Here is a 43,678-nt window from a genome sequence, read left to right as displayed (position 1 = left end):
GGGTTGCAGCCATTCATCGGTTTTATCGCCGGCGATGGTACGCCCCTGACGGTCACGAAAACCAACGAGGTATGGCGGGTCAGTCAGTATGAAATCGACGGCCTTCTCAGGAAAGCCAGCCATTACCTGCACACAGTCACCCAAAATCAGACGGGACATAATCATTCTCCTTTCTCAAATGCGGCGCCAGTTACGCCGTGCCGATACGACAGCCGGGCGAAAAACGGAGCAGACAAGGGCACCACCGCAAGCCGCAGCGCAGATAAAAGCAGACGCTGACTGGACGATTTGACGGCGAAAATTGAGCCGGAGAACGACGGGAAGACAGCGGAAAATGCATTTTGAAATCACTGCGACCGGGTGAGGGTGGTGGCGAAGCCTCCCTTTTCTGCACAGCGGCCCGGCTACAGTAGCGGCACGGCGTTCATAGCAGAGCGGTATGAATGAGGAGCGCAGCGACATCGTATTTTCATCGTTGCTGTCCACAATTTCGGTGGGCAATTCTGTGTATAAAGTGAGGGTATTCTGCGCAGGTCGCTACCAGCACGGATGACAGCACGCCTGACAAGAATGGTTATCTTTTAACCATCCACGAAGACTTCACTTTTCCTGATGTGGTATGTTGATACTGACTGTAAAAAACCGGAGCGGAAATGGATGGACAGAGAAATGCTGGCTGAGTGGCTGCGGGATATTGCCCAACATATAGAAGAGGAAAGCCCACTGATTCGTGATGTCAGTGTGGATGATGCCCTTTCCGATGAGGGGCTGGCCAGAAAGATCATCACCATCACGTTCAATGCGCCTGGTCGCGCCCCACAGCCTGAAGAGGACGCCAGCAGTATCCCTCGACACTGACAGTCCGATGTACATTACTGCTTAATGGCGGTTATTCATTTTCTTTAAGCCAACCATCTACAAGTTGGTTGATGACATCCGTTATTGAAGTTCCATTTCGCACGCAGGCGGCTTTAAATCTGGTGTGTTTATCCTCATCAAAATTGACGTTAACACGCTTAACTTTTCCTGATAGGGCTGGCGCAGAAACCACCCTATCGAGGTCTCTGTTCTCACCGAATGTCATTTTTTTGCTACCACTATGGGCTTTTTCAAGTGCCATATATTTACTCCTATCATCAATTACTCATTTGAGTGTATAAGTAAAAACACAATTACTCAAATATGCTAACTATCTCTTTTGTAAGGATTTCGATTTCACCTTTAGCCGCTCCATCACTAGACTCGAACACGCTGTCACCATCAAGAATCGATTTGACGTAAATCTGACGCTGGGTAATAGCCGTGCGGAACGATTTAACTCCAGTGTCCCTGATACTTTCTTTTAGAACACTAAGCATGGTTGCCTGTTCGATTTTTCGGGTAATGAGAAAACGAGCTTCAACTTTCCGGCTATATGCCTGCGCTTCAAGGACAGTGACAACGCTTCCTGCTGCAGAAAAATCAAGCGGGCTGGGAGTAACCGGAATGATAACAAGATCGCTGACCATTACCGCAGCAGATGTAATAACGGAAAGCGAACCGGCACCATCAACGATGACAAAATCATATTCAGTAAGGTCTTTCCTAATGCCATATACATCTTTTTCAGAAGCGGCTGTAAACACATCAAATGCAGCCTTCCCAGATTTACTCCAGGTTGTCAGACTCATCTGAGGATCTGTATCCACAACTGCGATGTTGTATCCCGCTCGAGCCATTGCAGTACTCACATTGATTACTGCCGTGGTTTTACCTGAACCGCCTTTAGGGTTAAGAAAAGAAATCACCTTCACACTCAAAAACTCCTTTGTGTATTTACTCAATTACTCCTCTGAGTTTTGAGTTTATCACCTGAGTTAAATGAGTAAAAACAAAAACACACATTTGCACAAAAACTCATTTACTCACTTTAGCGATTAATGAGTAAAAACTCAAATGAGTAAAAAACTAAATCTTACGATATATCAAAATTTGAAGGGATGTCTTGGCAATGAAAGTACGCTACAGCTTTTGTGGTTGTCTGGCAGTATTAACGGCATGTACCAAAATGACCGGTTTCGTACACCGTTCATAGAGCCTGTTCAAAACTTAGTGTAATTAGTTTCGTACATCCATTTCGTACAGAAAATTATGCCATGTCACGAGTTTATGCTTACTGTCGGGTCTCCACGCTTGAACAGACAACGGAAAATCAGTGCAGGGGAGATCGGGCTGCATACGCCTTGCCAAATCCAAACGTAGATATTGTAAATCGTTTTAAAAATACAAGGGGAGGAGAGGGCCCCCTCGGCACAGTCCACTGAAGGAATGGCAATTCCGTTCACCGCCAATGTTAGCTTTTTCCGAGCTGTGATAACATCTTAGGGGCATTTTTCAGAGCCAGGGCTGATGAAGAAGAAAAGCAGCACACCCACACCCCACGATACCACGTTCAGGCAGTTCCTGACGCAACCGGATATTGCCCGTGATTTTATGGAACTCCACCTGCCCGCAGAGCTGCGCGCCATCTGCGATCTCAGCACGCTGAAACTGGTGTCAACGACGGATAAAAAGTGATCCACTTATATCTCCACCGACGGTCTAATATTGATCCACCGTTTTACTCAGGATTAGCTTCCGCTATAACCCCGGCCTTTCGTTTCTGTTTCAGTCGATAGCTCTCTCCTTTTATTTGAACAACGTGTGAGTGGTGTAAGATCCGGTCCAGCATCGCGGATGTTAGCGCCGCATCACCGGCGAACGTCTGATCCCACTGCCCGAACGGCAGGTTGGAGGTCAGGATCATCGCGCTCTTTTCATAACGTTTGGCGATGACCAGGAAGAACAGCTTTGCCTCTTCCTGACTGAACGGTAGATAGCCTATTTCATCGATGATGAGCAGCTTCGGCGCCATTACGCCACGGTGAAGTGTTGTTTTATAGCGACCCTGGCGTTGCACGGTGGACAGCTGAAGTAACAGATCCGCTGCCGTTGTGAAGCGAACCTTGATACCCGCACGTACCGCTTCATAGCCCATTGCTATTGCCAGATGCGTTTTTCCCACGCCGGATGGCCCCAGCAGCACGATGTTTTCGTTGCGCTCTATGAAGCTCAGTGAACGCAGCGACTGGATTTGCTTCTGCGGGGCTCCTGTGGCGAAGGTGAAGTCATACTCCTCGAACGTTTTCACCGCCGGGAAGGCCGCCATCCTGGTATACATCGCCTGTTTACGCTGATGGCGCGCCAGTTTCTCCTCATGAAGCAGATGCTCCAGGAAGTCCATATAGCTCCATTCCTGATCCACAGCCTGTTGCGACAGCGCCGGCGCTGCGCTGATAAGACTGTCCAGTTGCAGTTGTTCGGCGAGAACCATTAACCGTTGATGTTGAAGTTCAACCATTATGCGGCTCCTCTGCAGAACGTGTCATAGATGGACAGCGGATGATGCAGTGGCTGCCTGTCGAAGGTCACCAGGCTTTCGTCTACCTGTACGTGATATTGTTTTTTCTCTGGCGGCAGAGCCAGCATGGACTGCTGTTCTTCGATCCAACGATCGCAGGGACGGGTCTGGATAGTTTCATGCTTTCGCTGGTTAGCGACATCGTGCAGCCAGCGCAGGCCGTAGCGGTTGGCTGTTTCAACATCGACGGTTATCCCCAACGGACGCAGGCGAGTCATTAGTGGGATGTAGAAGCTGTTGCGGGTGTACTGCACCATCCGCTCCACTTTGCCTTTAGTCTGTGCCCTGAAGGGGCGACACAGCCGTGGAGAGAAGCCCATCTCTTTGCCGAACTGCCAGAGGGATGGATGGAACCGGTGCTGGCCGGTCTGGTAAGCATCACGCTGCAGCACGACTATTTTCATATTGTCGTACAGGACTTCACGCGGTACGCCACCGAAGAAGCTGAACGCATTACGGTGACAGGCTTCCAGCGTGTCATAGCGCATGTTATCAGTGAACTCGATGTACAGCATTCGACTGTATCCCAGAACGGCAACGAACACATGAAGCGGTGATTTACCGTTACGCATAGTGCCCCAGTCAACCTGCATCTGCCGTCCAGGCTCAGTTTCAAAGCGAACAACAGGCTCCTGCTCCTGAGGGGTGGCGAGTGAACGTATGAATTCTCTCAGTATGGTCATGCCACCACGATAACCCTGCTCAGTGATCTCGCGGGCGATAACCGTCGCAGGAATTTTATAAGGGTGGGCATCAGCGATGCACTGACGAATATAGTCCCGGTATTCATCCAGAAGTGAAGTAACTGCAGGACGCGGCGTATATTTTGGCGGCTCAGACTGCGCACGCAGATAACGCTTTACGGTATTACGGGAGATACCCAGTTCTCTGGCAATCGCCCGGCTGCTCAGACCCTGCTTGTGCAGGATTTTAATTTCCATAACTGTCTCAAAAGTGACCATAAGCTCTCCCGAATCAGGAGAGCAGATTAACCCCTGGATCTGATTTCAGGCGTCGGATATGGATCACTTTCGCACCGTTGGTAACAACTGGAGTCTGGTTCGTTTGTCGAAGTTGATCTCCGCCAGTATTTCAGCGACGTTATCTACAGCCTGAAAACCACTACCGGTGACGGGTATATTCATGTTCTGGTTGAGCATCAGTCAACGCCGGAAAACATATGGCTTTCCGCCTGATACGCTACGCAGTGGCTACCATGCAGCGGCACCTGGAAGCAGGCCATAAGAAATTGCCACTGGTGATACCGGTGCTGTTCTATACGGGTACCGGCGCGGCGATATTTGTGCTCATGTTACTGGCATGTGCACGAATGGCCGCCGTATACCGCAGGGTAAGTATTATCTTCTTACTTATCATCGGCGGACTACTGGGACAGGCATCGCTTCATTATCGTCCGGCACAGCTTCTGCCGGCAGGGCAGACGCCGCAGGCCGGCGATACCCGCCCCGCCGGGACGGATACGCGTCTGGCATGGAACCGCCAGCACTCCAACCAGGAGCGCCGTGCCATGTTACTGGGGTCGATGGCCATGATTGCCGCCCATCCCGTTACCGGTAGCGGGCTGTCCACCTTCGAGACACAGTTCCCTTATGCGCTGGTCAGCGCCGGGCTTGTAAATCCCTTTACCGTGACCGTCACGCATCCACATAACGAAATCGCTTACGTGTGGGCTGAGGGTGGGATTGCCGCCCTGACCGGTCTGCTGCTCTGGGGAGGCGTACTGGCCCTGCCGTTTGCTTCCCTCGTTACCCGGACCCGGCGATGGAAAACCGCCTGTCGCGGGGTGCTGTTCCTGCCACTGGTGCTGCATATCCTGGTTGAATTGCCTGTGTATGTCAGCGCCATACACGGTTTTTTGCTGGTTGTGCTGCTCTGGCTGGCCCTGCCCGTACGCGTCACCCGTCCGTTCGGGCGCTACCGGACGGGAAGACACCGTCGCACCGGTCTGATTCTGACCGGTGGTCTGTTGTGCGTGGCCGGTGGGATCTTTATGGCCACCGGACTGCAGTCAGCCAGCAAGCTCCGGGAGGCTGAACGATTCCGCCTGATGGATCCAACCCCGCTCGGGCAGCTTCTTAATCCGTACGCCCAGTCCGATCGGCTGCTGTTCGATCAGGCCGTCAGCGATTTAATGGCGTTTAATCTGACACAGGACCCGGTCTTTATCCGGCAGTTCCGCACCCGGGCCGGTATCTGGCTGGCGCGCCATAACGATGCCAACCTGACGGCAACGCTCATGCAAATCCCCCGGAACCAGCGCCAGCTCACGGCAACCCGCTACTGGCAGTACCGGGGGTGCCTGAGCTTTCCTCAGGATCTCCGTTTTCATTGCAACACTGCGTCATCCCTTACTTTTCAGGAAAAACGTTATGACTCCTTTTCCACACACTGATGCCCCGGTCGGGAACATCACCCAGTCCCGACTGGACGATATGATCGGCGGCTGGTTTGTCGGCGCCTTTCAGCCCGCATCCTATAACACTTCTGATGTGGAGGTCGCGGTCCAGGCATTTCCGGCTGGATACAAAGGTGAATACCACTATCACCGCCAGGCAACGGAAATTACTCTTCTGCTGTCCGGGCGGGCCTGGATGGCCGGAAGACTTCTGTTTCCGGGCGATATTCTGACGCTGGCCCCCAACACCCCCTCTTCTTTTGTGGCCCTGGAAGACTGCCGAACCGTGGTGGTGAAACACCCGGGCGTGCTGAATGATAAGTTCCTGGCCGGAGAAACAACATGCTGAACATCGTTATCCCGATGACCGGGCTGGGGTCCCGGTTTTCGCAGGCAGGTTACGTCGATCCCAAACCGTTCATTTCGGTGGCCGGCGTCCCGATGATCGAGCTGGTTATCTCAAGCCTGCGCCCGGCCTGTCCGCACCGTTTTATTTTTATCTGCCAGCAGGCGCATCTGGATCGTTATCATTTCCGCTCCCGCCTGGAGGAACTGGCTCCAGGTTGTAAGATTATCGGGCTATCCGGCCTGACAGAGGGCGCGGCCTGCTCTGTGCTGCAGGCGGCCCCTTTTATTGATAATGCCTCTCCCCTGATGATAGCCAACGCCGATCAGTGGTTTTCTGCCGATATAAATGACTACCTTGCCACTATGGCGCGTCAGAACTTGTCGGGCCTGTTGATGACCATGCATGCGTCTTCACCAAAATGGTCCTATGCCTGCCTGAATGAGCAGGGTCTGGTCACCCGGGTGGTGGAAAAAGAAGTGGTCTCTGAAATGGCGACGGCCGGTATTTATAATTTCCGGCATGGCCGCGATTTCTGCCGTTATGCCAGAGCAATGATGGACGATAACGAGCGCAGCCAGGGCGAATTTTATGTCGCCCCCGTATATACCCGCATGTACCAGGAAACAGGCGCCCGGATAGGTATTTACAGCACAGGTCGCGACGGTGACGGGATGCACGGACTGGGTACCCCGGAGGATTTGACCGCCTTCCTGGCCCACCCAGTTTTGTCACGGGCCCTGGCGCCGCTGAGGGTGAAGGCATGTATCTGATCGCCCTGTCTCACCGGCGAGCGCTGCGCTATCCCGCTTGCCGGGAAGCACTTGATATGCACGTGCTGGCGGCCGAATGCCCGCCTGACACCATCGTCATCACGTTTGCCCGGGCTCCGGCGCCGGCCCGAAAACTGGATGCCTGCTGCCGTCTTCAGGAGGTCCCTGACGGCGACGTGGTACTGACCCATTTCGACACGACGCCGCTGTATGCGCTGTTGTTCTGGGACATTGCCCTGCATATGGCTGTGGGACGTTGTCTGTACCTGCAGCAGTCTGACTGTATCGTCCGGCTCCTGGAACGGAGCTGGTACCGAAAGGCATTCCGGGCAGAAAAAAGATCCCCCGGAGGAGTGATACGCTTTACAAAGGTAGCCTCTCTTCCGGCCGAGGCCGATCGCGGTCTAGGGGAATGGAGTTTTTGTATCCCGACAGGTAACGGAGACCCCACAGCGCTGAATCTCTGTGTCGCACGTATTCTCGAGCTGGCGCTGCCGGTTTACGAGATTATTCTCTGCGGCCTGCCTGCCGCCGGTTTTCGCTACTGGTCTCAGGTGCGTATTGTGGGTGAGGACATCGCAGCGTCGCCACTGCACATTACCCGGAAAAAAAATCTCCTGGCCCGCACGGCCCGCTATCCGAACCTGTGCATTCTGCACGACAGGGTGCTGCTCCCGCGTAATTTTTATACCGCGGTGCAACGCTTCGGGGATGATTTCCCACTGACCGGGTTTCAGTCGTTCTGGTTCGCCGGTACCGGACAGACGCTGCCATTACGGTATTCTGATTTTGGCGTCGCAACACAACTTCCGGCACCGGAGTGGCCAGCCACACGCCCCTCAAGGGAAGAGATAACCTGTCTTGCAGATCTTCCTTTATATGCCCAACACCCTGCCCGCAGTGATTTCAGCCGGGATTATCTGACCGGTAGTCTGTATTTATGCAAGCGCAGCGTATGGGCCCATATCCCGCAGAACGAGGCACTGTTCTGGCAGGACTATGAAGATCTGGAGCAGGCCTTCAGTGCCGCACAGGCGGGGATCCCTTCCCGGATCAATCCATACACCCTGACGCAGAGCCTGTCTTACCGAAGTGTAATGCACTACATGGGGCGGCTGAGCGGGATCACCCGTTCCGGCCGGCCGGTTTCGGAACGCCCCTGGGGAACATTCCTGCTACCCCGTCGACCACATCTTCCGGTCCGGGAGGCCGAAGGACATCACCGGTTACGTCAGTTTGCGGCCCGCTATACTACCGATGCACTGAAGGACAGCATTCCTCCGTCACTGCCCGGTATACAGCGTTATCGCCTCATTATCCGTTTATTGTGGGCAGCAAGAGGGAATACCGATTCGCTGCTGAATGACTGGTACCAGTTAATCCTCTGTGAATCCCCCGTTCCGGATGAAGCAAAGATGCTGGAAGACACGCTCAACAGCGCCATAACGCCTGCGGAAAAGAAAACGACGTTCCTGCGTCATCCTACGCTGATCCGGCAGGTGTTCAATAACATCTTCAGTTCCCCCTTTCAGCCGGATGCCCCTCGCCCGACGCCCCGCGCGGCCCGTATAGCGGGAAGCCTGCTCAGTGCATTCTGGCTACGCTACGGCAGCAGGCACACCTGGCTCCGGCTTTCGGTTTTTGCGTTGTGGCGCGAGCTGGCTTCCCGTCCCCCCCGGATCACGGAGAGTACTCATGACACTAAGTGATATTCGGGTTTTCCGGGCTGAACTGTCCCGGATCTCTGCCTGGTTAAACATCACAGAAGCCAGCGGGACACTTCCGGGGTACCGGAATGCCGCCTGTTTGTGGCTGACGCTTTGCGGTAACCGTATCGTGATGTCGAAGGCCCTGCAACAGGGAACACAGGTACGTATTATCGTGCTGTACCAGACAGGTAAAGCAACGCCGCCTCAGACTGTCTGGCCCGTACTGGCTCATTTCTATGCCACCACACCGGCAGATGCCCCGGAAATAAACCTGATCCTGACGGGAAATGACAGCCAGATCCAACATCAGGCGTGGACGCAATACCTGGCCTTATCCACCCCGGACTCTCCTCCCGCAGGCAGACTTCTGCTGCGCTTTGTTCTTTGCTGTCTGGCTCCGGTGGCGGCCGGCAGAGCGGCACATATTGTCCGCCGATTATTGAGACGAGGGAGGGCCAGTGCATAACCTCAGTATTGTCTTTCAGGGACCGGCCGACGTGAGATGCTCCACGCTGTATCTTTACCTGCAGCGAACGCGCAACACGTTCCCTGACGCTGAAATCATTGTATCCACCTGGCACAGCACGCCGACGACAGATGCCCTGCTGAACGCCCGCCTGGCGCGGATGGGGGTACGTCTGATCCTGAGTAATGATCCGGGGCCGCTGACTGGCCACGATATTTCCGGGCGCTGGACAACGAACCTGAATCGTCTGTTGTGTTCAGCCCGTGCAGGCCTGCAGGCAGCCAGCCGTCCGCTGGTTATAAAACTGCGAACGGACACATGGCTGTCCTCCCGCGCACTCCTTGACCGGATTGAGCAGGATGTCCTGAGGGATGCCGGTCCTCCAAGACAGGAGGCCTTTAAGGTTTTCAGTCACCGGGTCATTAATGCTTCCTGGTTCGCCCGGGATCCAAAAGGAAGCCTGCCCTTTCTGTTTCATCCCGGCGATATCCTGCTGGCCGGCAAAACTGAAGATGTCCGCCTTTTCTTTAGCGCACCGCAGGCCGATACGTCTCTCTTTTGCCCGGCAAGGATGCCCGGTCTCTGGAGCGCCTGGCGCTACGTCCCGGAACAATGGTTCTGGATACACGCCATCCGTCAGATTACAGGCAGGCTGGTCTATGAAGGTAATTTTGCCCATACGCCAGCCCTGGTTACGGCGTCAGAGCAGTTTTATCTTGCCAACTTCGTCCCTCATGATCATAGAATTAGATACGCCATGTAGCACCTAGCCTTTCCTGTGTAGTAATGTATGTTCTATTCTTCGACTACCTGAAGGCTCTGATATGCCGATAAATTTCTCCCCTAAAGTAGGGCAAATTCTCACCTGCAATTACGGAAACTACTTGAAAGATGAGAACGGGGGTGTAGTTTCGACAGCTGTCGATGCTCATATCCCCCCTGAAATGATTAAATGTAGACTCGTCGTGGTATTAAATGGGCGTCTGAATGGCAATGCTTGTATTGTGGTCCCGATTTCGACCACAAAAGATCCTGCTAAACTTAATAACGGCCTTCACGTTGAATTACCTGAAGGGATAATTAAAGCAGCAAAATATTTCCCTCAAACAACTAGTTGGGTTAAATGCGACATGGTACAAACCGTAAGTAATCAGCGACTTAACAGACCTATGGAAGTAGATAGGGGATGGATAACGCAGACGCTTTCACGTGAAATTGTCACAAACCTACAAAAGGCTGTAATCAAAGCTATCAATGCAACTGCGCTTGTTCCAGCACAGCAGGAGCCTGAAAAATAGTTTACTATTGACACAAACTACTGATTTGCTAAACTAGCCATGTAGCCCATAGAGGCCATTCAGATTTTCTCCCCTTGAGGGACCGCGAAGCCCAGTTGAAAAACTGGGCTTTTGCATTTCTATTACCTCCCGATTAGCCACCGTCCTAACAACTACAGTACCTCATGGCAATATCGCAGGCATATGCGTCGGTGCTCTCATAGAGCTGCTGGTAAATCCCTCTGTTACATCATTCCCGTACCACATTGGACATTCAGGTAATTTTGTCCAGTTCTGCTCATGTTGATAATGCTTAAAATGAATACAACTCATTATGTTTACTGTGTGGTTGTCCATCTGTGGAAGTAGCTGTATTTCTGTTCAAGTGATAAAATCATCAGACTAAAGACCTGCATAGGGAAGTTTTAATGGAAAAAATAGACTGGTTGCTAAAATTACGGCGTTGCGCCTGTATGGAAACGTTAGAAAAAGTGATAGAAAAAAATCGCTATGACCTGTCAGACGATGATTTGGAGAAATTTAATTCTGCTGCCGATCATCGACTTGCAGAATTGACGATGAATAAACTATATGACAAAATTCCCGCGTCAGTCTGGCAGCATGTAAAGTAATCCCATAAATAAGCAATAACAAAAACTTTCACTTTATTACAAGTGAGCATTTTTTATACCCTGTATATCCCGCATAATGACCTTTTTAAAAGGGGGCTTTATATGGAATATGAATCACCTATAAGTTACCCTCCTGTAAGTCAGGGGGGACTAAGGCGCTTAACGTTAGGTGAAGTTCATCTTGCATCATCGGTCTATGGCTTTAGTATTCAATATAATAAAGATTACTGACTCCATCAAAAATACTCACCAATATTTTTTGCACCGAAAACAACCTAACCCACTGTAAAACAACAAATCACCTTCGCGCCGGTTGCGCCTCGATGTCGATGGCCAGCTTCCGGAACGACTGCGACCGCTCCAGATATTTTGAATAAGATTAACGGCGCTCCGGGCAGATCCCCGCGCACTGGTCGCCAGCGGCGCTGGCCTGTTCCCGGCTCCGGGGTAATTCGCCAGGCACTTAGACAAACAGCCTATATACTGTCCAGAACTGCTGGTTTTAGCACATTTTGACGCGCTTATTGCCTTGAAACCCACTGATTTATGCCAATATTTTTAACTCCACTCATCAATACATCTGGAAATTAACATGACTAATAAAAAACTAACCGACGCTGACCATGCTGGTATGGATAACCTTCTCAATGCCGCTCTTGATGGTTAGAACAGTAGCCCACCTGCGGTGGGAGCTAAGACTCTGTCAGGAAGACGTTTTTCTCAGCTGCCGTAGCCCGTTATAATCCTGTGCATGTATATTCCCAGACCCGCAAAACTCCTCTTCCAGATTGATGATGGCTGGGGCAAGCTACTCGCTAAACACGGTGACGCCATTCCTGAATGGACACAATTGGTCGTCGAACGCATGCTTGTCTGTGGCACTCCCGCCATGGGATCGCGCCGATACTGCTGTGCTTCACCCCATTGCACACACACCAAATACATTTGCTACAGCTGTAAAGGTAAAGGCTGTAGCGCCTGCGGTATGAAAGCCACTGAGCAATGGATTGCCGAACAGCAACACATCCTCCCCAACTGCGAATGGCAACACATCACCTTTACCATGCCCGACAAACTCTGGCCTCTCTTCGCCAACAACTGGCCCCTGCTCAATCAGTTATTTTCTTGTGCAGCCAATACCCTACTGAAATGGGCCAAAAAACTTGGCGTAGAAATCGGTCTGTTTGTGGCTCTACACACCTATGGACGACAGCTTAACCGGCACCCGCATATTCACCTGTCAGTGACCCGCGGGGGGCTTTGCCTTAAACACGGCATCTGGCGTCCTATTTACTTCAAAAAGAAGGTTGTTGAGGCTTACTGGCGCCAGGCCGCCATCGGACTATTACGGGAGAGCTACGCAGCCCTGGATTTGTTTGCTGCCGGCTACGAGCATAATCGAGACTGTCGGGAATGGTGTCAGTTCCTTGAGGTTCAGTTCCAGCGCCGCTGGAAAATCCACTTTGCGAAAAAGACCAAACATGCCCGCCAAAACGTTAACTATATTGGCCGTTATCTGAAACGGCCGCCAATGGCGGCCTCCGCGCTGCGCCATTACACCGGCGGCGCTGTTGTTCATCTCTATTATGACCACCGTACGCAGCAACATCGAAGGCAGATGCTAAGTCAGGAAGAGATGTTACTGCGCTACATCAGTCACATCCCGTGCCGGCATTTTAAAATGGTTCGGTATTACGGTTTTCTGTCTAACCGTAAACGGGGTGGGTTACTGCCTAAAGTTTATGCGACTCTGGAGATGGCGGTGAGGACAAAGCCAGCTAAACCTGGCTATGCCGCATTGATGAAACAATTTACCAATGTTGATCCCTATCAGTGCATATTGTGCGGTGATCGGATGGTATTTTCGAGTGCGGAAGTCAGCTCGCGGGCTGAGGTATTGCTGGCTCAGCGCTATCAGCAGTTAGAAAGACAGCGATGGCTATTGGCAGTGTAGGGAAAATCTGCCTGAAATCCAGATAATTGTGCAAAAAATAGACTGTGCGGTGAAGATGTAGACACCGACCTGTCGGTGAAACGGATTATCAATCATCAATATCAAAAGTTATGGTCAGAAAACAGAGGCAAAAGAGCGATCCAATTTCCTAACCATCAAGGGTCTGCACTGGCATCGCGCCAGGGGCATTGCCCATCGCCATTCAACCGTCGAGTTATGGGCAGTATCAGCAGGGCTGGGGCTGCGTCATGCCGACGATCCCGCGGTATCCTATGAATGTACCTTCCACGCTCTGCCGTATGCACCTGCCCAACACTGGCTGAGTTGATGCACAGGCGTCCTCTGGACCAGTTTGTCTTTGCCATATCCCCTGTTTATCTCAGTGCCGTCGAGGACGATATCCTTGCAGGAATACCGGCGCTGAGAAACGCAGATCAGCAACTGAAAATCGCTACCTCCCAGGCTTACAATGGTGCGCTACGCCGCTGGGTGACCTGTAGTCATGCAGGCATGCTCGAAATGCTTAACACAAATTTTACTGCGCTAAACATCAGCCTGGCCGGCATGCTGATTGACAAAATTGTGGCTACTGATAGCGGCCCCGGCAACTTTCAAGGAGAACAGATGCATGTTTAAAGCCATGCGCTGCCGTATCAAGAGCAGTCTGTATGCCGTCTCGTTACTGATACTTCTGACCGGAAATACCGATGCAGCTCTTAAGGGAAGGGTAATCAGAGTACTTGATGGCGACACCATTGAAGTACTGCAGGTTAACAATGAGCGTACCCGGATAAGACTGAATGGCATCGATGCGCCTGAGAAAAAACAAGACTTTGGTCAGCGTTCGCGCCAATTTCTGAACGACCAGATCGCGTTACAGGTGGTGACTATCCACGGAGATGAAACTGACCGTTACGGACGTGTACTCGGTACTGTATGGTTGAACGGCAGGGATATCAACGCGGAGCAAATCCGGCATGGCATGGCCTGGGCTTACCGTTACCACGGAATAGCAAGTAATGCTGAATATGAAGCGTTAGAGAAAGAAGCTCGATTACATAAACTAGGGCTTTGGTCCGGACCTAACCCGGTGGAGCCATGGAGGTGGAGAAAAATTAATAATTAGGAATACCTCAACAGGATTTAGCTGCATTAAAAATGCAGCTGTCTTGCCAAGCCACATTCAATTACCCGGTCGGGAGCTTTTACAAAATTCTGCTAAATTCCACAACTGGTTATGTATGGTTAAGGCGCTCGCCGCAGTCTCACGTCCGAGCATAGCGAGTAAGTGAGCGAGGAAGCGCAATAGCATAAAACTATCAGGTATCACTGAACGCTCCAATGCTACTGATAACCTGTTTAGAGAGTTATTACCGTTATCCACAGGCCAGATCTAATTATTAAGATCTATAAAGGATCTTTAAGAGGATCTATATATGGAACTACACGGATCTATAACGGATCTAGATGAGGGTTTATTAATTTAAATCAACGAGTTACATCATAAAAAGTTCCTTCTAACATGTCGAAAGTTACTTCTATCATGCAAAAAGTTCTCGCCAATATGTAAAAAGTTCCCTCTCGCATGTGAAAGGTGCTTGCTATCATGCTGTAAGGTTCCTACTATTATGCAGTAAAAGTTCCTGCTTACATGCATAACACTCTGGAAGAGTGTAAAACTTACTTGGTGTGGATAAATTAAAAATGTCTAAATATGACAGTGACTTAAATCTCCATATTGAAAAAATTAATCAGTCTTCTGGTGATGTTGAACACATCATATCCTCCTCCACGAAGAGTATTCAGCCTTTATCTCTTCTTCGATTGAGTGTCTTTACCCCTGTACAGGCGGTAGAAAAGGGCAAAGTGCAGGGAAATGATTCAAGGACACCCATCGACGCCATCAACGACTTTAGACAGTTAGAGATTGTCGAAAGAGAAGGATATACCTCTGCAGTTATCACTGGCCCTAAGCTAGACCTTGATACTGATTTCAAAGTTTGGGTTGGTGTCGTTTCTGCGTTTACACACTATCCCTCGGTTAATGGTGTGATCACTATGAGTTTTGCAGAGCTGGCAAGGTTCTGCGATATCGACTCGAGACAGGTGAATAAGCGATTAAAGGAACGTCTTTCTCGCTCCGTCTCTAAGTTAAGCTCAACTTCAATCCGGTTTACCAAACAAACCCCTGAAGGTGATGCGATCGCAACAACCCATCTTATCGGTTCATCCATCGCAGACCCAGAAACTAATACAGTAAAATTAGCTTTTGATAACCTTCTCTCAGACTTCTATAAACTTGATATTAAAAGAATTCTGAAGCTAAAAGTTCTCAATAGCTTGAAGCGTAATGAAGTGGCCAAAGCAATTTACACCTTCCTTGAAGGCTTACCTAATAAGCCTGGAGAGATACAGATCGTTTCCGCTGCAAGGTTAATGGTCCGTCTCGATCTCAAGTCCGAGCAGAAAAAGCAGATTTTTATAATACGTAAGGCGCTCAAGACACTGACTGAAATAGGGTATTTAACATACGAGGAAAAGTTTAAGCGGGTTAATGGCAAAAGAGAGTTCTACTTTCACATCCTTAAGCGCGATCCCGACCTCGGCGAACCTACTAGAAAGCCTCTGCCGGCAGAATAAAAAGTTCCTGCTAACATGTCTCAATGCATGTTAGCAGGAACCTTTTCGTAATATCCCACGTCTCACTATGTGCTCTGATGTCATCACCCCTCCAGTGTTTTATGTCTAAAGACCCGAATTAGCATGATAGCGGGAACTTTCGTTTCCAGATTTCTTAAGTCTGCATGTAAGGGGTCAGTTTGGAGATCGGAAATTATTGTACGTTTAGCGCATTATTTAATCACACCAACCCGTAAGGGATTGATTTAGTGCCAATGGCTATCGCTTTTAAATTATCGCGTATTCCGTATCGCATTTAGGTTATCCGATTAGACAAAGTCCACGGGAAACGGCGTATAGCGTGGGAGTACACTCCATTGCTATAGGTGAGCCTGTTCAAAAAACAGGCTTACCGTACAATAATTCTCTATATCCAAACTGACCCCTGTAACCGGGAACTGGTTATGGCCCCTATTTTCCAAGATCTGCATCACAGCAGGAACTTTTAGCCTTCGTGTTCCCATACATAACAGCAGGAACTTAATTACGGCGTGCTGACTAGATCTTAATGCGCGTAGCGCATGGGAGCGAAGCGATACGGCCGCGCAGTATTGCGCGGGGTTCTTCTGTTCCAGCTTAGAAGCGAATTGAGCACGGTATTCGAATACTTGGCTGTAGGTAAGTACGGTAGTTCACCCCCCCCCTTCCTGATAAGCCGAAAGGACTTCTCGCGGCACAGGAGCTTCTGTACGCGGTCGGAGTGGTCACAACAAGGCATAGCCGTAGTTGGGGCGTATCTCCGCGTTAGCGGCCCGTAGGGGCGCTTACGAGCGTGTTAGTAGTTTCCACAGCCAGTTGAATAGCATATGGCACTGTCTTAGTTACATCATTCATCATTAAAAGCGGCACTGTTCCGGGCCTTCGGCCCGGGGCGGCCTCGCTTTTCAGTGGTGGGAGGGGCTGTTAGGGTTGAGGCAGGCACGGTTCCTGCTTTTGAGTGAGTATTTTGAATGTTGTAACTATATGTATTGTGTCGGGGCCCGTCGCGCAGCGATGGGAGCTACTTAAGGTAGTTGCCGAACCGGCGCGGACATAGTCCGCTGCAAGGGCGGGCATTCTCAGGAGCCTGTCCACAGGCAGGCGACGAACAGGTTATATATTTATATGAATGAAATAAAAGATATTTAAAAGAAGTACAGGGCAGGTTTTTAAAGGAAACCATGCACTTTGAAATCAGGTCGGCTGGCGCTCTGTAAGCATAACGGTTGTAACCTTATGGAAAGATCCCTTGCAGTTATTTGTGGGTAACTGAATCTGGCGACGAGATGTGGCCACTCTGATGCAATTTCTGGCCATTCTGATGGCGGAATGGTGTGAATGTCAGGAAGGACGGCCGTCATTTCGTGCAGAAAACCGTCAGCCGGGAGCTGCAGACGAGCGAACCCCTCCGGCGCCAGCCGGATTTTTCACACAGGAAGGGTTATGTGGGGACGGTGGCCAGCCGCGTGTAGTTGTTACCACGCGACATCAGCATGCGCTCTTTCACGCGCCGCTCTAGCTCCCGCTTCATGGCATCAAGACCGCCGGTGAATCGCCCGCTGGCGTATTCCCGCGTCAGCTGTTGCTTCACCAGGGTCACAATGTCCTTACGGGTTCTGTCCGAGTCACGACGTGCACGGGCGCGTTTCAGGCCATGTAGCTTACGCTCGGACTGGTAACTGCGGAACCGTTCGCGCACAAAACGCCAGGCCTTCGCTATCAGCTCGTCCATCTCCAGTGGCTTCAGGTTCTGCTTCTTACGCTGCTGATTTTCCCATTCGACGCGGCTGCGGCGTGCGGCCACAACAGCAACGTCAGAGACGTCGAGCGCGGAGAACAGTGCCGGCGTGAAGGTGATATCGGTCGGGATGTTGCAGCCAATCTGCGGGTCATACTCGGTCTGGTAGGTAATCAGCCCCAGCTCCGCCATGAACTTCAGCGCCCGTGTGGCACGGGTAATGGACAGATTGCCACTTTTTGACTCGGTGGCCAGACCGCACTCGATGGCCAGATTGGTAATAGAGCGCTGTGCACGATTGGCCAGCGGGTCATAGTGGAAGCACAACCCCTGGAGCAGCGCATCGATGGCTCGACGACGCAACAACGGCGGCATGCGATGACGTTTACCCAGCGAGCGAACGAACGCCACATGGACGGAAAAGTCAAAACGGGACGTGAAGCCCTCAGCTTTCGCCATCAGCTTACGACAGAACGGCAGGGTCTTTTTCCCCTCGCGCGGCGTGAATACCGGATTCGGGTTTTTGACCTGACGATAATGGGAGAACAGGGTCTGAGCGTCAGTCACACCTTCCCGCACTTATGTTGCACGGAAGGAGCAAATGGCACAGAAACAGGTATTGAACTTTTCTGAGCATAAAACTATACTCCCTGCATAGAGCAACAGCTTCTATACAGTTTAGGTAAGCCCCGTTAGTCTTCTCTGAGTCGCCAAACCTTGTGAAGATTATCGGGGTTTTGTCTTTTCTGGTCCCGAGTAGACACCTCATCAGAACCAGTTCCCTGCCACCTTACGGCGTGGCCAGCCAAAAACTTCAGCTTGAGTAACACCATCTTCTTCACAGAGGTTAGAAAGATACTCTTTGATTTCGGGCTTAATAAATACTTTCAGTTCTTTATGCGTAGCCCTTTTTTTAGCCGAGGCAATTTTCTGTCGCTCAGCTTCACTAAGGGGATTACCCTTTCTGTAAGCGCGTTTCGATGAGGAAGTTACTGCATTTCCGACCTGCGACATATTTGCCTCCTCAAGGATCAAGCAAGGATCGTTTCGCAGAGGATACTACAGATTCGTGAAATCAGCGACTTAACTTTACGCGAAAGTGTGAGCCATGTTGGCGCATGACTCACCTGAATGGATGTAGATTGCGGATCAAATGACGATGCTGATTAGTATGAAGAATGCCAGTCAGTTCCCCCGTCCCAGCGCGACTGCCAGTGCTGAAGGTAGGCTTGTGCCACTTCCGGCACGTCCTTAATCACCAGCACATTCTCGCTATTTCTCAAGGCCGCAGAGCGGGTCATATTAAAGCTGCCTGACTCAACCGTATGATTATCAACAATAATGACTTTATCGTGCATGATGGCGTAGCGGCCGTTGGTACGCAGCGGAATACCGGCATTCACCACAATATTCATCGCCGCCTGGCTGGTTTTGTTCCGGTTCCCTTTCTCATCGAGCACTATCTTCACATCCACCACCCGGTGTTTTGCTCTGACAAGCGCCCTGACCACCTCCGGAAAGGTGAAGGAATAGCCCATCAGGCGGATATCCTGCTGTGCTGAGTCAATGGTCTTAAGGACCAGCTGCAGCGCCGTTCCTTCCGGTGAAAAACCCGCCTCGATACTGGCTGCGCAAACTACCGGCACAGGCGCTGAAAGTGCCAGACTGAGCAGACCTGGCAGACACCATCTTCGGACACTACGGTTTAATCGCATTGCGATCCTCATTACATGCTCCCCATAAAATACGGGGAGACTATCTGCACATCACCAAGCAGCAGCCAGAGGCTCAGAGCCAGCTCCTCCATCAACACCAGCGTAACGACGACGAATGTCCACATCCGATGATCGCGCTTCAGGAGACGACTGAAAAATAGTGCACTGACTATCAAAATGCCGACGGTTACCCAGGGGGCGAACTGGTTGATAAGCATTGCATCGCTGCTGCATTCAAAACATGCCATATGATTTCATCTTCTCTGAATTAACTAAGAAACGCCGGATGTGGGGAAAACTCGCTTTTACCCGCATCCGGGGTTGGCCAACCGAACAGCGTGAGGGCGGCAGGTCATCGTGCCCGGCGATGCCGGGTACTAAAGTCTGGTTCGGTCGGATTCATGTTGGCGCTGAGGGGGTCAGCGCAGATCGTCGCGACGACGGATGTCGCCGGGCGGCGGTCAGGAAGACCACCACCAGGGTGAAATCAGCGAATACCACCTGCCGCTTTCTGGATAGCGGCGTTGAGGGTTTCGCCGTCAGTGAAACCAGGGATAACAGTCATATTGTCCGCGCTGGCACCACTGGACGGCATGATTACCAGGGCCGGTGTGCCGCTGAAGCCCAGCTGCTGTGCCAGTGCACCGATACCCTCGAGGGTACCCTGAACATCCGGCGCGGTTTTCACATCGAGCTTCACGGCTTTTGCCGCTGCGGTAATATCGGCATCCGTCAGCTTGCCCTCATTATGCCCGGTGGCATACATCGCATTATGGTACTGCAGATAAGCCTCACTGCCCTTTTGCTGGTAAATCTGCAGGCCGGTTTTAGCGGCCGTCAGCGACGCCGGCCAGCGGCTTGCGAAGATAGGGAGTTCCTTGAACACAAAGCGTATGCCCGGGTTGGCTTTTATCACCTTCTCCAGTTCAGGGGCCAGACGGGCACAGTAGATGCACTGGTAATCGAAGAACTCCACGACCGTTACTTTTGCATCGGCGGGGCCATATGACGGCGTGCCTTTATCGTTCAGTAGCGCGGCCTGATGCTGAATCACGGCCGCCGTCATCGCCTGCTGCTGCTTTTCCTGCTGCTGTGCCTGCAGTTTCTGACTGACCTCAACCAGCACTTCAGGATGAGCCAGCAGGTAGTCTTTCGCGATTTCACCAATGCGGGCTTCCTGCTCCGGAGTAAAGACAGGTGTGGCTTTCTCCGCCGCATTTGCCATACCGGACAACAGAGCGCTGGTCATCAGCATCGCCAGTGCGGTGCGCTTTACTGCTAACATTTTAATGTTCCTTTTTTTCATCTGTGGCGGGTGCTTTTGCCGCCTGTTTCTTCGGTTTGTCTGCCTGTATCCTCGCAAGCTTTGCCGTGGCTGCACGTTCACGCTCAGGCGGAATGAGCGATTCAACAGAGCCATCCGCGTTGTAGCATGCGACTCCGGCCGTCAGGCCGCTCAGATACGTTTCCGTCCGCGTCAGCGTTTTCAGACAGCGGCGTATAACCTTCTTCGACAACGGCAGTGCCCGGCGTTCAGCATCGGCAAAGAGCTGTTCCCTTACCCCGATGGCCAGCGGGCGCAGCTGACCGCCAGCGTACAGGCCCGGCCAGTGTGTACTCAGCGTCTGCACGGCGTCCGCCGGGCGCATCAGCCGCGCCGAACGGCCAGGGCGTGGCTTTTTCTTCGGTGGAGGAGGTATTACCTCCACTGCTTTGTTGGGTGAGAGTGCTGGTTGTTTTTTTTCCTTTGTCTTTTTGGGGTACCCTTTGCCCGGCTGGAGCATCCGGGAGGCGGTCGGTCGGTCATCCGCCAGCGGCTTTTTATTGCGTTTTGGCCTAGTGTTCACCACCACCGTTTTCCGCCGGGAGACCGTGATGTCCACCCCCACCGCACTACCAGATACGGACGTGTCTGCTGACCAGGTCTTACGCTTCAGGCTCAAAAGCGGACGGGTTCTATCATCACTCATTATCGGGCTCGTCTTCTGAATTATGTCTGTTACAGGATGGAACATAGTATTTCACAGTCGTGATGGTCGCGGCTTTGATATCGTCCAGGTCACCGTCTTTTCATAGACGGTTATCACCCCGCGCTTGATGAGCTCACACCGGAGTTCACGGATAAGTTCTTCATTTCCTGTCTGGCCTATCGCTGACTTCAGATAGTTTTCCAGCGTCTTCGGCGTCGCCGGCAAATTTGCCGGTTTTTTCCTAGCGCGGGACACTATCTTTTCAACCCATGATATAATCGGGATTTTATCTCGCGTCATCTGCGGCTCAACACGCTGACATCGGCGCCCGGACAGCCTTATCTGGCTTATCACACCATCGAATCCTTTATCACGGGAAATAACATGGAAACCGACCTCCTGAGGCATTGACATACTGAGCTGGCCCAGCATCAGTACCAGATGAAAGTCCACGTTATTTTTAGCCGTTACGGGGACCTGTCTGACCTGAATCCGTATCTCTCCAGATAAGGCAGCCACCGGAAGACGCACGTTCTCCTGCAGTGGACCGGTAAAGATGATGATCCGCTCGTAGCCAGACAGGTTAATTCCCTCCAGGCTACCCGTATTTTCGTAATCAATTAACGCTGTCAGCATCGTCATTTTACTGCTCCGTGTTTAATCACCAATTTCCTTCTCTTTCACTATCTCGCGCTCAACCCGGTGAAGCTGGTCGGTCACGCTTTCCCGCTGACGCGTCTGTTGGCGATCCTGCTGTATGACCTGATTCAGCCCGGCCTGCTCCTGCTGCCGGGACTGTTCAGCCTCACGCTGCAGCGCACGGGATTCAGCGCGCTCCGCCTGTTGCAGGGCATCAGGGCGTTCCGGGTCACCAGGCAAACGAGAGGTGGCCTTCGGATTCTGCTGTCGTCGGGCCTCTTCAGCCAGCGCTTTCGCCATCCGCTGCTCTTCCGGCGTTTTCAGGCTCACCGGGTCAGGCGTGTCTGCCGTGTTGCTTCCCGGGTGACGGGAAATGTCGGGACTGTCCGGCAGAACCAGACCACCGCTAAGACGCTTCATGATGGCATCGGTGGGTGATTCACCCCTGACGACCACAATACCGTCACCGGGATGCTGCAGCCCCAGCTGTCGGGCCTCTGCCAGGTCCGTGGCCTGACGGGTCAGGCCGGTTTCACTTTGCCGGAATATCACCAGTGTGGCCTCTTCACTGCCGAGCAGGCGGGCGTTATCACTCAGGCCCCGTAACCGGCCATCGCCATCAAGCTGTACCTCCCGCAATAATACTGCCCGCTGTACGCCGCTGGCATCGTGCACCGGCAGCGCCACATGCGGTGCCGGATATTTCCGGCTGCCGTGGATAAAGCGGGCCTCACCCGCCTCCGGTAACTGTGTTGCCAGCGCCCGCCCCAGGGCGCTGTCAGACAACGGCGTGGCCTTTTCCCATAACAGCTGTGCGGTTGCCGCCTGACGATCGCTGTCTGCCAGCAACACATCGTGGGCCGTCTGCCGCTCTGCTGGCGCGGAGACTTTCGTCAGCCATTTAGCCAGATTGTCGGTATAGACCTGTACATGCACTTTTACACGCGACAGGCCTACATACGCATCACGCAGGGAGGCCAGCGCTTTTCTGCCGCCGTCCACGCCGGCAAGCACGATGACGTACAGTGCGCTGGCTCCCTGAGCCTTGTGCGCTGTTCCGGCATAGCCGTAGTCCAGATGGCGGTCGGCCAGGTCGGCATTCGGATTCAGGATGCGGGTCTCCTCCCCCTGAGTCAGCTGCAGCTCGCCCTCTTTTGTCACGCCAGTGACGGTCCAGTTGCTGTTCGCTTCGCGTCCGCGCTCGCGGTCAGACCGGGAGAAGCTGACTTTCTCGCCGACCGATACCTTTATCTCGCGGGGCTCAAACACCGCAATGTCCCGCAGGCTGCTCTCAAAAGCCGACAGCGCCTGTGCCTGACCGGTCTCATCAACCAGTTCGACATAACCGTTCTGGCGGCTGTCCTGCCCGGCACGGATGGTATAATAGCGGTCGTTAATCAGCACAATATTGCCGTGTTGCGCAGCCATCCCCGCCACCGACTTCAGCCTGTCGGTCTGCGTTTTCACCCGTTCCAGCACGGTAATGGTCACTTCACGGCCAAGCTCGCCGCGCTCCTGCAGCTGAGCATGAATGGCGGTATTGATGGCGTTCTTGTCGGCGTTGGTCTGGGTGACAATCAGCGTATTGTCGCGTGCTTCTGCGGTACGGCCGGTAAAGTCATCAACGATGGCCTGTATCACCCGGTCACCCTGCTCTTCCTTCTGCTCTTTCGTCTGGGGGATGGCCACCACGGATTGTGTCGGTGACCAGCAACCCGGCGTTCTCGGCACCGTATCCGGCGTCACGCTGCGGATGGTATCCAGCGCCGCCGGGACCTGGCGGGCAATGACGGATTCAATCGCCGGTTTCAGTGCCGGACTCTGACGCACAATATCCTGCATGATGGCGGTATCTAACGCGCTGCGTTCCTGCAGCAGCGTGAAGGGCGCGCCGTTATCCACCGGCAGTAGCTGGTCCCGGTCACCGCTCAGCACCGCACGCCCGCCACCGGCGGCAATATAGCCCATCGCATCGGCCATATCCCGGTTACCCACCATCGAGCTCTCGTCCACCAGGAACAGGGTCTTACTGAAATCGGGCGTCTCTCCGCCCTGAATCCGGCGCTCCACATCCATCAGGAAGCTCGCCAGCGTCTGCGCTTTGACGCCGACATCAGCCATCTCACCCACCGCCCGGTGGGTCGGGGCCAGCCCGACGACGTCCGGGCGCTGGTCTGCCGGCAGGGTCTCCAGCGCCGCCAGTACGGTTTTCAGCTGAGTGGTCTTCCCCACACCGGCATAGCCCTGTATCCCGATGAAACGGTCGGTGCTCTCCAGTATCAGGCTGGAGGCCTGCTGCTGCCCGGCCGTCAGCCCGGCAAACAGTGCCGGGTCGGCGTGGCTCAGAAGCGATGACTGCGTATCCAGCCCCTCCACCACCAGACGGATGATGCGTTTCTCCGCCTCATAGCTCGCAGCCGTCACATACAGCTGCTGTGCGATGCCTTTCTGTCCCGGTACCGGGATGAGTTCACCGGTCTGCACCTGGCGGGCCAGTTCACGGTCCACATCCTCCTTACGCAGGGAGGCATGCAACGGCAGCGCATTCGCCAGGACGTCGGGGCGACTGAACACCACCTCACTGCCCTGGGTCAGCGTCACCGCCTGCCGTACCGCTTTCTCAGCCGGACTCATCAGCGCATCCTGCGCCGCCGACATCGCGTCAGCCAGCTCACCGTTCTGCGGATTCACCTGCGCCAGCGCGGTACGGTACAGCGGTGAGCGGGACAACCGGCGTTCAGCTTCATCGTTCGCCAGCGGGGTATAAAGCTGTATGTGCTCGCCGCTGCGGGCCAGGGTATTGAGCATTGTCGCCCCGGTATCCCGACCGGAGACCGCTGCCAGCACCGTGCCCTGCTCGCTGACGCGTTTTCCCGGCGAGGTGACGTAACCGTACCCGGCCTTCAGCGGTTCATCGGTACGAATAACCCGCTTCTGCCCGTCATGCTCCACCACCAGGCTGTTCTTTCGCACGGCCGTAACGGTGACACTGTCACCGGAACGCTGTTTGCCCTGCCGCGCCAGCCAGGTCAGTTTCTCCCCTTCGGCAATATCAACGGTCTGTGACCGGTACAGGCTCCAGCTGCTGTCCACCTGACTGAGCTTCATTCCCTGACGCTGGCCATCCTCCCCGACCAGCATCAGTATGCGGGTCTCCGCGCTGACGCGGTCAATGGTATAGCGCTGAGGTGCCCGGCTGTCCGGAGCGCGTTGTTCGAGCACCATGCCCTCCCGGTACGTATCCAGCTGGCGGCGGTTTTTGCTGTCCAGCCACTGCGGAACCAGCGTGTCGATGGACGCCGTTTTTCCCCCGAGCAGTCCCTTTTCCAGCAGCGCCTGCCGCAACGCTGCCGTCAGCGTCTGCTGTTCACGCTCGCCGCTGGCCTGGGCCACCACATTCGCTCCCTGGCTCACCATCACCACATAATCCCGGGCCAGAGCCGCATAGCGCTGCCGCTTGTCCGGCTCACTGACCACGCTGACGGCCACGGTACGTTCCGTTTCCGCCCGGTAGCGGGACACCCCGGCCGCCTCCAGCGTCTGCAGGGCATTGCCGGTCCCGCTGCGCCCGCCGCTATCCATCAGAAGCAACTGGGACTGCGCACGAAGCGCCTGGTCGGTGACCGTCAGCGCATCACGGACGGAGAGCTTTTCCGCCCCGGTCACAATCAGCGTACTGTTCTCCGGCAACGCAGACTCTGACAGCCCTTTCAGCGTCACCACTTTATCCGCCAGACCAGGCTGTTCAGCCAGCCAGCGTTCACTGCTGCGGTCGGTAGCCAGCACCACCACTTCCCGTCCCTGTGACTGCGCCAGCTGCACCCCGGCCAGCACCGATTCGCGCATACCGCCCGCGCCTCCGGGCTGGCTGACAATCGCCAGTGCCGGGCGGTCTGCCTCAATCTGCTGCATTACCGGCACAGACGAAGAAGACCGGGCCGGGGCACCACCGGATATCACCACAGTGGATTTCATCTCCCCGGCCAGCTGCTGCAGGCTCAGTTCGTCCAGCAGATGAATCGAGGAGGTAAACAGACCTTTCTCCCGATCCAGCGGTATCAGCTGCTGACTCTCTATCGCCGATTCAATGGCCGAACGCGCCATCACCGCAATCTGCTCCCGCGCATCGAGACTGTTCAGTGTCCGGTTCAGCACATCGGAATAGGTAAAGCGGGTACGTTTTTCACTGAGCTGAGAAATCGCCAGGCTTACCGCCTGACGGACATCGTCCGGGGTCGTCTCCGGCCGTACAGCTCTGTCACTGTCCATTGTCTTCAGACGGGCTTCAGCTTCCTGGCGAAACGCGCCGATATCGAATCCTTCCTGCTCCAGACGGTTCATCCAGTCGGTCAGCAGTTCTACCCGGTCGGGATCTTTCTGTTTGGCCTTACGCGTATCCAGCGCCGCCACGTCACGGGATTTCAGAGAAGCGCCATCACCGACGGCCTCCCGTATTTGTTGCGTACGCTGTGAAAATATCTCCACCGGAACACCCTCGATTTCCCACAGATCGTTTTTGCCGGTCACCACGGTCCGGAATCCCATCTCCTCCACGGCCTGACGCAGTTCGTTACGGTAGATTTTGCCCAGCGCAACCTGCAGGGCATAGACGTTCTCGATAAACCCGCTGTTGCCGACCTTATCGCTGGAAAGTGTTTTCCACTCCCCCAGATACTCCGTCAGGTTCATCACTATCAGGTGCGTATGCAGCTGTGGATCAAGTTCACGCGAGGTGTCATGGTGGAAAGCCGCAGCCAGCAACTTACCGGTCATCTCTGTCTGGCTGACCCCATCTACCATGACACGCGTACTGGCCAGCCGTTCAATTTCCCCCATGGCCACACCGACAGCACGCTGATGCGCCTCCAGAATACGGCTGTCGCCCAGTACCACACCCAGTACGGAAATACTTTTGGGTGCCGACAGCGTCAGATCGTAACCCGGCCGGTGAATATTCTGACCGCCCGACATCCGGGAGAGATCGACGCCCTGCGGGAAATATCCGGCCAGGGCATCATCGAATGTCTTCGCATCCACGGGGCCTTCCAGCCCTAACAGCTCTGCGGCTTTCCCCATCCAGGACGCTTCCATACTGCCGAGAAAGTAATAATTATCTTTCGCCATGTAGTAGCTGGCTCCGCCGCCAGCAATCGATGATACGGTCAGCATTACCAGCGGTCCCCCGGCTCATACTCCCTATCCGGTTCGTCATGTTCACGGTGAACGAGGATATTTTTCTCTTCTTCCTTCATCGCCTGCAGCGCCTCTTGCTCGTACGCCGCATAGTCTTCGTAACGATCTGGCTCAGTCAGAATTTCACCGGTCTGCGTATCCACCTGCAGCCCGTCATATTCCTTCACCCGGCCACCGTTCTGGACCGGACTGGTCGTTGCTTGGATGTCAGATGCGGAGGACGATACAGCGGCCGGCGGCAGAGGGGATGAATTGATAGTTTCGGTTGCAGCAATGGCCGGAGATACGGCAGCAGCTGATGCTGTTGTTGCCGGTACAGCAGGCTCACTGCTCTGTACCGCAAGCAACCTGTCGATGCTGTCTTCATCCAGCTCGCGACGGGTAATTTCCTCCTCGATTTCCGGGTCCAGACTGTCATTCAGCTCCCGTGGCAGGAACTCTGCCGCGATAAAGTCCATTTTTTCGTAAGTCATATTCATACGTACCACCGGATAATTCCCCGGTAGCGTCACATAACAGTTCAGATCCGGCAGGGACTGGATATCGGAGTAGTTGACCAGATACTGGTCATCTTCCTGCTTGCTGAACGACACCCCGTCACGCACGGTATCTGCACCATAGCTGTACTGCTCGTTAAACACCTTCGCCCGGCGCTGGCCCAGCTGACGCATCACATAGTTCGCCACACCTTCATCCGGGGAACGGAAGAAAAAGCGGGTATTGAGTAAATCCATCATCGCGTCAGCAAATTCACGACCGTAGGTGAAATCCAGCTGCGGTTTGTTCTGAAAACCGAGGACAAAACAGCCACCAAACTTACGGGCCTCCGACAGCACGCCAGGAAGTTCCGGCAGCTTATGCAGGGACGTCAGTTCATCGTAGATAAACCACACCCGGCGGGTCGGGTTCTCTCCCATCTCCAGCAGGCAGTTGGCCGCCTGTGCCAGCCACATCGAGATCAGCGGCTTCTGGGACTCGTGCTCCCGGGCATTGGAGGTGATCCACAGCCAGCCGTTGCGCTGCCCCGGCTCGTTCACCTGCTTCATCCATTCACGGATAGCAAAGCGGGGTTTGCCGGTGCGCTCAATCCCCTGCATGTAGCGCAATGCCTTCACGTAGTTGGTCAGCACACCACGGATAGAAATGGCGGTCTTCTCCACCTTCTCTTCCATCAGGTTGGAGGCTTCCGTCCCCTGCACGTATTCCCGCAGTGCTTTCAGATTGATGGCCAGCAGGGTACGCAGCAGTGCGTTATAGCTACGGTGCGGGTCATTCTGGAAACGTTTAGATACCGAGGTAAAAATGGTCCGGGCAGACCCCGTCCAGAATGGATCTTCTTTAGTACTCTGGGGGATCAGCGTATTGCCAATGGAATCAAAGTCCGATGTGGTCTGACACTCCAGCCACAAATCCCAGTTTTCGCAGCGCTTATCACGTGGATTCAGCAGCTTATCGATGTTTTCATTAAAGTGGCGCTTAACCAGCGAACAGCCCTTGTCGTAGATAATCACCATGTCCCCGCGTGCGCGCAGCTGCTGCAGCAGTTTGTTGAGGGCATTGGATTTACCGGAGCCGGGCGTACCATGCAGCAACAGGTTTTTAACCTCACTGTCGAGCAGCAGTGGTAACTGGTCAAAATGCAGTGGCGATGCTTCATTATTGCGGTGCAGGGTTCTGGCCACCGACTTCACGTCCTCTGTGAGCGAACGGCCACCCACCATGTCGTCCTGAGCCTGCTTCTCACCGAGTCGGCGCAGGAGGTAATAGACGCCATACGCCACCGCCAGCACCACACAGCTCGCCAGGAATACCGCAATAAACAGTTCCTGCAGCGTCAGCTGACCTGCATAGGTCATATAGGGGTCTTTCAGAATGGCTGCAGAGGTAAAATGCAGGATTTGCCCGTCATAAGGAACATCATATACGGGCGGTACATTGAACAACGCTTTTTCACCGCCAGCGGAAAGATATAACCACCAGTACAGCCCGCCGTTGCGCATGTCCTGCCACGGCACCCGCATCCAGAAAAATAACGGTGTCAGTACAAAAAAAAGATTCAACAACCAGAAGGCAATACGGCGGTTGACCTGCATAAACATATTCAGCATATAGCTGAATACCTGCCCGCCCTGGGTAATATGCTTGGTGGAACTCATTTATCCCTCCCGGCATATTCACATGAAGGCGTTGACACAATCAGCGAATCAGAAAACACATCCCGAAATGCAGCAGTCGGATCATAAATGATAATGAGGTCATTATTATTCCATTTCATTCTGGGCAGAAGCTGGTTTATATGGGCGTATCCCATTCCTGTCTGACGCGAAGACAAAATATTTTCTTCAGGCAATACGGCATCAGAACTGACATTATCAGAACAATTCATAGCTGAACCTTAATTTAGATAGAAGCAGCAAGCACTGCCGGGAGTGACAGCACGATGGCATGGCGGATTAGATATTTAACGGGTCGACATCGAGTCTCGGAGTAAAAAACAGAAAATAGCTTTTAACAAACCTAGTAAGTTCGGACAGGACTGAATCCTGCCCCTTAACCTAGAATTCAATGCCAACGCATAAACCTCATCAAAACATACTTACATTCATTGAATCTCAAAACAATGAACATTCACAGCAGTGACAATTAAACATTACCCTTATTGATTTCCTCAATCAATTTAAAGAAAGTCTCTGTGTGTATTTTCACAAAATCGTCAATCACTTCATTAACAATGCTATCTGAATTCTCATTAACCTCGTCAATACCCAAAGATTCAATGACGGCCTGGCAATAAAACTTCATATCTCGCGTATTAAAGCTCATACGCATCCCACCTTCATGAGCGAGGTCCATCCATGTGTATACAAAAGGGTATTCTATATTAGCGGGCAATAACTCCGCGCCATCATAAGAACCAATGAAATTAATAAAACCAATCGCCCCATTCTTTTCATACCATTCTTTATTGGTTCTATTGACAATCAATGCAAATAAATGCTTTTTGACTCCAAGGCTAACATCAACTGGACTCGCCTGCTTTTCTTTCTTTTCCTTTTTATTCTATTTAAACCCCAACATTATCATCCCTCCATAAACCAGAATCACACAAAAATTTATTATTAAACTTCTTCGCTATTTGATGATATTTGAGGAGAGGAGACCACCTGGCGAATTTTATCGAGTGTTGCGACCACTGCAGGGGTCATGTACCGACTCATGGACATGCTGAAAACAACCCCGCCAATTAGGAAAGAAGCAAACCAAGAAAATCCATAGCCTATAATAAGAGATGAGCGTTCGCTGATTAATACAACAGCGACAAAAGTATTAAACACAATCATAATTAGACCATATAATCTTAGTTTCTTTTTAGCCAAATTAACAAGCAATGATTTTTCACGCACTTCCTTTGGGATACACATCAGCAAAGAAAGATTCCCATAGGCCATCATGATGGCCATAACAGTTAAAATTCCACAAGACAAAACTAACCACATGGCAATCCCCGGAAACCAGATTTTTTTATCACAAACGATCAACCCTACCGTTATAACCACAAAATGCATCATATAAACAACTGACATCAATTTAATTATTGGGGATATAATCTCTCCAGAGGTAGGAATGCGGTAATCGTTTTTAAATGACTGCATCAACATTTTCACATCATTTTCAATATCACTTCGTTTCACCATTTACTTACCCTTAAATTTATTCATGGTTTCATCAAGTGTCTTTTTCGCGTTATCGGAGTCCACTTTGTCTATGACAGGCCAAGCTTCCTGACGAGTATGTTCAGCCTTATTTGCTTCATCAAAGCGACGTCCCTGCACCTGATGTTCCTGCTCAAGATTAGTATACTGTTTGTTCACCTCTGACTGCTGATGATTGACCTTTTCTTGAGCAGAATCAACACTTCGCTGTGCATTCGCTCTCGATTGTGTGACTTCACCAGCCACCTCACCATCAGCTTTCACACCATGCCCGGCAGCCGTCTGCGCCATATGTTGTTGCTGGCCTTCAAAATCACTATGGTTGACACCCTGTAACCCACCGGCAGCAACCTTATCGCCCATTCCTTCTGCAGCTCGTCCCTGATTGGCCCGGAACTGCGCTTCCAGTTGCGGCATCATACGTTCTTCCACAAAACGACCAGCCAGTGCCTCTCGCTCGGCACGCGCTTCCGGGCTGGATACGTCAGTCAGCACACGTTCAGCATCCGGATGATTCTGTTTCGCATATTCAACAAACTCCTGAGTGGCATTGCTACGGATGGCCGCACTATTGTTCTCCACAAAACTTGCCATCTGCGCATATTCATGGCTGCGATTTTGTGTGTCACTGTACTGGCTGGCCTGGGTACGCATATCACTGAACGTCGCCGCCATCTGGTTAAGCAACGAGCCGGATGCGTTGTCCGTGTGGCTGCTGTTTTCGGTGGTTCGGTGACTGGCGACCACATCAACGCCATGGCGGATATCTTTCAGATCCTGAGCGCTGAAGTCCTTCGTATGGCTGGTCCGGTTGCTCATATCCGAACTGGTACCGTGCGAAGAACCATTGTTACCGGTGTAATCTCCTTTAATATGGCCTTCCAGCTTACCACTCAGCCCAGTCGTCCATTCGACTGCCTTGCCTGCAATAGACCTACTGGTATCAATACCTGCCGTCACGCCTGCACCGACATTAATTGAAGCATTCTGGCTTTGTTCCATTGCCGCTCTGAGTGCATCAGCCTGGCTGACATTATTGTCACGCGCATAACGTGCCACGGCACTCTGTAGTTTACTGATAGCCGCGGCATCATTCGCGCTGATGCTGTTATCAGCACCACGACTGACGGTATCACTGCTCCCTCGCTGGCTGGCCCACTGCGACAGCTGGGAGGTCCCGGTACTGGCCGAGTGACTCAGCGAGTTGCTCAGGCTCTGCAGCTGACTCTCAGCCTCACGCTGCTGACGCTGGAATCCACTGACAGCCGAACGGTCCAGCTGAATATCGGTCGGCAACCGGGAAATCGCCCCGGTGGTATCGTAGACCGATGCACCACTTTGTGTCCGGGTTGCCGTGGCACCGTTGCCCATCTGGGTCATTGCCATTCCACTACGGCTGGCGTAATTGGTGTCCCACTTATTGCCGGCAACATTGTCGGTCTGCAGATTATTGAATGCCCAGCTGCCGTCGCCGGCACGGGAGGATTCAGAAGAGGCCGTGCTGTTCATTGCTGTGCCCAGGTAGTTACCGGCCTGCGACACTGCGCTACCCAGCCCTTTGACGATACCCCAGGCGAGGAACGGAATGGAGAGGGACAGCCAGCCAGCAATCGAGCCAATATCCGCATGGGTCTGCTGGATAACCGATAGGTTCGACAGCGAAAAACTCAGCGTCCCTGTTTTACCCGTGAGATACATACTGACCGCATAGTTAAGGATAGCGAACATCGGCCCCCAGGCCTGCAGGTATATCAGGGTAAAAATGTAGCCCTTCAGCACTTCCATCGTCAGGGTATGAATGGAGGCCAGCAGGATAATTACCGGGAACAGGCCAATCACCATCGCCAGCAGCACGGTATTGAGCAAAGGCAGGTAGGTGGTGGCAATACTGGTTGACGTGGCCTGGCTCAGACGCATCTTGGTATAGGACGACTGCGAGGCCAGGTTGACCAGACCGGCAGCATCACCGTTCTGCGCACTGGTGGAGGCAATGCCCTGCTTCAGGCCGTTCATCACCACGGTCTGTCGCATAATCTGGCTGGCACCACTCCCACCGCCGTAGTAATAGCTGTAGCTGTCACCCAGCAGGGTACCAAACAGCGCGCTGGCATTGGGTTTTCCGCCGGTAAGGCGGGCAACATAGTAGTCCCAGGTCTTACCACCATTCTGGGTGTCGGTGGTCAACTGGGGTTGCAGCACGCCGGTTGCCAGCTCCTGACAGGTCCAGAACCCTTCCCGGTTTGCCATCGTATTACCGTACGGCACCATCACACCGCGCAGTGGGCTGGGTTTGCTGAATATCAGCGAATACGGGTCTTCGCTGTTCATCAGTTCCTGGAAGGAGTATTTGTGGTTAAGCAACATATCGCCTACCACGCAGTTTCGCACATAAGCGGTAAACAACTCTGCCAGGTCACCATTACGGAAGGCAAAGTCGGTTGCGGTCCCCACCAGGTTGGCGCCGAACAGCATCCCGGTTTTACTGTAGGTGGCTGAATCCGGGGTATGGAATACGGTCTCAAAGCCTTCCGTCAGGGCGGTACCGATGCCGGTGATAAACTTCGCCGGTGCCGCCAGCCCCAGCGGCACATTAGCGACCGTATGCACACTGGTTGCGTCACTGCGGTCAATGATTTGCACCGTTCGCTTGGGTATGATGAGCACGCTGGTGAGAAACATAAAGAAAGCAATAAACTTCAGCACCTCCAGCGGGTCATGACCGCGAATGTAGGTGGCAAACAACACCATAACCGACATCAGCGCCGCAATACGAAACATCGAGGCCCACTCGGTGGTCCCCATCAGGACAGCCACGCCGTTAAAGATGGCCGTCAGGAACTCCCCGCCGCTCAGGACATAAACCGCATCCATCACAGGCCCCCTTCGCTGCCGCCGAAGCGATAGTTCTGCTGATAGCGGTCCAGCAGCTGGCTTGAGGTCTGCTGACGCAGGTAGCTCATCTGGCGGTCCATCTCAGCCAGCGCGTCGCTTTTCACCTGTACTTCCTGCTGCAGGGCCTCCACCTGACGGCTGGATTCGCTGATGTTGGCCCTCAGCGGTTTCATCACTTCTTCATCATAATTCCGGCTGGCCAGAGAGAGTTTGGCCTGTTCAATCAGCTCTTTCAGATACTGCAGCATAATGTCGTAGGCGATGTAATCCGACAGTGAGGACAGCATGTCAACGTTGAGGCTCAGTTGCATCGGGTCCACCAGGTAGCGCAGCACTGGAATGGAGGTACTCTGGATAAACCCTTTCTCCGCCGCTGACAGCGGTTCATCAGTTCGCAATTTATCGCGGATACTGCCAATCATGTCTCTCACCCGCGATATCAGGGCGCGGTTACTGCTGATAGTCACGGACCCGTTTTTCAGCTCCAGGCAGTCGCCGCTCGAGACGCAGCGCTGGATCTCAACATTACCGCCCTTCATCAGGGCTACCAGTAATCCCTGGTGGTTTACCTCCGGTATAAGAGATTTTGCCGCGCCATTGCGGTCAAATATCAGCGTACCGGTCAGGTTCATCACCATTTCTTTCAGTTCAGTGTCCCCGTCAAGCATGGCATTACGCCCCAGCAGTTCCCACATCAGGTTTTTATTACGCAGCACCCGGTCCTTGTCCTTGTCGCCGGCTTTATCGAGCACGCTGTTCATCTCTCCACCGACCGTACAACCCTGGCGGGAAGCAGCCCAGTCGGCAAAGAGGTTGCTTTCCCCCGCAATGTCCTGACAGACCTTCTGCTGGGAGACCTGGGTCTTCGGCCACAGGCCGCCGATGATGCCCTGTGCCGCCTGGCAGCTGGAGATGTTCATGCTGTTCATGTCCGCCGCCAGCTTCTGCAGATAGTCTTTGGCGTCCTTCAGCTCCGGTGCCACGGTTTGTAGCGCCAGGTCAAAGAAATACCCCTGGGCATTGGCCATCAGGTTTTTGATGAACTGCTGCAGCTGGTCACTGTTAATAAATGAGAACGACCCGAGGTAGGCATCGATGCCGCCGCAGCCGGCATTCAGTGACGGCGGGGTAAACGACATCACCTGCATCTGTTTGACCGGGCTCCTGAGAAACAGGTTACCGCCGGTCATATAGCCTGCTGCCTGCCCCTGCCAGGCAGCAGCGCCGGTGGCATTACCTTCAAAACCCAGCTTGTTGAAGTAGTTATTAAGATCGCCATTCACATCTGCATACGCGGACGCACTACAGACCAGCGCCAGTATCCCGGCCAGAAGCGTTTTACGCATGGTTGTCCTCCTTACTACGCATGGCTAAATACAAATCAGCGAAATGCGTTTTAATATCACCAACAACATCAAGGAGAAAAGACACACCGGATGCGGCAAGAAAGCCGGCCGCTGCACACCAGAAGCCAACCGGCATGGCATACATAGTCAGATTGAGCGGGGTTTTCATCGCCTGATTTTCCGCATTTAGCGTCATAAAGTCCACAATGCCATAGCCGAGCGCGCTGAACATGGCGTTCCAGTATTTCCATGCGCCCCAGCCAGCAAAGCCACAGGCGATCGCCAGCAGAAAAAAGACAACAGCAAGTTTCATCAGAAAAGATGCCTGTTTCATTGAAGTTCTCCGGAAGTTACAGATAAAAGGGGTTATATGAAGCGGTAAGTGGGACGCTACCTCTGATGGAACATCAGAGCCTGATTTATCCTCTGCAGCAGACTGTTCATATCTGTTATCCCCTGCGCCAGTGGCCAGCTCTGCAGGGTATTCACGTTCACCAGCCAGGTCGTGGGCGTCACGCCGTTATTACCGGGGCCAAAGAACTGATCGAGAACGGCACGCGGGGCCGGGATCGCCTGCGGAAAACTCACATCGCCCTTTCCGTCCAGCGTATAGGGGAACACCTTAAAGCCCGTCTGCGTGGACAACTGGATAAGCTGCGGATCAAACTGCTGACAAAAATGACAGGAAGACTGCATAAACAACACCAGTCGATAATCGGCAGTATTTATCGAACGACCATCCGGAAGACGGTATGCCCGCCCTGCAGGCGTAGTGGAAGTCTCTGGTACTGACCTTAGCTCTGCCCGGGGCTGCAGTTCTGACTTGCCGGCTTCCAGCGCCTTTAGCTCATCCAGCGTCGAGGCGTGCGCCATCAATACAAACCCGCTCAGCATCAGTACCAGCCCCAGCGCCACTTTGGGATATTGGATTTTCATCACAGTCCCCCCGGCTGCCGTACCGCTCGCCAGGCATGCCATGACGCCAGCCCCCAGCCTGCCAGACCCAGGGCGGCACCACAGAGACTGAGCAATAGCGAAACGGCAATACTGACCCACTCAAGAACATCAACCTTGTCCGGCCCCAGACTAATAGCCCGCGCATCCAGCGCCATCCCCGCCAGATACCAGAACACTGGCCCCGCTGCCATAAAGGCCATGCCACAAAACATCAGCAGGTTCTCCTGCCTGATCTGTTGTTCGTGCTTATGATGAGAAATGCCTTCTTTTGTCATATTTTCCCTTACCTTAGTATTGCGCCTTAAAATCAGTCGCCACATCGAGGAAGCGGCGGGCTAAGTCGTCCTGCGTCATGAAGCCCCAGGCCAGCGGCTGATACTGCTCACTGCCCGGTTCAACCAGCATCAGGGCCGGGAACTGGCTGACGCCCATCTTCGCCGCCTGGCCACTGTCCTGCCGGGTCTGTGGCAGGGCTTCGCTGCGCGCGCCGTCCATGCTTACGGGGATCAACGACAGTCCGTACTGTTGTGAGAACTGGTTCACCGTGGCCGCCATCTGCAGATCCTGCGGATTGTTACCCCGGTAGAACATAAACAGGCCATAGCGCTGACCCAGGTTATGAATGGCATCATTCTGCTGCTGACGGGCCGCCGTCTGCTGCAGGGTTGCGGTGCCGTTATAACGGCTGTGCTCCAGGTTGTAATCGAGGTCCGGATACAGCAGCAGCGCCTTTTTGGCTGACTGCGTAAACTGCCCGGACAGGTTCATCAGATAGGACTGCATGCGCAGGTAGTCCGCTGCTTTCTCCGGGGAAGGGGACAATATGGCGCTGTTGAGCTTTTCTTTTGTCAGCTTCTGCAGAAGTGACATCTGCAGGTTTGGCGGCAGGACGCTAAGCGGGACAGTGTCATCTTCCGGCTCATCCTCCTCTTCTGGCTGAGGTTCGTTGTACCAGTGCCAGCCCACAATGGGCGCATCCACATAGGTCCCGGTGGATGAGAAGGCAGCCGGAGGAAATGCGCTTTGTGACGGTTCAGTACTGACGGTCGCTGCCTGCGCCCCGGTAACAAGCAACAGAAAAGCTATAGAGAGTGTTCGCTTCACTGGCCTCCTCCCGTCACCTTACCGGCAATTTGCTCTTTGACGCGGTCAAGCAGCTCCTGGTCTGCCGGCAGCGTGGCACCGTTCTCCAGGTCATCATAAAAGTCGGCAAAGTTAATATTATCGAAATTCAGGCGCTGCAGTTCTGGCACCGTCAGCCCACGGCAGTCCGGCGAACTTCCGCTGCCAAAGCCAATACCCAGCTGGCCGCGACGCCCCTGGTCCTGAACGATTTTCGCGAGCTTGCTCTCAAACTGGCAGTACCCTTCCTTCTTCTCAAGGCAGACGCCGAGCACCTTATGCGCACAGTACGACCCGACGTAGATACTCAGCTTGCGCTTCTTGGCCTCCGCCAGCGCCTTTTCTTCGGTGTTGCAGCTGGCAAGTCCGACATCGTTACCCCAGCCGCTGTCCTTGCAGCAATTGCTGAAACCTGCCATCGCCTTACGACAGCTGTGGCCCTCACCGGTAAAGGCGGAGACGTTGACACCATTCAGGGCGGCGATATCTTTACCAGCAGCGGCCAGCGCGGCCAGCCCCGAAACGGCTGACTGAAATCCATTTGACTTACCGTCATCCAGCTGGTCGCAGCTGCCATCAGTACAGATCAGTTCACCACCGCACAGCTGCGCGCTGCCGCTCATTTTTTCCTCGCAGGAAAAGACCACCTGCTCACGCAAACAGGTACCATTCAGGCTGTCGAGGCAGGCAGTGGAGCCAACGGTACAGGCGGGGTTCTGCATATAGTCGTTACAGGTACCGTTATCGGCAGACTGAGAGACATACGTGTCGGTATACTGCCAGCAGTCGCTGTGCAGAACATAGTTCTCACCGTTGATGGCAAAAGTGCGATCGCCACCAGGGTCAGTACAGACGCTATTGATCAGCACCTGGTCTGTTTTGTCGAACGGACAGTTTTCTGACCACACCACGTCCGGGACCCATTTTTTGGCGGGTACTCTCATCATCACCGTCAGAGTGAAACGTATTTGCCCCTGCTGAAGCTGTCTGAAAAGGATGTCATCCACCGAGCCAATGCAGGTACCGTTTCCCGAACAGCTTGTTCCCTGCACTACCGTTCCCTCATTCAACTGCATTCCTGCTGCATTCAGCGTAAAATCGCCGCTTCCGCTTGCATTGAAGGTAGTGTTCATGAAGCTGACTTTTGAATTTAACAGGTATGCCTGAGTAGTGATGTTGAGACTGGCAGAGAGGACGACCCCGGTTTCCGGCGGGGAAAACCCAAACACTATCTGTTTTCCACTCCGGGAAAACGTGAAGTGATCGTGACTGATAATGAAACGCTTGTCTTCTGTTGTATCTTCTTCATGACCTCCTCCGGGACCCGCGGTGCGTGTACAGGCCAGTTCAACCGCCGGGGTACGTTCGCAGGTGTAATTGGTGATTTGGGTCTTATCCACGTTCACATCCTTGCACTGCGTATCGGTACCAGACATGATGGTTTCAGCCTTATCCTCAATATCCAGCGAACCGCTGATAAAGGGAGCGTCGGTGGAGATGAGATCCTTCGGGCGATTCTTAATGACCTCCATGATGGTCTTACCGGCTTCTCCGTTATGCATCTCACTGTTGCCGGCGTTTTCCAGGTCGGGATTACTGGTGGCGGTGGTCCCGCCGTAATAACCGGATTCATCCGGTTTCGCGGTGTAGCCGGGGATCGTCGCCGCCGGGTCGGTCCCCTTCATCACATTCATCCCCTGATTCTTCACGCTGCCGGCATACTTTGCCGCCTCGTCATACTGCGGGCTGGCCAGTACGGATACCGCCGTTGCCAGCAACAAAATGCCCGGTATCAGCTGTTTTTTCACGATGCACCCTCCTTCAGCAACTTCTTCGCCGTATCGGCACAATCCCCTTCTGCAGCAATCCGCTCCAGCGCTTCTTTTAACTTCAGGTTGCCAGTGAGGCGGTCATATCCGGCATCACAGGTCACCACCAGGGCCGGAACCGAGGTGATACCGTATTTACTGAACTGACGGGGATCTATCTGCACCCCACCCTGATTGTTCTCCCGCGCCAGACGAAAGACCGATTCCACAGTTTTGCGGAAGTTGTTATCCACGAGACCATTAATCAGCGCCGGAATATGAAAGCGCGTTGCCGCCGGGACCATCTGCTTCAGCCCCTCCTCGGGGATGGAAAATGACAGGAAATACAAAGCGTCCGGACGGGCCTCACTGTCCGGTGCGACGGATGACTGCACCCGGCGCTGCATATCACCTATCCACTGCCGGTCAGCCCCGGAGAGTTTGTCCTGCAAAAGGGCGTTGACGTCCGGCATGGTTGCAGCGTTCTGCGGAAGCTGGCGTATCGCTGCACTCTGCTCCCGCAGGGCACGAAAAAGCTGCTGCTCGTCTGTCAGGCCATCGGCCTGTACGCAGGCAGCCGCCAGCAGCGCACCGACCAGCACGGTAAAAATTTTAAGGTTCATCAGATTGTTTCCGGAAAATCAGAGGAAGACGCAGTTACGCTTGCGCCAGATGAGGTAACCAAAGTTCTGTCGGCTCGCCGGCGTGGCATGTCCGGCCTCCCACGCCATCACGGTACGGCCAAACGGGTGACAGCGCCTCGCATCCGGATACATATTCACCATCTGATAGCGGTAGCGGTCTTTCGGCATAATGGGGGACGGATACTCGTAGCAGACGGCGGTATCGGCACCGACGCTGTTCAGGATCATCCCCTGACGGTGCAACTTGTAGTCCATTCGCTCGGAGAGCAGCACGCTGGCGGCCTGTGGGCTGGCCTGATTGGAGACAAACCCCGTAAACGGGTACATACTGCCGTGCGAACCAGCACACCAGAACAGCGGGTTTAAGGGTTTTGAAACGGCGCTGGCCAGCGCATCAGCAGCACAGGCCCCCTGCGCGATGGGATTGGCGAACAGGAATGCTTCAGGTGCCAGCACCGAGGCCAGCGAGCTGTCATCCCAGGTCGGGTCCAGTTCGGACAGATAGCCGATATCCATATCCCCACCCTGCAGGCAGCCGAGGTCGGTAATAATATTGAGCCACCAGGTCAGAGGGTATTTGTACCAGTGGACGTGGTAGAAGGCACCGGTATTGACCGCCCCCTGGCGTTTCCCGCCACCGCTGCCGAGCTTGCCGGCGCTGATGCTCACACCACCGAGATTGACCATGCAGAATGGCGCGCGGGTTACATCGGTCAGGGCAAACGGCTCCCAGAAACCAATCGCCAGTCCGATACGCTGAAAGACAGGCGGCGGAACCGGGCAGAACTGGATGGGGGACGACGGGTTCTCTGTATCCGGCAGCGAACCGGACGACACCGTCGCATTACCGATGGACATCGGGAACATACATTCCCAGCAGATATCGGTGATCGGATTGACAAATCGCCCCTGGCATTCGGGTTCAGAGGCCTGTGTACCGGTACCGATGGTCAGACCGCAGGCCAGTAGAAAAGCAGAAAGTCTGAATGTCATTTGCCGACCTCCGGGTATTCCGGTTCACTCAGCCAGCGCTGCCGATCGGCATCAGACAGGCGATAACGGTCTGACACCTGCTTCAGTAACATGCGCATTCGTTCATTCAGGCGCTCAAGAATACGCTCAGCGGTCTCCCGTATTTCACGGTCGGGCAACGCCTTCATCCGGGCCGCAAGCTGCTCCACCTCCATCAAATCATACAATACACCGCCGTAAGGCTCCGTCAGTTCACGGACCAGAGACTCAAACCGCTCAGCAACCGCCAGATAGCGCATCACGATCCCATCGGCATCCGCCCGCAGGCGACGGTATTCCCGTCGCTGGAATATCACCACCAACAGCAGCGCGCCGACGGTGAAACACAGCAGGGTAATAACAAGCGGGAACAGCATTATCGGGCCTCCTTTATGGGGGCTGAGGTGATCTTCAGGCGCTTACCGTCCTGACTGACCATTGCAGGAATGTAGTGAATACCCAGTTTCTTTGTCAGTACGCCTTGCTGGTCGAAGTAGATACGCTCTGACAGCGCATCTGCTGCCGTTTTGATGTTGCCGTTGACCAGAATGACCTTGTAGGTTGGCGTGGGCGGGGTTTGCGCCTTCATCCAGGCGACCTGACGCGTATCATCACCGTCGATAAAATAGAGGGTGGTATTCAGCGCCAGCGTATCCAGCGGGTTCAGGGTATCGCCCTGACGCGCAAAGACCTGACCCTGCGCATCGGCCAGCGTCTGGCCAACCACAAAGGTCGGGTCATACCAGGACGTATGTGCCTGCGTGTCTGTAACCAGCCCTTCTACCGGTGTCGGGCGCAGCGTGTGCTCCACCACCCGGTCCTGGAACTGTTGCTGCAGCTCCGCCAGCTGGCCGTTACCCTGCAAACCCTGCAGGCGATCCTGAATCAGCGCCAGAAAGCTCTGCTCCTGCACCGGCCAGACATCTCCCCATGAGCCCAGATCTTTTGCCTGCCCGACCAGTGGACAGACCAGAAGCAACAACGTCAGATATCGTTTATGCATCAGTAGCCCACCTTATTTCGGTGCTCCAGTACGCTCTGGCACGGCGTGCAGGTGTCTGCCCACGGTGCCGCCAGACGCCGGGCTACCGGGATGGCTTCACCACACGACTGGCAGTATTCTCTCCCCGCTGCCTGCAACTGATGGCGGATAGCCAGCACCGCCACGGTATTCGTCAGCTCAACAACGTCCTGGGCCACATCGACTTCGTCACTCATGACTCTCTCCCTCTGCCATCCGGTTCGCCACCTCTGCCTGAACATCTGCAGTGATATCGCGGGTACCACCCACCACCGCCGGTGCCACCAGGATGATGGCGCCGTGATGGCGTTGCCAGTCAGTCAGCGAGGCATTGAGGGCGGTATTAAAACGCGCGGTGGTGGCTTTTACCTCATCATCGCTGAGATGACGCCCGGCCACCTGAGCCATAAAGTTATTCACCGTCCCGGTCATATCGAAGCTCACCGTCTCCGGTCGCTGCCATTGCGCCAGCAACATCGAGATGCCGGCATTCATGACCAGAATAAAAGCGGTGACACAGGCTACCGGTACCAGGCAGCGCCGGCGACGGCGACTAAGACGTTGATGGGATGATGTTGAAGCGACGTTATGACGCGTTCCGTCTGCCGGGGTAACGTCCGCAGAAGGTTGTAATTCAGGGGACTCCGGTTGATTCACGACTGTATCTGCCATTGTTCCAGCACCTCCATTTCCTTAGCGTATTTTTTACGGGCCAGTAACCAGAGCGCTTCATGGACAGTTTTCCCCTCTTTCAGGCACTGTTCACGAAACTCAAAGTCATCGCCGTCGGACGAGAACATCACCCGGCTCAACGGGTCGAGGATCAAGCGGTGATACGAGACCTGTCCGGCCACGCGCAGCATAAAGGCGCTGAAGTGCGCTGTGGGGAGGTGATCAATTCTGGACTATGGGGAAGCGTCGGAAACGTAAGACAATGCCAGCACTGGCGCGGCTTATGTGGAGTGGGGCGATTTTGGACCGATTCTCAAGAAATCAGCAAAAACGCTTTTTTATGCGGTCAATTTTGGACTGTAAAGCAATTCAAATAATCGGTTTTAAACGACTTTTAAACGCTTTCCTTCATGGACGATCTACACTTCTATCTGTTTCTTTCTCTGGGATTGCTAAAGAAAGTGCGCTTTCTTTTGTAATTCTATCAAATAGCCTATGTATCCCCCTGATTTATCGAAATTTCACCGACAAATGACAATTAAAGCAAAAGAAAGTGCTATGTTTGCTTTTCCTCAAAAGGAGCCGATATCGCATAAGGTAAATTTTTTTGCAAATCATGCACTAAAACCCTACCCACGGCGATAATGCAGTAGATAAATCAGCCTGTCTGTTTGTGTGTGGGGTTGTCTAGTTCGTTGTCTCTATCACCCGAAGATGCCCCCTTTTTAACTTCGCTATAAAGCCGCATAACTCGCGCTCTTTCGTTCTCAGGCAACATAGCAAACGCCGCGATTCCTTCAATTCCCTGTAGCGCGTTAAAGATGCCTGATATCCCATGCTGAACGATAGCCATAGCGAGCTGGTGACGCTGTTCTTGCGTCATTACTGCCAAAACGCTTGCGAGACTATCGCTCATTTGCGCGATTTTTTCGTCCTTTTCTGCGACAGTCTCTCCTGTTATTAGCCACACCATAGGCGCATTACATGCCTGGGCTATTGCTTGGATCTTATCGATTCCTGGATAACTGCGCCCCTTCAGATACCCCCTGACTGCAGACTCGGAAAGGCCGCATTTACTGGCAAGCGCTACATTTGTCATCCCTTCCATCGCAATTTTCAAACGCTCCGGGAAACAGTTTATTCCCGGCATGGCAATAAACCGATCGCGGTTTATTGTCGCTTTCGCGGTTTTATCCATATAACACCTTGATATATAAGAAGTAATTATAGATTCGCTCAATTGCGCGAATAAACCACTTGAAATCGGTTTATTGTGCGATTAGATTGTGTAAATACGATAACCGGTTTTGATTATCGTTTTAGATAAACAGAGGAGCATATCAACAATGCAATTGCTGAGACAAGACATGGCCAGCCTGTTCGTCGTTGAAGGCCAGGACTGGTCAAGCAAAGCGATCATTGCTGCCCTTGACCGTCAGGGCGTAAGCCTGAGCGATTTAGAGAACGAACTGGGCGTGGGGAAGAATGCGATTCGTAACGTCTTCTATCGCAAATGTGGGCGTTATGAAGAGGCCATCGCACAAAAAATCGGTATAGACCCGTCGAT

At 53.5% G+C, this 43,678-nt stretch carries 46 protein-coding genes and 4 pseudogenes (1 of these 50 only partly in view); 17 read left to right on the top strand and 33 right to left on the bottom strand.

What is annotated here, in order from left to right:
- Positions 1 to 159, bottom strand: a pseudogene (locus GJV78_RS15025) (DNA methyltransferase); the annotation flags it as partial.
- 498 nt (positions 160 to 657) lie between these two features.
- On the opposite strand from GJV78_RS15025, the gene GJV78_RS15020 reads away from it, so the two are divergent.
- Positions 658 to 858: a hypothetical protein gene (locus GJV78_RS15020; RefSeq protein WP_017694174.1), complete on the top strand. Its 201-nt coding sequence runs from the start codon at positions 658 to 660 to the stop codon at positions 856 to 858.
- 31 nt (positions 859 to 889) lie between these two features.
- On the opposite strand, the gene GJV78_RS15015 is transcribed toward GJV78_RS15020, so the two are convergent.
- The gene (locus tag GJV78_RS15015) at positions 890 to 1,120 is read right to left on the bottom strand and encodes a plasmid partition protein ParG (RefSeq protein ID WP_017694173.1); all 231 of its coding nucleotides are present in this window, start codon (positions 1,118 to 1,120) and stop codon (positions 890 to 892) included.
- Between the two features lie 52 nt (positions 1,121 to 1,172).
- Positions 1,173 to 1,793, bottom strand: a complete 621-nt coding sequence (locus GJV78_RS15010; RefSeq protein ID WP_017694172.1) for a ParA family protein — start codon at positions 1,791 to 1,793, stop codon at positions 1,173 to 1,175.
- A gap of 342 nt (positions 1,794 to 2,135) precedes the next feature.
- Between GJV78_RS15010 and GJV78_RS23660 the strand changes: the two are divergent.
- Together GJV78_RS23660 and GJV78_RS15005 are read left to right on the top strand one after the other, a co-directional pair.
- Positions 2,136 to 2,216 (top strand): annotated as a pseudogene (locus GJV78_RS23660) (recombinase family protein); the annotation flags it as partial.
- Positions 2,217 to 2,388: 172 nt separating this feature from the next.
- Positions 2,389 to 2,538, top strand: a pseudogene (locus GJV78_RS15005) (Rpn family recombination-promoting nuclease/putative transposase); the annotation flags it as partial.
- Positions 2,539 to 2,599: 61 nt separating this feature from the next.
- Here GJV78_RS15005 and istB read toward each other — a convergent pair.
- Both istB and istA read right to left on the bottom strand, forming a co-directional pair.
- Entirely contained in the window at positions 2,600 to 3,379 is a 780-nt protein-coding gene (gene istB, locus GJV78_RS15000; RefSeq protein WP_026094368.1) for an IS21-like element ISSen3 family helper ATPase IstB, read from the bottom strand.
- Positions 3,379 to 4,401: an IS21 family transposase gene (gene istA, locus GJV78_RS14995; RefSeq protein WP_017694170.1), complete on the bottom strand. Its 1,023-nt coding sequence runs from the start codon at positions 4,399 to 4,401 to the stop codon at positions 3,379 to 3,381. Before istA ends, istB begins: the two co-directional genes overlap by 1 nt.
- Before the next feature lie 84 nt (positions 4,402 to 4,485).
- Between istA and GJV78_RS23655 the strand changes: the two are divergent.
- The 13 genes and pseudogenes from GJV78_RS23655 to GJV78_RS14935 form a co-directional block, all read left to right on the top strand.
- Positions 4,486 to 4,724, top strand: a pseudogene (locus GJV78_RS23655) (Rpn family recombination-promoting nuclease/putative transposase); the annotation flags it as partial.
- 24 nt (positions 4,725 to 4,748) lie between these two features.
- Positions 4,749 to 5,852: an O-antigen ligase family protein gene (locus GJV78_RS14990; protein ID WP_230979159.1), complete on the top strand. Its 1,104-nt coding sequence runs from the start codon at positions 4,749 to 4,751 to the stop codon at positions 5,850 to 5,852.
- Complete coding sequence (locus GJV78_RS14985) at positions 5,830 to 6,204, top strand: cupin domain-containing protein (protein ID WP_017694167.1); 375 nt, start codon at positions 5,830 to 5,832, stop codon at positions 6,202 to 6,204. The genes GJV78_RS14990 and GJV78_RS14985 overlap by 23 nt, the downstream gene beginning before the upstream one ends.
- Complete coding sequence (locus GJV78_RS14980; protein ID WP_017694166.1) at positions 6,198 to 6,974, top strand: glycosyltransferase family 2 protein; 777 nt, start codon at positions 6,198 to 6,200, stop codon at positions 6,972 to 6,974. The genes GJV78_RS14985 and GJV78_RS14980 overlap by 7 nt, the downstream gene beginning before the upstream one ends.
- Positions 6,965 to 8,683: a hypothetical protein gene (locus GJV78_RS14975; RefSeq protein ID WP_155109077.1), complete on the top strand. Its 1,719-nt coding sequence runs from the start codon at positions 6,965 to 6,967 to the stop codon at positions 8,681 to 8,683. Before GJV78_RS14980 ends, GJV78_RS14975 begins: the two co-directional genes overlap by 10 nt.
- Positions 8,670 to 9,149, top strand: coding sequence for a hypothetical protein (locus GJV78_RS14970; protein WP_017694163.1), 480 nt, complete (start codon positions 8,670 to 8,672; stop codon positions 9,147 to 9,149). The genes GJV78_RS14975 and GJV78_RS14970 overlap by 14 nt, the downstream gene beginning before the upstream one ends.
- Complete coding sequence (locus GJV78_RS14965) at positions 9,142 to 9,912, top strand: WavE lipopolysaccharide synthesis family protein (RefSeq protein ID WP_017694162.1); 771 nt, start codon at positions 9,142 to 9,144, stop codon at positions 9,910 to 9,912. The genes GJV78_RS14970 and GJV78_RS14965 overlap by 8 nt, the downstream gene beginning before the upstream one ends.
- A 61-nt stretch (positions 9,913 to 9,973) precedes the next feature.
- Positions 9,974 to 10,447, top strand: a complete 474-nt coding sequence (locus tag GJV78_RS14960; protein ID WP_017694161.1) for a type II toxin-antitoxin system PemK/MazF family toxin — start codon at positions 9,974 to 9,976, stop codon at positions 10,445 to 10,447.
- A 407-nt stretch (positions 10,448 to 10,854) separates the two neighbouring features.
- A complete protein-coding gene (gene hha, locus GJV78_RS14955; protein ID WP_017694160.1) occupies positions 10,855 to 11,058 on the top strand; it encodes a hemolysin expression modulator Hha in 204 nt (67 codons plus the stop codon).
- A gap of 751 nt (positions 11,059 to 11,809) precedes the next feature.
- Positions 11,810 to 13,012 carry an IS91 family transposase gene (locus tag GJV78_RS14950; protein WP_032667768.1) on the top strand — a complete coding sequence of 401 codons (1,203 nt, stop codon included), beginning with the start codon at positions 11,810 to 11,812 and terminating at the stop codon, positions 13,010 to 13,012.
- Between the two features lie 276 nt (positions 13,013 to 13,288).
- Entirely contained in the window at positions 13,289 to 13,648 is a 360-nt protein-coding gene (locus GJV78_RS14945) for a hypothetical protein (RefSeq protein ID WP_230979152.1), read from the top strand.
- Positions 13,641 to 14,138, top strand: coding sequence for a thermonuclease family protein (locus tag GJV78_RS14940; protein ID WP_017694157.1), 498 nt, complete (start codon positions 13,641 to 13,643; stop codon positions 14,136 to 14,138). The genes GJV78_RS14945 and GJV78_RS14940 overlap by 8 nt, the downstream gene beginning before the upstream one ends.
- A gap of 578 nt (positions 14,139 to 14,716) precedes the next feature.
- The gene (locus tag GJV78_RS14935) at positions 14,717 to 15,652 is read left to right on the top strand and encodes a RepB family plasmid replication initiator protein (protein WP_017694156.1); all 936 of its coding nucleotides are present in this window, start codon (positions 14,717 to 14,719) and stop codon (positions 15,650 to 15,652) included.
- Between the two features lie 1,459 nt (positions 15,653 to 17,111).
- Here the strand turns inward: GJV78_RS14935 and repA (GJV78_RS14930) are convergent.
- From repA (GJV78_RS14930) to GJV78_RS14795, 28 genes are all read right to left on the bottom strand, one after another.
- Complete coding sequence (gene repA / locus GJV78_RS14930) at positions 17,112 to 17,987, bottom strand: incFII family plasmid replication initiator RepA (RefSeq protein WP_026094366.1); 876 nt, start codon at positions 17,985 to 17,987, stop codon at positions 17,112 to 17,114.
- Positions 17,968 to 18,045, bottom strand: coding sequence for a RepA leader peptide Tap (tap, locus tag GJV78_RS14925; RefSeq protein WP_020323529.1), 78 nt, complete (start codon positions 18,043 to 18,045; stop codon positions 17,968 to 17,970). The genes repA (GJV78_RS14930) and tap overlap by 20 nt, the downstream gene beginning before the upstream one ends.
- Positions 18,046 to 18,176: 131 nt before the next feature.
- Positions 18,177 to 18,422, bottom strand: a complete 246-nt coding sequence (gene repA / locus GJV78_RS14920) for a replication regulatory protein RepA (protein ID WP_017694153.1) — start codon at positions 18,420 to 18,422, stop codon at positions 18,177 to 18,179.
- A gap of 152 nt (positions 18,423 to 18,574) precedes the next feature.
- The gene (locus GJV78_RS14915) at positions 18,575 to 19,123 is read right to left on the bottom strand and encodes a phospholipase D family nuclease (RefSeq protein ID WP_026094365.1); all 549 of its coding nucleotides are present in this window, start codon (positions 19,121 to 19,123) and stop codon (positions 18,575 to 18,577) included.
- 11 nt (positions 19,124 to 19,134) lie between these two features.
- Positions 19,135 to 19,371, bottom strand: a complete 237-nt coding sequence (locus tag GJV78_RS14910) for a hypothetical protein (protein ID WP_230979151.1) — start codon at positions 19,369 to 19,371, stop codon at positions 19,135 to 19,137.
- A 239-nt stretch (positions 19,372 to 19,610) separates the two neighbouring features.
- On the bottom strand, positions 19,611 to 20,408 hold the full coding sequence (locus tag GJV78_RS14905) for a DsbA family protein (protein ID WP_017694150.1): 798 nt from the start codon (positions 20,406 to 20,408) through the stop codon (positions 19,611 to 19,613).
- 1 nt (position 20,409) lies between these two features.
- Positions 20,410 to 21,093 (bottom strand): ProQ/FINO family protein, encoded by a 684-nt coding sequence (locus GJV78_RS23645; protein WP_230979150.1) that lies wholly within the window; start codon positions 21,091 to 21,093, stop codon positions 20,410 to 20,412.
- 51 nt (positions 21,094 to 21,144) lie between these two features.
- The gene (locus GJV78_RS14895; protein WP_017694242.1) at positions 21,145 to 21,735 is read right to left on the bottom strand and encodes a PIN domain-containing protein; all 591 of its coding nucleotides are present in this window, start codon (positions 21,733 to 21,735) and stop codon (positions 21,145 to 21,147) included.
- A gap of 15 nt (positions 21,736 to 21,750) precedes the next feature.
- Positions 21,751 to 26,901 (bottom strand): conjugative transfer relaxase/helicase TraI, encoded by a 5,151-nt coding sequence (gene traI / locus GJV78_RS14890; RefSeq protein ID WP_017694241.1) that lies wholly within the window; start codon positions 26,899 to 26,901, stop codon positions 21,751 to 21,753.
- Positions 26,901 to 29,081, bottom strand: a complete 2,181-nt coding sequence (gene traD / locus GJV78_RS14885; RefSeq protein ID WP_017694240.1) for a type IV conjugative transfer system coupling protein TraD — start codon at positions 29,079 to 29,081, stop codon at positions 26,901 to 26,903. The genes traI and traD overlap by 1 nt, the downstream gene beginning before the upstream one ends.
- Positions 29,078 to 29,311, bottom strand: a complete 234-nt coding sequence (locus tag GJV78_RS14880) for a hypothetical protein (protein WP_155109076.1) — start codon at positions 29,309 to 29,311, stop codon at positions 29,078 to 29,080. The genes traD and GJV78_RS14880 overlap by 4 nt, the downstream gene beginning before the upstream one ends.
- A gap of 257 nt (positions 29,312 to 29,568) precedes the next feature.
- Positions 29,569 to 29,910 (bottom strand): hypothetical protein, encoded by a 342-nt coding sequence (locus GJV78_RS14875; protein ID WP_017694239.1) that lies wholly within the window; start codon positions 29,908 to 29,910, stop codon positions 29,569 to 29,571.
- A 134-nt stretch (positions 29,911 to 30,044) separates the two neighbouring features.
- The gene (locus tag GJV78_RS14870; RefSeq protein WP_017694238.1) at positions 30,045 to 30,620 is read right to left on the bottom strand and encodes a hypothetical protein; all 576 of its coding nucleotides are present in this window, start codon (positions 30,618 to 30,620) and stop codon (positions 30,045 to 30,047) included.
- Entirely contained in the window at positions 30,621 to 33,509 is a 2,889-nt protein-coding gene (gene traG / locus GJV78_RS14865) for a conjugal transfer mating-pair stabilization protein TraG (RefSeq protein ID WP_017694237.1), read from the bottom strand.
- Positions 33,509 to 34,876: a conjugal transfer pilus assembly protein TraH gene (traH, locus tag GJV78_RS14860; protein ID WP_017694236.1), complete on the bottom strand. Its 1,368-nt coding sequence runs from the start codon at positions 34,874 to 34,876 to the stop codon at positions 33,509 to 33,511. The genes traG and traH overlap by 1 nt, the downstream gene beginning before the upstream one ends.
- Complete coding sequence (locus GJV78_RS14855) at positions 34,869 to 35,210, bottom strand: hypothetical protein (protein ID WP_017694235.1); 342 nt, start codon at positions 35,208 to 35,210, stop codon at positions 34,869 to 34,871. The genes traH and GJV78_RS14855 overlap by 8 nt, the downstream gene beginning before the upstream one ends.
- Positions 35,211 to 35,266: 56 nt before the next feature.
- Positions 35,267 to 35,812, bottom strand: coding sequence for a type-F conjugative transfer system pilin assembly thiol-disulfide isomerase TrbB (gene trbB / locus GJV78_RS14850; protein WP_017694234.1), 546 nt, complete (start codon positions 35,810 to 35,812; stop codon positions 35,267 to 35,269).
- Positions 35,812 to 36,108: a hypothetical protein gene (locus tag GJV78_RS14845; RefSeq protein WP_017694233.1), complete on the bottom strand. Its 297-nt coding sequence runs from the start codon at positions 36,106 to 36,108 to the stop codon at positions 35,812 to 35,814. The genes trbB and GJV78_RS14845 overlap by 1 nt, the downstream gene beginning before the upstream one ends.
- Positions 36,109 to 36,121: 13 nt before the next feature.
- Positions 36,122 to 36,937 (bottom strand): type-F conjugative transfer system pilin assembly protein TraF, encoded by an 816-nt coding sequence (gene traF / locus GJV78_RS14840; protein WP_232726295.1) that lies wholly within the window; start codon positions 36,935 to 36,937, stop codon positions 36,122 to 36,124.
- Positions 36,934 to 38,763 (bottom strand): type-F conjugative transfer system mating-pair stabilization protein TraN, encoded by a 1,830-nt coding sequence (gene traN, locus GJV78_RS14835; protein ID WP_017694231.1) that lies wholly within the window; start codon positions 38,761 to 38,763, stop codon positions 36,934 to 36,936. The genes traF and traN overlap by 4 nt, the downstream gene beginning before the upstream one ends.
- Positions 38,760 to 39,386 carry a type-F conjugative transfer system pilin assembly protein TrbC gene (gene trbC / locus GJV78_RS14830; RefSeq protein ID WP_017694230.1) on the bottom strand — a complete coding sequence of 209 codons (627 nt, stop codon included), beginning with the start codon at positions 39,384 to 39,386 and terminating at the stop codon, positions 38,760 to 38,762. The genes traN and trbC overlap by 4 nt, the downstream gene beginning before the upstream one ends.
- Positions 39,387 to 39,404: 18 nt before the next feature.
- Positions 39,405 to 40,400: a conjugal transfer pilus assembly protein TraU gene (gene traU, locus GJV78_RS14825; protein WP_017694229.1), complete on the bottom strand. Its 996-nt coding sequence runs from the start codon at positions 40,398 to 40,400 to the stop codon at positions 39,405 to 39,407.
- Entirely contained in the window at positions 40,397 to 40,795 is a 399-nt protein-coding gene (locus tag GJV78_RS14820; protein ID WP_017694228.1) for a hypothetical protein, read from the bottom strand. Before GJV78_RS14820 ends, traU begins: the two co-directional genes overlap by 4 nt.
- The gene (gene traW, locus GJV78_RS14815; RefSeq protein ID WP_017694227.1) at positions 40,795 to 41,421 is read right to left on the bottom strand and encodes a type-F conjugative transfer system protein TraW; all 627 of its coding nucleotides are present in this window, start codon (positions 41,419 to 41,421) and stop codon (positions 40,795 to 40,797) included. Before traW ends, GJV78_RS14820 begins: the two co-directional genes overlap by 1 nt.
- Positions 41,421 to 41,636 (bottom strand): TraR/DksA C4-type zinc finger protein, encoded by a 216-nt coding sequence (locus GJV78_RS14810; protein ID WP_017694226.1) that lies wholly within the window; start codon positions 41,634 to 41,636, stop codon positions 41,421 to 41,423. Before GJV78_RS14810 ends, traW begins: the two co-directional genes overlap by 1 nt.
- Positions 41,629 to 42,111, bottom strand: a complete 483-nt coding sequence (gene trbI, locus GJV78_RS23950; protein WP_072201922.1) for a type-F conjugative transfer system protein TrbI — start codon at positions 42,109 to 42,111, stop codon at positions 41,629 to 41,631. Before trbI ends, GJV78_RS14810 begins: the two co-directional genes overlap by 8 nt.
- Entirely contained in the window at positions 42,093 to 42,302 is a 210-nt protein-coding gene (locus GJV78_RS14800) for a traC domain protein (protein WP_155109074.1), read from the bottom strand. Before GJV78_RS14800 ends, trbI begins: the two co-directional genes overlap by 19 nt.
- Before the next feature lie 467 nt (positions 42,303 to 42,769).
- A complete protein-coding gene (locus GJV78_RS14795) occupies positions 42,770 to 43,309 on the bottom strand; it encodes a helix-turn-helix domain-containing protein (protein ID WP_155109073.1) in 540 nt (179 codons plus the stop codon).
- Positions 43,310 to 43,457: 148 nt separating this feature from the next.
- Between GJV78_RS14795 and GJV78_RS14790 the strand changes: the two genes are divergently transcribed.
- A protein-coding gene (locus GJV78_RS14790; protein ID WP_155109072.1) for a helix-turn-helix domain-containing protein crosses the window boundary here: on the top strand, positions 43,458 to 43,678 show its 5' portion. Its footprint extends 46 nt past the window's final position; only the first 221 of its 267 coding nucleotides appear in the window; its start codon is at positions 43,458 to 43,460; its stop codon lies off the right edge, out of view.

Origin of the sequence: Intestinirhabdus alba, from assembly GCF_009711095.1 — a bacterium.
In the GTDB taxonomy this organism is placed as follows: domain Bacteria; phylum Pseudomonadota; class Gammaproteobacteria; order Enterobacterales; family Enterobacteriaceae; genus Intestinirhabdus; species Intestinirhabdus alba.
This window is presented reverse-complemented; position numbering and strand designations above follow the sequence as displayed.

Bases quoted from the DNA above. Each gene is read 5' to 3' on its own strand.
- GJV78_RS15020 (WP_017694174.1), top strand. From the start codon at position 658: ATGGACAGAGAAATGCTGGCTGAGTGGCTGCGGGATATTGCCCAACAT.
- GJV78_RS15015 (WP_017694173.1), bottom strand. From the start codon at position 1,120: ATGGCACTTGAAAAAGCCCATAGTGGTAGCAAAAAAATGACATTCGGT.
- istB (WP_026094368.1), bottom strand. From the start codon at position 3,379: ATGGTTGAACTTCAACATCAACGGTTAATGGTTCTCGCCGAACAACTG.
- istA (WP_017694170.1), bottom strand. From the start codon at position 4,401: ATGGTCACTTTTGAGACAGTTATGGAAATTAAAATCCTGCACAAGCAG.
- GJV78_RS14990 (WP_230979159.1), top strand. From the start codon at position 4,749: ATGTTACTGGCATGTGCACGAATGGCCGCCGTATACCGCAGGGTAAGT.
- GJV78_RS14985 (WP_017694167.1), top strand. From the start codon at position 5,830: ATGACTCCTTTTCCACACACTGATGCCCCGGTCGGGAACATCACCCAG.
- GJV78_RS14980 (WP_017694166.1), top strand. From the start codon at position 6,198: ATGCTGAACATCGTTATCCCGATGACCGGGCTGGGGTCCCGGTTTTCG.
- GJV78_RS14975 (WP_155109077.1), top strand. From the start codon at position 6,965: ATGTATCTGATCGCCCTGTCTCACCGGCGAGCGCTGCGCTATCCCGCT.
- GJV78_RS14970 (WP_017694163.1), top strand. From the start codon at position 8,670: ATGACACTAAGTGATATTCGGGTTTTCCGGGCTGAACTGTCCCGGATC.
- GJV78_RS14960 (WP_017694161.1), top strand. From the start codon at position 9,974: ATGCCGATAAATTTCTCCCCTAAAGTAGGGCAAATTCTCACCTGCAAT.
- hha (WP_017694160.1), top strand. From the start codon at position 10,855: ATGGAAAAAATAGACTGGTTGCTAAAATTACGGCGTTGCGCCTGTATG.
- GJV78_RS14950 (WP_032667768.1), top strand. From the start codon at position 11,810: ATGTATATTCCCAGACCCGCAAAACTCCTCTTCCAGATTGATGATGGC.
- GJV78_RS14945 (WP_230979152.1), top strand. From the start codon at position 13,289: ATGTACCTTCCACGCTCTGCCGTATGCACCTGCCCAACACTGGCTGAG.
- GJV78_RS14940 (WP_017694157.1), top strand. From the start codon at position 13,641: ATGTTTAAAGCCATGCGCTGCCGTATCAAGAGCAGTCTGTATGCCGTC.
- GJV78_RS14935 (WP_017694156.1), top strand. From the start codon at position 14,717: ATGTCTAAATATGACAGTGACTTAAATCTCCATATTGAAAAAATTAAT.
- tap (WP_020323529.1), bottom strand. From the start codon at position 18,045: ATGCTCAGAAAAGTTCAATACCTGTTTCTGTGCCATTTGCTCCTTCCG.
- repA (WP_017694153.1), bottom strand. From the start codon at position 18,422: ATGTCGCAGGTCGGAAATGCAGTAACTTCCTCATCGAAACGCGCTTAC.
- GJV78_RS14915 (WP_026094365.1), bottom strand. From the start codon at position 19,123: ATGCGATTAAACCGTAGTGTCCGAAGATGGTGTCTGCCAGGTCTGCTC.
- GJV78_RS14910 (WP_230979151.1), bottom strand. From the start codon at position 19,371: ATGGCATGTTTTGAATGCAGCAGCGATGCAATGCTTATCAACCAGTTC.
- GJV78_RS14905 (WP_017694150.1), bottom strand. From the start codon at position 20,408: ATGTTAGCAGTAAAGCGCACCGCACTGGCGATGCTGATGACCAGCGCT.
- GJV78_RS23645 (WP_230979150.1), bottom strand. From the start codon at position 21,093: ATGAGTGATGATAGAACCCGTCCGCTTTTGAGCCTGAAGCGTAAGACC.
- GJV78_RS14895 (WP_017694242.1), bottom strand. From the start codon at position 21,735: ATGACGATGCTGACAGCGTTAATTGATTACGAAAATACGGGTAGCCTG.
- traI (WP_017694241.1), bottom strand. From the start codon at position 26,901: ATGCTGACCGTATCATCGATTGCTGGCGGCGGAGCCAGCTACTACATG.
- traD (WP_017694240.1), bottom strand. From the start codon at position 29,081: ATGAGTTCCACCAAGCATATTACCCAGGGCGGGCAGGTATTCAGCTAT.
- GJV78_RS14880 (WP_155109076.1), bottom strand. From the start codon at position 29,311: ATGAATTGTTCTGATAATGTCAGTTCTGATGCCGTATTGCCTGAAGAA.
- GJV78_RS14870 (WP_017694238.1), bottom strand. From the start codon at position 30,620: ATGGTGAAACGAAGTGATATTGAAAATGATGTGAAAATGTTGATGCAG.
- traG (WP_017694237.1), bottom strand. From the start codon at position 33,509: ATGGATGCGGTTTATGTCCTGAGCGGCGGGGAGTTCCTGACGGCCATC.
- traH (WP_017694236.1), bottom strand. From the start codon at position 34,876: ATGCGTAAAACGCTTCTGGCCGGGATACTGGCGCTGGTCTGTAGTGCG.
- GJV78_RS14855 (WP_017694235.1), bottom strand. From the start codon at position 35,210: ATGAAACAGGCATCTTTTCTGATGAAACTTGCTGTTGTCTTTTTTCTG.
- trbB (WP_017694234.1), bottom strand. From the start codon at position 35,812: ATGAAAATCCAATATCCCAAAGTGGCGCTGGGGCTGGTACTGATGCTG.
- GJV78_RS14845 (WP_017694233.1), bottom strand. From the start codon at position 36,108: ATGACAAAAGAAGGCATTTCTCATCATAAGCACGAACAACAGATCAGG.
- trbC (WP_017694230.1), bottom strand. From the start codon at position 39,386: ATGAACCTTAAAATTTTTACCGTGCTGGTCGGTGCGCTGCTGGCGGCT.
- traU (WP_017694229.1), bottom strand. From the start codon at position 40,400: ATGACATTCAGACTTTCTGCTTTTCTACTGGCCTGCGGTCTGACCATC.
- GJV78_RS14820 (WP_017694228.1), bottom strand. From the start codon at position 40,795: ATGCTGTTCCCGCTTGTTATTACCCTGCTGTGTTTCACCGTCGGCGCG.
- traW (WP_017694227.1), bottom strand. From the start codon at position 41,421: ATGCATAAACGATATCTGACGTTGTTGCTTCTGGTCTGTCCACTGGTC.
- GJV78_RS14810 (WP_017694226.1), bottom strand. From the start codon at position 41,636: ATGAGTGACGAAGTCGATGTGGCCCAGGACGTTGTTGAGCTGACGAAT.
- trbI (WP_072201922.1), bottom strand. From the start codon at position 42,111: ATGGCAGATACAGTCGTGAATCAACCGGAGTCCCCTGAATTACAACCT.
- GJV78_RS14800 (WP_155109074.1), bottom strand. From the start codon at position 42,302: ATGCTGCGCGTGGCCGGACAGGTCTCGTATCACCGCTTGATCCTCGAC.
- GJV78_RS14795 (WP_155109073.1), bottom strand. From the start codon at position 43,309: ATGGATAAAACCGCGAAAGCGACAATAAACCGCGATCGGTTTATTGCC.